Consider the following 54,244-nt stretch of genomic DNA (forward strand, 5'->3'; position numbering starts at 1 on the left):
CAAGTCGGACGGTTTATCAGCAAGGATCCGATCGGGTTTGCGGGTGGGCTGAATGTCTATGCGTATGCGCCGAATCCGGTGGGGTGGGTTGATCCGCTGGGGTTGAGCTCATGCCCTTGCGAGCGTGACTGCGAAAAAATTCTTGCCGATGCTGGGCTGGATGTTGATACACACAGCAATCTGACAAAAAGAAACAAAGGCACACAATATGACTCTCATCACATTTACCAAGACAACACAGTCGCCTCTGTACCTGGCTACAACCGTAACTCAGCAATCGCCATTACACTTCAAGGAAGGAATGCAGACAGGACAACCCGAGGTTCACAGCATTACAACGCCTCTCAGGCTCAAAACAATAGTAGTTCTGGCGGTTTAGTTGGCTCTGAAACCGTAGTAGCTTTTAAAGCACTACGTTCTGCTGGAATTGGCAGCCATGAATCAAAATGCGCAGTCTTGAAGGCTCGCGGCTACTTAGGTGGACTTGGAGCAAGCGCAGGGACAACAACCAACCTTCCCAAAAACAGAAGAGGCCGATGACAATGCTCATAAATAGAGAAATTTTATTCGAATTATCCTATAACAGGATCGAAGACTTCATAGACATGTTCAACAAAAAAAATCTTGCCGGACTTGAAGACCAATTCGGTATGAGCCCAGCAATATACAATGAAGCGCGCGAGTACATGGACGATTATTTCGACACTAAAAACTATCAATTAAAGACACCACCAAAAAAAGAGAGGTCGGCCCACCTCCTAGAAGAAAAAATTTTTGATATCTATGGAGTCGATGAAGACACAGACTGCTGGAGAATATACTGCAAACTATTTAGCGAAAGTGGCGAAGAGGAAATTTCAGCTAATTTCGACCTGATTCACGACAGAGAAAATTTTAAACTTATATATTTATATACTGCTTCATAACAAGTTGAGTGTAGAAATGAAAAATATAGCTCGTCTTTACGACAGCACCGACCACTGTGGAGCTGTCATCAAATCCATCCCCCCCTATCTCAACGGCAAACCAATGGCGGGTAATCGCAAGCTAGTGATGTGCACCTTATGTAAGGGGCCTTTCCCTATTGTCTAGGGCAACAGCACCTATTCCGTCAACGGAGTTCCTGTCGCTTTAGACGGCATGAAAACCGTCTGCGGTGTCAGCCTGATCGCCACAGGCTTTCGCGCATTGGTTCATCGTTCTTTAACAGCCCAATAACATTGACCCAGCGCTACCAATGCCGATGGTGTACGTACTTACGACCTGCTCGACCCCAAGGCTCCGCGCCGGCCCATCCACCACCCGCCGCCCAAGCTTCTCGACAACCTGCTGCGCGACTACGTCGGCCAGCACTACACCTACGACGCCCGCGGCAACCTGCTTGAACGCCTCGACAACGGCAAAAAAGCCCGTTTCACCTGGGACCTCTACGACCGCCTGACCCGCTACGAAGACGATCGTCTGACCGCCGACTTCGCCTACGACGCACTGGGGCGACGGGTAGCCAAATACTCCAAAGCCCACTGCCAGCCCAGCGCCGGCCCGGCCCGGCCCGGCGTGGATCGAGCAGCAACAGCGCACACTCAACGCCCAATACGACTGCGGCCAAAACATCTACGGCTGGGACGGCGACACCCTCGCTTATGAAACACGCTACAGCGACAACCCTGGCGAACGACGCCTGATCCACTACTTCTACGAACCGGGCAGCTTCACCCCCGTCGCCCAAACCGTCGAAAACCGCAGCCTGTCGCTAGTGCGCGAGCCAAGCCATGAAAACGGCTACCACATCGACCGCGACCCGCTGTGGCAACACCAACCCGTGGCGAAACCGTTCAACGCCATGGCCTGGTACCAATGCGACCACCTCGGCACGCCCATGGAACTCACCGACCAACGCGGTGAGATTGCCTGGAGTGCGACGTATCAAGCGTGGGGGTTGGCCAAAGAAAAGCGTACCGACAGCGCAATACGCGAAAACATCCGCAACCCGCTGCGCTTTCAAGGGCAGTACTTCGACACCGAAACCGGGCTGCACTACAACCGCTATCGGTACTATGATCCGCAGGTCGGACGGTTTATCAGCAAGGATCCGATCGGTTTTGCGGGTGGGCTGAATGTCTATGCGTATGCGCCGAATCCAGTGGGGTGGGTTGATCCGTTTGGGCTAGAAAGTGTTGATACTCTTAAACCCGGTCCATTTGCAGTAGAGTCCATTCCCGCGCATCGAGGCCGACCGACATCAGAGGAACAAAGACAAGTCAACGGACTTATGAAAAAGTACGGATGCCACACATGTGGAACTTCCTCTACTGGCACAAAAAGTGGGAACGCAATAGCCGATCATCAGCCGCCGCAGGCACTGGGAGAGCCAGAAATATTCCTCCCTCATTGCAACACGTGCAAGGCGAGGCAAGGCGGTCAAGCTCTTCAAGAAAAGCGCAGAAGGAGCAAAGGATAATGACAACCACAATATGCTCACTAACTCATCCAGTGATATTTATCTTTGATCACTCCGGTGAAGAGGTTGAAATTCCCGATTATGACGAATCCGCCGGAGTAAGTACTACCTCATCATGCATATCGATTGGAGCCATTGCTGACGTTGACGGGGATATCACTATTTCATTAATAAATGAATACCCAAAAACACCAAACATCGAAATTTGCGATCAAGTTGTGGCCACACCCAACAACACAATTTCAGTTGTAACGACCGACGACACGAAACTTCTTGAGACAAATACAAACAATAAAGAGGCACGCGTTCGAGTCCTCGTCAACAATAGAAATCATCCAGAGAATATCACCATTGTTATCACATGAAATTTAATAGATGGATACTCATGCCCTAGTATTCAGCCCCGGCGGCATCACCCACGACAGCGGAGTCGTCATTGAATCCATGCCCCACACCAAACTTAACGGTAAGTTGATGGCGGGTAAAAACAGCCTGGTGATGTGCCCCCTGATGTAAGGGGCCTTTCCCTATTGTCAGGGCAGCAGCACCTATTCCGTCAACGGAGTTCCTGTCGCTTTGGACGGCATGAAAACCGTCTGCGGTGTCAGCCTGATCGCCACAGGCTTTCGCGCATTGGTTCATCGTTCTTTAACAGCCCAATAACATTGACCCAGCGCTACCAATGCCTATGGTGTACGTACTTGCGACCTGCCCGGCCGTTTGCTCAGCGCCACCACCCTAAAGGACGAAGAAACCTTCGCCTTCGACCCGGCCAGCAACCTGCTCGACCCCAAGGCTCCGCGCCGGCCCATCCACCACCCGCCGCCCAAGCTCCTCGACAACCTGCTGCGCGATTACGTCGGCCAGCACTACACCTACGACGCCCGCGGCAACCTGCTTGAACGCCTCGACAAAGGCAAAAAAGCCCTTTTCACCTGGGACCTCTACGACCGCCTAACCCGCTACGAAGACGACCGCCTCACCGCCGACTTCGCCTACGACGCACTGGGGAGACGGGTAGCCAAATACTCCAAAGCCCACTGCCCGCCCAGCCCCGGCGCCGGCCCGGCGTGGATCGAGCAACAGCAGCACACGCTCAACGCCCAATACGACTGCGGCCAAAACATCTACGGCTGGGACGGCGACACCCTCGCCTATGAAACGCGCTACAGCGACAACCCCGGCGAACGACGTCTGATCCACTACTTCTACGAACCGGGCAGCTTCATCCCCGTCGCCCAAACCGTCGAAAACCGCAACCTGTCGCTAGTGCGCGAGCCAAGCCATGAAAACGGCTACCACATCGACCGCGACCCGCTGTGGCAACACCAACCCGTGGCGAAACCGTTCAACGCCATGGCCTGGTACCAATGCGACCACCTCGGCACGCCCATGGAACTCACCGACCAACGCGGTGAGATTGCCTGGAGTGCGACATATCAAGCGTGGGGGCTAGCCAAGGAAAAGCGTACCGACAGCGCAATACGCGAAAACATCCGCAACCCGCTGCGCTTTCAAGGGCAGTACTTCGACACCGAAACCGGGCTGCACTACAACCGCTATCGGTACTATGATCCGCAAGTCGGACGGTTTATCAGCAAGGATCCGATCGGTTTTGCGGGCGGGCTGAATGTCTATGCGTATGCGCCGAATCCGGTGGGGTGGGTTGATCCGTTTGGGTTGGCTAAACGCGGCCCGGTACCTGGTGGTCAAGGACCACACAATGAAGTTATCGCCCAATGGGGGCGTGAGGCCACCTAGGCCGGAGGTACAGTGCAATCTGGAGGTGGAGTCAAAAGGGAAACTCTTATTTCAACACCTGGCGGCCAAAAACAGGGTCGTCGGCCAGATATTATTATTGAACTAGAGGATGGAAAAAAAGTTTACGGAAATGTTAGGAGAACCAAGACTGATGAAACTCCAGTATTTCGCGAGCTAAGCGCCATGAACGACTTAGAAACCAAGACTATCGGCAATGATATTCCTGACGATGTACAGTTTAGAGCTTACTGCCCTTGCACCCCAAAGAGAGCAAAATAGAATGGACATCAATATATTCACGACAATCGAAGAATTTATATTTACAAACCTCAAACTTATTAAAAACACCAAGTGCAATTTATACAGATCCGAGAGTTACGAACACCCATACAATCTAATGGATGGCAATGACCCGATCTCTTGGAGCTGTAGTGAGTCAAGATCATTATCTCTACTCATTGGAAAAGCTGAGGACGAGCATAAAATTTTAAAAGACAAACAAATTAACATCCCAAGAACTTGTCGTGTTGGCTTTGTAGACATTAGATACGGAGGAGAAGATGAGCATGCCATAGGAGCTTCCCATTATGGAGCGGACACATCCACCACTGCGAAGTTTATTAATAGAGAGCTAAAGAAAATCCTTAAAGAATTTGCCCACAAGGGAGTCATTGATTGCGCTGACAACGAAATAAAATCGTTTTTCTGGACTGACGCAGCATTAGCCACTGAAAAGAATTGGCATCGTTTTCTAAGTCGAGGAGCTAAGAAATATACAAATATGAATATGGGGTATAGGCCACTCCGAATAAACCAACAGGAATGAGGCAAATCATTAGACCTAGGTCAAGACATAAGCTCGTTGATCGGATCCATCCCATACATCAATCCGAATAGCGGGCATGGGCAATGCAACGGTACGTCCTTTATGCAAAGGCGTCTCTCGATGTTAATAGCAGCGCCTATTCCGTCAGCAGTGCTCCGCAGCACAAATATCGCCTGCGATGCGATCCTTGACCACAAGCGGCTCACACACGCCAACTCACCGCTGTTCACTTAAACCTCCGCTCTTTAACAAACTTAATACTCCAAAGCTCACTGCCGGCGCCGGCCCGGCGTGGATCGAGCAGCAACAACGCACGCTCAACACCCAATACGACTGTGGCCGAAACATCTACGGCTGGGACGGCGAACTTGGCCTATGAAAGCCGCAACGGCGAACCCACTTTGCGACAACGCAAAAAAAAGTGTTTTCCACTGTAGACGGCTATAGCCCCACACTTGACGAGGCTGCACATCGAAAAGAGGGCTTTGGCCAATTAGTCAGCGTTCTTGCTCAATAGGCTCTATCAAAGAAGCTAAATGATTAGGTAAACACAATCACCGGATCTGACCATGCAGGAAGAGAACTGGCTCTACACTTTAGGCAATGCCACTTGCTTGCTTGGAACTGATTTCTGAGCAGGATCAAAGAGCAGCAACTCTGGGGATGTTCTTTCTGGCTTAAGGTGTGAATTATGTCGATTTCAACTGGCATTGCGCGGAAGCTGTGTGGCGTCTTCTCTTTCAAACGAATCACTGCGACTCGGCGGCTCAGTCGCGATGAAGCCAGCCTGATTGAGCACTACCGCATGCTTTCTGAGTCAGACCGCATTGCGATGCGCTACCTGTGTACTTCACTTAAAGAAATATCTCGCTTCTGAAGCTCGGTGATGCCCTGGACTGCTGGGCTACAGACATAGAGACATCGAACGAGATTGTGGGGGTGGCGAGAAATCGCAACGAGAAGGAGGCTGACTTTAAGGCACCTCTGATTGGGTAAACGATGGCCGCCCTACAGTCCCATTTCCCAACCCCCAGAAACGACAAAGCCCGCCAAAAGGCGGGCTCTGCGGTGTAGCAATATGGCGGAGGCGTAGAGATTCGAACTCTAGGACCTGTTACAGTCGACGGTTTTCAAGACCGTTGCCTTAAACCACTCGGCCACACCTCCTATGTTGTTGCGGGCGCCATAATACCTGAATGAAACACGTTGTCAAACTCTCTTGATCGCTTGTTTCAGAGCCTCTGCTATGATCTTTGCTACTTAACATTTCAAACCACAGGAGTATCGCCATGCGCGAACAGGATTACGCCGTTAATAACAGCGTGCAGGCTGAGCAGCTAGAGGTTAGCCGCGTCCTGCGCAACACTTACGGTTTACTGGCTTTGACGCTCGCTTTCAGCGGCGTGATGGCTTATGTCGCTCAACAGATGCGGGTCGGTTACCCGAATATTTTCGTGGTGCTGATCGGTTTCTACGGGCTGTTTTTCTTGACCAACAAGCTGCGTGATTCGGCTTGGGGCCTGGTGTCTACGTTTGCCTTAACCGGTTTCATGGGCTTTTTGTTGGGCCCAATCCTCAACCGTTACTTGGGCATGCAGGGCGGCGCTGAGGTTGTCAGCTCGGCATTTGCCATGACCGCGCTGGTGTTTGGCGGCCTTTCTGCTTATGTACTGATCACTCGCAAGGACATGAGCTTCCTGGGCGGCTTTATCACCGCAGGCTTCTTTGTCCTGCTGGGCGCCGTAGTTGCCAGCTTCTTCTTCCAGGTCAGCGGCCTGCAACTGGCTATCAGCGCAGGTTTTGTGCTGTTTTCTTCGGTCTGCATCTTGTTCCAGACCAGCGCCATCATTCATGGCGGCGAGCGTAACTACATCATGGCGACCATCAGCCTGTATGTTTCGATCTACAACCTGTTTATCAGCCTGCTGCAAATTTTCGGCATCATGAGCAGCGACGACTGATTGATAGCGCAACACGAAAGCCCGCTTCGGCGGGCTTTTTGTTGCCCGTTGCAAGCATCTTTGAGCATCTGCCTTTATCATTGCCGCAGATTTGCTGACAGAGCTCACCATGAAATTTGCCATTGCCCTTTATTCAGCAGCCCATGCGCCCTCTTCTCGCCGCGCCCTGCGTTTTGCCGAGGCAGCGCTGGCAAGCGGTCACGAGATCGTGCGGCTGTTCTTCTATCAAGACGGTGTGCACAGCGCCTCGAGCAATGTGGTCACACCGCAAGACGAGCAAGATATCGCGCAGCAGTGGGCCGCGTTCGTCAGCCAACATCAGTTGGACGGCGTGGTGTGTATTGCCGCAGCCCTGCGCCGCGGTGTATTGAATGAAGATGAAGCAGCGCGCTATGAGCGCCCGGCGGTCAACCTGCAAGCGCCATGGGAGTTGTCTGGCCTGGGCCAGTTACACGACGCGATTCAATCGGCTGATCGACTGATCTGCTTCGGAGGGCCTTGATATGGCTAAGTCGCTGTTGATTATCAGCCGCCAGGCGCCCTGGTCGGGCCCAGGCGCCAAAGAGGCACTGGATCTTGTGCTGGCTGGGGGCGCGTTCGATTTGCCGATTGCGCTGATGTTTATGGACGACGGGGTATTCCAGCTCGTTCCCGGACAAAACGCGGCCGCGCTGCAACAAAAAAACCTTCAGGCCAATCTGCAAGCCCTGTCACTGTTCGGGATTGATGACGTGTTTGCCTGCGGCCACAGCTTGAGCGAGCGCGGCATTTCGCCCACACATCTGGCAGTCGACGATGTACACGCCCTGTCAACCGATGAAGTACGCGCCCTTATTGACCGTTTTGACCAAGTGATAACCCTCTGATGACGACCCTACACGTCCTGAGCCACTCGCCCTTTTCAGACACACGTTTAAGCAGCTGCTTACGCGTTCTGGGCACCGATGACGCGCTGTTGCTGACAGGTGATGCGGTCTACGCTTTACAACCTCAAAGCAGCCCTCTGAAGGCCCTGGAAGGAAAAAACTCCACGCTTAAGCTTTTTGTCCTCGAAGAAGACCTGCTCGCACGCCACATCGATTGCCCGCAGTGGGCGACAGCGTTGGATTACCCGGCCTTCGTCGAGCTGTCGATTCACTATGACAAGGTCAACAGCTGGCTATGAGCACCCTCCTTCTCAACGGCAAACATATCGCGCTGGATAAAGACGGCTATTTGCTCGACCTTAACGATTGGTCTGCCGAGGTCGCCCATGCACTGGCGGCCGAGGCGCAGATCGAGTTGAGCCCCGAGCACTGGGAGATCCTTGAGCTGTTGCGCAGCTTCTATCAGGAGTTCGAGCTGTCACCCGCGACACGCCCGCTGATCAAGTACACCGCGCTCAAGCTGGGCCCTGAAAAAGGCAACAGCTTGCACCTCAACCGCCTGTTTAATGGCACACCGGCCAAGCTCGCTGCCAAGCTGGCGGGCCTGCCAAAACCGACTAATTGCCTATGAATACGCCTGCTGCGCTGACATTAGAAACCCCGGCCGAACACCCTTTCGCGCCATTTGTGCGCATTCTGGGCAAAGGTAAACGCGGCGCCCGCAACTTGACCCGCGAAGAAGCGCGCGAGGCAATGGGCATGCTCCTTGACGAAAAAGTCGAAGACACGCAATTGGGTGCCTTCCTGATGTTGCTGCGTCACAAGGAAGAAAGCCCCGAGGAATTGGCCGGCTTTACCGAAGCCTTGCGTGAGCGTTTGACAGCGCCAGCAATCAACGTTGATATCGACTGGCCGACTTATGCGGGCAAGAAGCGTCACCTGCCCTGGTACCTGCTGGCTGCCAAATGCCTGGCGCAAAACGGTGTGCGGATTGTGATGCACGGCGGCGGCGCTCATACCGCAGGGCGACTGTACAGTGAACAACTGCTGGACGAGTTGTCTATTCCGCTGTGCCGCGACTGGCAAAGCGTTGAAACTGCGCTCGACACCCAGCATCTGGCCTTTATGCCATTGCAGGACTGGGCGCCGCAGTTGCAGCGCATGATCGATCTGCGCAACACCTTGGGTTTGCGCTCGCCCATTCACTCACTGGCGCGCATTTTGAACCCGCTGGGCGCCCGCTGCGGCCTGCAAAGCATTTTCCATCCGGGCTACCAAAGCGTGCACCGCGAAGCCAGCAGCTTGCTGGGTGACACCAGCATCGTGATCAAAGGCGACGGTGGTGAAATCGAGGTCAACCCGGACACCATCAGCCATTTGTACGGCACCACGGCGGGCGTCAATTGGGATGAAGAGTGGCCAGCACTGTCAGCTCGACGCCACGTGAAACCGGCCTCACTTGAGCCGGGGCAGCTCAAGGCACTGTGGCGGGGCGAGATCGAAGACAGTTACCCGCAACTGGCCCTGCTCTCGACCATGGCCCTGGCCCTTCGCGGGCTGGGCACACCGCGAGAACAAGCATTCGAGTTGGCGCAGGGTTATTGGGATAACCGCGACAAATCGATTTAACTTATTTGCGAGACCGCCTCATGCTAATTCCTTACGACCAGCTTGAACCTGACACCCTCACCCGCCTGATTGAAGACTTCGTCAGCCGCGACGGTACCGACAACGGTGATGACACCCCTCAAGAGACACGTGTCCTGCGGGTGCGTCACGCCTTAAGCAAAGGGCAAGCCGTGATCTTCTTTGATCTGGAAAGCCAGCAATGCCAGTTGATGCCCAAACATGCCGTGCCCAAAGAGTTCTTTGATTAACGCTTGCTCAACGGCTCAATGGTCAAATGCCCGGGGCCCTGATTTTTGATCCGGTCGTAGATTTCGCCCCGGTGAACGCTGACGCTCCTCGGGGCATCCACCCCTAGGCGCACATGGCTGCCATTGATGGCAATGACATGGACGATAATGTCTTCGCCAATCGAGAAGCGTTCACCGCTGACGCGTTTTAGAATCTGCATGGCTCTTATCCTTAAAGGTGTCTGGCCACGAAGACTGAACCGCGTCATTCGGTACTTCAATCCTTACACAGCAATTCAGCTTGGGCTTACTCCTATCTGGATTAAGGCCTACACCTCACAGATAAAAGTCCTACGCTACAGCTGTTGAATATTCCTCATCAGTAGGGGTATTGGCTTAGGGTGCCGAAAAACGTGGGCCCAACAGAATGATCGTTGCCCCTATCACGCACAGCACCAGTCCGATCCAGTCAGAGCCCAATGGCCGGACTCGCTCCACCACCGCCAACCAGGCAATAGACGTCACGATGTAGATCCCGCCATACGCGGCATAAGCCCGGCCCGCATATGCCGCTTCGACCTTGGTCAAGAGCAGGGCAAAAACAGCCAGGCTCAACACTGCCGGCACGACCCACACCACACTCTTGCCTTGACGCAGCCACATCCAGAATCCGTAGCAGCCTGCGATTTCAAACAACGCGGCCAAAAAAAACCAAACGTAATTAAGCATGAATACTTCCTTCCTTAGGCAGCGCGCCACCCTACTCGCGCCCCATCAGCCAGGCAATAGCCAACCTTTAGCACGCGTCACAGAATAAAAAGTTGAATTATTTTCGCGCCCGGCAAGTCGGACTTATTAAGAGCGTACGTAGCAGTGGTTTCAACGCCACTGAACGCCGTCCTTACTGACAATAATCAATGAGGAAATAGTCATGACCCTGATACTTCTGATCATCCTGATCTTGCTGCTGGTGGGCGGGCTGCCAGTTTTCCCTCACTCCCGAAACTGGGGCTACGGCCCGTCCGGTATTATCGGCACCGTACTGGTCGTACTGCTGATACTGCTCTTGCTCGGCAAAATATAGCGCCGTAGTCACGGCATTACGCGCAAAAAAAAGAGGCCCTGAGGCCTCTTCTTTTTTCACGCTGGTTTACTTCGGATCCACGACACCCGCAGTGTTATCCAACAAGCTTTTGGTTGCTGTCTGCAAGAAGGATTCAAGCTTCTTCTTCAGTTCAGCTTCGTCTGGCGAGTCAGTCACTACTTTGGCTTGCGGGTTCGGGCCCAAGTTGTATTGCCATACCTTGGCAGGCATGTCTTTAGGCTGAACCAGCAGATGATCGCCGCTGATGATGGCCACGGTCTGATCGTTGCCAGATGGCTTGATCACACCTGAACCCTTGTCACCTTCCGGCAGGTTCAGCAGGTCACGGCCCCAGCATTGCTGACGGAACTCACCACCCAGACGACCCATGATGGTCGGTACGATGTCGATCTGCGTACCCACGGTATCAACCCGCGCGCCAAACTTTTCCTGGATGCCCGGCCCGATCAACAGCAATGGAACGTTAAAGCGCCCAAGGTCCATCTCGGAGATCTGCTGCTCGTTACCAAAACCGTGGTCACCCACGATCACAAACAAGGTTTCCTTGAAGTACGGCTCTTTACGCGCCTTTTCAAAGAATTGACCCAGCGCCCAGTCCGAATAGCGCATGGCGGTCAAATGCTCGTTCAACGAACCACGGTCGGTCACCCGCTCAACCGGCAGTGGCGTCGGCAAGGCATACGGCGTGTGGTTGGACAGGGTTTGCAGCAAGGCATAGAACGGCTCTTTGCCTTCACGCTTTTTCAGCTCTTCCAGGCCGCGGTTGAACATGTCCTGGTCGGACACGCCCCACGTAGGATCAGAGAACACCGGGTTCACGAAATCATTACGGCCAACGAACGTGGTCATGCCTTGGTTGCTGAAGAAACCAGACTGGTTGTCCCAGGCAAAATCACCGTTGTACACATACACATCATCGTATTTACGGGCGCTCAGCAGCTCCGGCAGACCGGACAGCTTGTGGCTGCCTTCCGGGGTCTGCATCAGGTATTCAAAACCTGGCAGGTTCGGGAAGCACGCCATGGTGGCGAACATGCCCTGATGCGTGTGCGTACCGTTGGAGAAGAAGCGCTCAAACAGCAGGCCTTCTTTGGCCAGGTTGTCGAAGTAAGGCGTGACGTTGCCTGGACGCCCCAGCGCACCCACCGAGTGGCCAGCGAAGCTTTCCATCAAGATGACGACAACGTTCTTGATCGGCAGGGTTTTTTCTTCTGGTGGCGTGGTATCACGGCGCACAGGCGCGGTGTCCGCATCGACCAGCTTGTCGTTCGGGGTCAGCAGCATGTCGCGCACGGTCTGCTGAGCCTCAGGCTGCGGCAGGTTGGCTTTCCAGATATTGCTGCGCTCATCAGAGAAGCGGCTCTGCGCCGCTGAAATCAGCGACAAGGAACCATTGAGCCCTAGCTGGTTAGCGAAGTTGGAATCCGTCGTGTAGGCATCACCCCAGCGCAGTGGAGGACCTTGGCGCAGTGTGCCGCGAGCAGCGACCACACACACCACCAGAATCACCATGAACACGGCAATGCGCGCATACCATGGCGCGACGGCGCGTTGAGTACCAGCGCCAGCAGCCGATGTCGCACGGGTGCGGGTTAGGCGGTCTGAACCTTTAAATGCAAAGTACAGGATCACCGTCCCGACGGCCCAGGCCAGCAGGTAACGCACCACCGGGAAACCGTACCAGAGCATGCTCATGACGGTTTTCGGGTCTTCCTTCACGTATTGGAAGACCAGACCGTTGAGGCGCTGGTGGAATTCACGGTAGAAGTCCATCTCCATCAGGCCCAGGAACAGCGCCAGGCTGGAGGCGGCAGTCAGCCAGAAACGCATGGTGCCGCGCAGTCGCATCGCATGCGCACTGAGCAATGACAGCAACAAAGGAATGCTGAGATAAACCACGATGCGCAGGTCAAAGCGCAGACCATTGAAAAAGGCTTCGAGGAACGTTGAGGCCGGGGTATCCAGGATCATTTCCCGGTTGTAAACCAGCAATGCCACCCGCAACAGGGTAAACATCAGCATCATGATCAAGGCGCTGAGCAGCGTAAACGCCAGATGCGATTTGACGGTCGGTTGCAACATTCGCTGGGCAGCGTTCTGTTGTTTTAAGGCGTCCGGGTTTGCCATGTCGTTTTAGGACCCAATTGATTCAAGTTGAAGTGGCTTTTCTGTGCACGGCCAGCACCTGCGCCTATAGGGCACACGTGCAGGGAGGTCATGCGCGGGCGGGCAAATGTTGCACGATCACCGGTGATTTACCACTGATACTGCACCCTTTAATGCACAGGGTTTGGCTCGACACCTGAACTGGACATCCAGGTGAATGGCTTCTGAGAAGCAGCCGAGCCGAAATTTTGCACGCAAATTGTCATGGACGGCACGTGAAAATTTTGTGCAAAAGCATAATTTGAAACATAAGAAAGGGCCTTTCGGCCCTTTCTGTAACTCACTGCGCGTTAAACGTTGCCTGGCTTGTTAATCGCCTGCAAAACGTATTGCGGCAAGGCAAACGAACCTTGGTGAACTTCAGGGTTGTAATAGCGAGTAACAATGCCACTGCCAATAAAGCGCTGACGCAGCGTCTCCAGCGGCAACTTGCGGTAGTCGCTTTTGGTTGAGCCCCAGGCAAAGGTCATCGAACCGCCGATGTAAGTCGGCACGGCCGCTTGATAGAAGTGCCAATCGGCGAACAAACCACGCATGCGCTCTGCGGTGGTTTTAACTTCTTGCAGTTGCATGAACGGCGTGCCGTTTTGCGTCACAAGCACACCACCTTCATTCAGGCAGCGATGGCAGGCTTGATAGAAGTTTTCAGAGAACAACACTTCACCCGGGCCGATCGGGTCGGTGGAGTCAGAAATGATCACATCGAACTTTTCTTCAGTGGTTGCCACAAAGCGCATGCCGTCATCGATCACCAGATTCAGGCGCGGATCGTCGTAGGCCCCTTTGGAGTGGTTCGGCAAAAACTCTTTGCACATTTCAACCACGGTGCCGTCGATCTCGACCATGGTGATGTGCTCAATGCCCACGTGCTTGGTCACTTCGCGCAGCATGCCACCGTCGCCGCCGCCAATGATCAGCACGCGCTTGACCGTGCCGTGCGCCAGAATCGGCACATGAGTCAGCATCTCGTGGTAGATGAACTCATCCTTTTCCGTGGTCTGAATCACGCCATCCAATGCCATGACCCGGCCCATCACCGGGTTTTCGAAAATCACCAGGCGCTGGTGGTCAGTGCGCACTTCGTGCAGCAGCTTGTCCATACGAAAACGCTGACCATAACCCTCGTAGAGGGTTTCGAGATAGTCGGTGCTAAGTACTTCAGTCATGGGAAGTCCCTTTGAATGCAGATGGCAACGGACGGTCACCCGCCCATGATCGGCAGCTTGAGCGTTTACCACTGTTGCGGTACACGCGTTCAACTGCCCAAGAAAGGCGCGCATTCTACGACGACGAGCATGACAGGTCGAACCTTGACTCAGACAAACTCAGCGGGTGGCGACAAATAAAGCCGTCGCCACCCGCTGGCCGACGATTTAAATGCGCACATTGCCTCGCGGCCCGGCGATGGCCCAGATAATGAGGCCGAGCACCGGCAAGAAGATAATCAACAGCACCCAAAGGATTTTCATCCCGGTTCCGACGTTACTTTTGAGCACATTGATGATGGCCCAAATATCCAGCGCCAGAATAATCAGACCTACCAGACCATTAAACGTCGACCCCATGGTGATGCTCCTGAGTGAGTGCGTGTTTACTTAGGATAGTCAGCTACGGCGAGGGTTCCGTTTTTTTATTGCAGGCCGGGCATCAAACGTGAACAGCGACCTTCAACGCTTCCAGCGCAGGCGCAGCACTGATACCTACCTCGGCACACAAGGCCAGCACGCGTGGCACGTCATTGCCATACACCAGCACCATTTGCAGTTCATCATCCAGCGGCTGACTCAGATTCAGCAGCACATAGCCGCCGTTCTCCGGGTTCATGCTGCCCATCTGGATCTGGATACGGTTCAACGCCGTCAGCGCTTCGGTTTTGGCCAATTGCTTGGGCTTGATGTTGAAAGGCACGCCAGGACCAAACGAGGCAACGATCTGGGTGAACAGGTCGACATAGGTGTCAGCCTGGAACAGGACGGTTTCCGGCAGGCTGCCAATGACGACCCACTCGCCCAACGCAATAGGGTAAGTGTCGTCGTAGTTGATGTCCGGGTTTGCCGCCAGAAAAGCGTCTTGATCAGCGTAGGCTTGTGCTGCTTCGTCAGCGATTTTTGCAATTTCTTCGTCGCCCATGCACCCAGAGCTGATTTTGCTGATGAGTTCAACGAGAGTGTTTTTCATGGGCAAGGCCTGTCACAAGGAAAATTGAGGGCGCGCAGGATATATCAATTGCGCGCCTCAAGGGCATGTAATCAGCCCAACAACTCGTTCAACAGAGCGATGCTATCGTTTGCGCCCATGGTCTTGGCAGCATCCAGCGCAGTGATCTCATTGGCATCCTTGGCTTTTGGATCGGCGCCTTTGCTGATCAGGTACTTAATGATTTCGGTGCGATTAAACATCGCAGCCATCATCAAGGCGGTACGACCATCAAACGAAGCGCCTTCAACCTGCGCCCCGCCCTCGATCAGGGTTTTGACCATCTCCAAATCGCCTTTGAACGCCGCGCCAGCAATCGGGCTTTGACCGTTGTCATTGCGAATTTCAGGGTCAGCCTTGTGCTCAAGCAATACCTTCACAGCGTCAACATGCCCGTGATAGCTGGCCAGCATCAGCAAGGTGTCGCCTTTGTGGTTACGCAAATTAGGCGGCAAGCCCTTGCTCATCAGAGCTGCCAGCATGGCGGCGTCGCCCTCGCGGGCTTTATTGAAAACCTGCTCGGCAAACTCAGCCGCTTCCTCGGGGGTCATCTGCCGTTGCTGATCGGCTGGCTTGTTGTCTGACATTTGAGGCTCCAGGTTGACTACAGAAAGCCGTAGTTTCCCGAGAGCGGCCAACGGTGTCATCCCCTTTTTACTCAAGAGCGGCATAGAGACAATCAATCGGTAAACGACTTTTGTACAAACACTCCACCAAACTGTGTGATTGGGCAAAATGCAGGATGCATGATGGCCATTCATGCAAAATGCACGAATCCTGCATCACTACAAAACTACAAGTCATTGATTTAAAAGGATTTTATTAGATAGACGTACTGGCACAATCACTGCAACTACCTCTCCATGCAAGCACAGATGAGCTAATGGAGCTGATTGACATGAGCCTGATCCAAGAAAAATTCGCGTCCCTATTTTCGAACTACACCGTCAACGTTAAGCCCCGCCCGGATGGTGGAGTATTGCTGACGTTGTGTGACAGCGAAGGTAAACAGACTCAGCGGGTCATTTCATACGCGCAGTTGCACACCGCAGAGCAACTGACTTGGGTGATCAGCGCGATTCGTCGTGATCTGGCAGGTACGGCCAGCGAACTGCCGACCATTTCACTGCTGCAAAGCCAGCACCGCTTTGCCCTGCCGACCTATCACACGCGTTGATAAAAGCCTGATCAAACTGCAGGAGCGAGCTTGCCTCGCGATCTTTCCAACTTCAAAGATCGCAAGCAAGCTCGCTCCTTCACGTTCAAAGATTAAATATCTATATCGGCAAAGCTGCTGACCGTCAGATGATCACCCAACTTCTTCCCGCCTTCTCGCGCCAGACCACAGGTTTGCATGCCGGCTTGTTGTGCCGCGTCCAGCTCTTCGACGATGTCCGATAGAAACAGGATTTTCCCCGCCGGGCAGCCGATGGCTTCGGTGATGTGCCGGTACGATTGGGCTTCGCGCTTGGGCCCGGACGTGGTGTCGAAATAGCCACTGAACAAGGGGGTCAGATCACCCGCCTCCGAACAGCCAAAAATCAGTTGTTGCGCCTGGATCGAACCTGACGAGTACACGTACAAGTCATAGCCCTTTTCATGCCAGGCCTTGAGGGCCTCGACGGCATCCGGGTAGACGTGCCCTTTCAACTCGCCCGCCTCGTAACCCTGCTTCCAGATCATGCCCTGCAGCGCCTTAAGCGGCGTGGCTTTGCGGTCTTCGGCGATCCACTGTTGGAGGATCTCGATCACCCGCTCAACGTCCGCCTCGGGCTCGCCGCTGTCCAGACGCACCGCCCCCAGTTGCATCGCAACCTCAGGGTCTTCGGCATGTTCACGGACGAAGTCAGGCAGGTGTTTGGCCGCAAATGGAAACAACACGTCAAACACAAAGCTGACGGCGCTGGTGGTGCCTTCAATGTCAGTGAGGATGGCTTTGATCGGCATACGGTGTCCTTAGTCTTCGAGGCGCGGGAAGCGGCTGGCGATGTCTTCGCCGGTAAAGTTGGCAACCCAGCCTTCAGGGTTGTTAAACAACCGGATGGCCACAAAGTGCGGGTGCTCGCCCATGTCAAACCAATGCGGGGTGCCCGCTGGCACTGAGATCAGGTCGTTTTTTTCGCACAGCACGGCATACACATAGTCGCCAATATGCAAGGTAAACAGCCCACGGCCTGCTACGAAGAAGCGCACTTCATCTTCGCCATGACGGTGTTCATCGAGGAACTTGGCGCGCAACTCGGCTTTTTGCGGGTGGTCGCTGTTAAGGCTGATGACATCAACAGTGACGTAGCCCTGCTCAGTCATCAATTGATCAATCTGCGTGCGGTAGGCATCGATCACTTCGTCCTGACTGGCGCCCGGCTGGATCGGCGCAGCCGCCTGCCAGCGCTCAAAGCGCACGCCCTGCTCGCCCAGCGTGGAGGCGATGTCTTCAAGGTGGGTCAATACCTTGTTGGGTATTTCCGGGCTTGAAACGTGGTAAACAGAAAGGCTGCTCATGGGGGTAGTTCCTCAGCTTCGGCGTGCACTTTCGGCTTTTTCCAGGCCGTTCAGGCAGACCGTTGAAATCAGGCGGCGAGCTTCTTCGACGTGAAGTCAGCGTTAACGGTTAAGCACAGCGCGGGTTTTCAACTCGCATTCAAACAAAAACTCAAAAGCTTCGATCTGGCGCAAGGCATCGCTCATGCGCGCACCCCACGTATACAGACCGTGCCCACGAATCAGGTAACCCACGCAGTCAGGGTGCGCCTCAAGCCAGGGCTGAACCTTGGCGGCCAGTCGCTCGATATCCTGATCGTTGTCAAAAATCGGCACAAGGACTGTCGACTCATGGGTCGACACACCACTGAAAGCCTTTTGCAGTTCGTAGTCTTCAAATTCGATGCTGTCACCCGGCGTCAGCCGCGACAACACCGTGGCATTCACCGAATGCGTGTGCAACACCGCGCCGATCTCCGGGCGCCAGCTGTACAGCTGAGTGTGCAGCAAGGTTTCCGCAGAAGGCTTTTTGCCCGGTTCCAGGCTGTTGCCTGACAAATCCGTGGACAGCACATCATCAATGCCCAACTGGCCCTTGTGCTTGCCAGACACCGTCAGCAGCGCCTCGGTGGCCGATAGCCGGGCCGAGTAGTTGCTGCTGGTGGCCGGCGACCAGCCGCGACCATATAAAAAACGCCCGGCTTCAATGATTTCCAGGCTCAAGTGTTCACGGGTAAGGCTCATGCCCTGTCCTCTTGCAATCGAGTAGCGATGATAACGGCTGCAGCCAGTGCTGCGAGGCTTGCCATACTAAAGGTGATAGTCGGCCCGAGTGTGTTCCAGCTGTAACCGGCATAAAGCGCGCCCGCCGCGCCGCCCATTCCGGCCAGGGTGGCGTAGAGCGCTTGCCCCTGCCCTTGTTGACCAGGCCCGAAACTGCGCTGCACGAAACTCATGGCCGATGCATGAAAACTGCCAAACGTTGCCGCGTGCATCAACTGCGCCAACAGCAACACCCACAGGTATTCGGCAAATGATCCCAGCAACAGCCAGCGCAAGGCAGCCAAGGCAAAGCTGGCCATCAATACGCGCCGCAACGAAAACTTGAGCAGGATGCGGCGCATGGCCAAAAACATCAGGACCTCAGCCACAACCCCCAACGCCCACAGCATACCGATCACGCCACGGCTGTAACCCAGGCTTTCAAGGTGCAAGGTGATGAAGGTGTAATACGGGCCATGGCTCAGTTGCATCAGCGCAACAGTCACATAAAACGCAATCACGCCGGGGCTGCGCAATTGCTTGAAAAAGCCGCCCTCGTGAGGTTTACGCCCCTGATTCGAAGGCTGGGCATTGGGCACCCACAAGCTGCACAACACTATGCCGCCCATGATCACCACCAGCGCCACCGGGTAAATATCCAGGCTCAGCCATTCAAACAGGCGACCCAGAATCACCACGGTGAGGATAAAACCAATCGACCCCCACAAACGCACCTGGCTGTAACGCTCCGGTTGTTCGCGCAGGTGAGCAAAGGTGATGACTTCAAACTGCGGCAGCACTGCGTGCCAGAAGAACGCATGCAACGCCATCACCAGCGCCAGCCAGGCGTAGCTCTTGCTGATAAAGATCAGACTGAAGCCGAGCAAGGTGCACAACGCACCCAGCCGCACGATCAGCAGACGCTTGCCGGTGTAATCACCCAGCCAGCCCCACAAGTTGGGCGCCACGCAGCGCATCAGCATGGGAATGGCGACCAACTCGCCGATGCGCGCGCTGGAGAATCCGAGGTGATGGAAGTACAGCGCCAGAAAAGGCGCTGTAGCACCGAGCAAAGCGAAGTAAAAAAGGTAAAACCCTGACAAACGCCAGTAAGGAAGAGGCGCCATTGCCATCAGACCATGGCGCTCAACGACCGCTGAATCACAATTGGCCCAGCACAGGCGTCGTCACACGCACATCGGCGTTTTGCCCGCGATGACGCAACAGGTGGTCCATCAGCACGATGGCCATCATGGCTTCGGCAATCGGGGTCGCCCGAATGCCAACGCACGGGTCATGACGACCTTTGGTGATGACGTCGACCGGGTTGCCGTCTTTATCAATCGAGCGGCCCGTCGTGGTGATGCTTGACGTAGGCTTGAGCGCCAGGTGCGCCACGATGGGCTGGCCCGACGAAATACCGCCCAAAATGCCGCCCGCATTGTTGCTCACAAAGCCCTGCGGGGTCAGTTCATCACGGTGCTCGGTGCCGCGCTGGGCAACGCTGGCAAAGCCGGCGCCGATTTCGATGCCTTTGACCGCATTGATGCTCATCAAGGCGTGCGCCAGATCAGCATCCAGACGGTCGAAAATTGGCTCGCCCAACCCCGGAATCACACCTTCGGCCACCACGGTGATCTTGGCCCCAACCGAGTCCTGATCACGGCGCAGTTGGTCCATGTAGGCTTCAAGCTCTGGCACTTTGTCCGGATCAGGGCTGAAAAAGGCGTTTTCTTCGACCGAATCCCAGGTTTTGAACGGGATTTCAATCGGGCCCAACTGGCTCATGTAGCCGCGAATCACAATGCCCTGGGTCGCCAAATACTTTTTGGCGATCGCCCCGGCCGCTACCCGCATGGCAGTTTCACGTGCAGAACTGCGTCCACCTCCGCGATAATCGCGCTCGCCGTATTTGTGGTGGTAGGTGTAGTCGGCGTGGGCCGGGCGGAACAGGTCCTTGATCGCCGAGTAGTCCTTGGACTTCTGATCGGTATTGCGGATCAACAAACCGATGGCGCACCCGGTGGTGCGGCCTTCAAACACACCGGATAGAATCTCGACTTCGTCGGCTTCCTGACGCTGTGTGGTGTGGCGGCTAGTGCCCGGTTTGCGGCGGTCCAGGTCACGTTGCAGGTCTTCAAGAGACAGCTCGAGCCCGGGTGGACAGCCATCTACAATAGCGACCAACGCCGGACCATGGCTTTCGCCTGCGGTGGTAACAGTGAACAGCTTGCCGAAGGTATTGCCGGACATTCAGGGCGCTCCGTGAAAATCAGCCTAAAAACTAAGCTTGGATAACTAAGCGCGCCAGTATACGCAGGCTGCCTCTGTAGTTCATCCTCCAACCTTACTCATCCGGTGTTGTGTAACCGGCACTTTCAACAATGATGGCGTGATGATGCTGCGAATACTCCTTCTGGTTCTAACCCTGTTTGGTACTCAGGCCTTTGCGGCGACTCAGTCCAACGTCTTGCTGCGCCCCATCGAGCTGGATACCGGCTCCGGTACTCTGTACGGCTCGCTGGTGTTGCCAAAAAGTGACAAGCCGGTGCCGGTGGTCCTGCTTATTGCTGGTTCCGGGCCTACCGACCGCGATGGCAACAACCCGATTGGCGGGCGCAACGACAGCTTGAAAAAACTCGCCTGGCGTTTGGCGCAAAACAACATTGCCAGCGTGCGCTTTGACAAACGCGGCATTGCGCAAAGCCAGCCGGCCGCGCCGGATGAGCGCCAACTGAGCGTCGACCAATACGTCAACGACGCCGTGGCCTGGGGCGACAAGCTCAAGGCCGACCCGCGTTTTGGCAAAGTGTTTTTGCTCGGCCACAGCGAAGGCGCGCTGATTGCCGTCCTGGCCGCCCCGCGCATCGACGCCGCCGGGGTCATCTCGATTGCCGGTTCCGGGCGCCCTATTGGTCAGTTGCTGCGTGAACAATTGCAGCGCAACAACTTGCCGCCGGCCCTGCTCAAACGCAGCTTTGAACTGATCACCAGCCTCGAAGCCGGGCACACCGACGATAACGTGCCGCCAGCCCTTGAAGCGATCTTTCGCCCAAGCGTGCAGCCTTACCTGATCAGCCTGCTGCGCTATAACCCGGCCAAAGCCTTCGCTGCACTGAAAATGCCGGCGATGATTATTCAGGGCACCCACGACATTCAGGTCGAGGTCAAAGATGCGCGCCTGCTTAAAGCCGCCAAGCCAGATGCATCCCTGACCCTGGTACACGGCATGAACCACGTCATGCGCATTGTGCCGATGGACATCAAACGCCAGGTGCTGTCCTACAACGACCCCAACCAACGCCTCGCGGGTGAAGTCGGTGACCGGATTGTGCGCTTTATCGCAAAAGTGAATGCCGCTCAGCCCTCCAGTCCTGCGCATAACGGCCGATAAAACATTGTCGGCCGTCTTCATTGAGCCGACATATCGTGCTTGCACAGGATTTTGCCGTTATGAGCGACACCCCATCACAACCTGCCGACTCGCCAGAGCCGGCCACGCCCGAGGCGCCCCCGCGACCTTGGGCTGACGTGCAGCCCGAGCATTTCAAAATGCTGCGCCTGGCGCCCTTACCCACCGATCGCAGCACCGGGGCGCGGCCTTTGCGCTTCGTCCAGTTTGGTTATGCCGAGCGCCACAACAAAGAGCAGAGCTTGCTGCGCCTGAGCATTTCGCTGCCCGGTCAACAGGTCCGCAAAGAGCAAAACCAGCTCGATATCTGGCTTGATCACACCACCCAACTTGCCAGCATCAGCCCTGAACGCGGCGTGCTGGTTGAGCCGCTGAACCGGGGTATCGGGCGCTTTCTCATGGCCCAGGGCGCGCAGTGGGTACAGAAAAAATGGTCACGCTATCGCTTTGAAAGCTACGACTTGCCGACCAAGGACGCCCTGCACGAAGACATGCGCCTGCGCCGCGACCATTGCTTGCGCACCCAGGGCTTTGACGTGATCTATGAAGACGCCCTGCATCGCAAGGCGCGGATCGAAACGGGGCTTGCGGCGGATTTGTACAACACCTGGAACAGCGAAAAAATCCAGTTTGTCGAGATTCTCGAAGCGGCGCAGATGCTCCAGCAGGCCGAACAGAACTTGCAGGAACAAGAGCTGAAGCTGCGCGAAAAAGACGAGAAGATCAGCAAGTTCAAGCGTGAAGACACCGGCTTACGCTTCACCATCACCTGCCTGGTGGCGTTCGCCGTGTTTCAGGCCGCCTTACTGATCTGGATTGCCACCCATCGCTGAAGGCAGGCCCCCTTGCAGGGCCTGCCGGGTTTCAGCCCTTAAACCCGTGCAGCAAACAGCGCCTGATGCTCGCGGCACTGCTCAGCGGTCAGCATAAACACGCCGTGGCCGCCATGTTCAAAGTCGAGCCAGGCAAAATCCACTTCCGGGTACAGCGCTTCAACATGCACCTGGCTGTTGCCAACTTCGACAATCAACAAACCTTTGTCGGTCAGGTGATCCGCTGCTTCGGCCAGCATCCGCCGTACCAGGTTCAAACCGTCATCACCGCAGGCCAGGCCCAGCTCAGGCTCATGCTGATACTCGGCAGGCATGTCGGCAAAGTCTTCGGCATCCACATACGGCGGGTTCGACACAATCAAGTCAAAGCGCTGGCCCGGCAAGCCATCAAAGCCATCGCCCTGCACCGTGTACACACGCTCATCGACGCCGTGACGCTCAATGTTCTGATTGGCCACTTCCAGCGCTTCAAACGACAGATCCGCCAGCACCACCTCGGCATTCTGGAACTCATCGGCACACGCGATACCGATGCAGCCCGAGCCGGTGCACAAGTCGAGAATGCGCGCCGGTTCAACGCCCAGCCATGGCTCGAAACGCTTTTCGATCAACTCACCGATCGGTGAACGCGGAATCAACACGCGCTCATCGACAATAAACGACATGCCGCAGAACCAGGCTTCGCCCAACAGGTACGCCGTGGGCACGCGCTCCTCGATGCGGCGCTTGAGCAAATGCTGAAGGTTCACCAGTTCGTCGTCTTCAAGGCGGCAATCGAGGTAGCTGTCGGCAATTTCCCACGGCAGGTTCAACGCACCCAACACCAGTTGACGAGCCTCGTCCCAAGCGTTGTCGGTGCCATGACCAAAAAATAGATCTTCCCTGTGAAAATGGCTAACAGCCCAGCGAATATGGTCGCGCAGTGTGCGCAGTCGGGAAGTGATCAACGGTCTTACTCCTCAAAATCGACCCACGATTCTAACAGCCAAATTCCGACGCGGCCAAAGTTGTGCCCGACGGTGATCCGGGGCACTCATTTGTACGCGTCTGAATCCGTTACAAAAAACTTAAAAACGTTACATTTCGTAGGTTTATGCACGTTTGCAATGTTTCTTGACATCGCTGTAGGCCAACAACGGCGTGGCTTACACGACTGCCCATTCACATAAACGCTCGGCCAGTGGAGAATGTCGCAAAAGCCCCACTCAAAGGAGCCCCCGAATGTCCGCTTTAAAGACGATGTTTCAACTCACTGGGCGTGGTTATGCCGCAGCTAATCTGAGCAATGCCAGCCTGCTGATCATCGATGCGCAAAACGAATACCTCAGCGGCCCGCTGGCCCTGTCCGGAATGAAAGCCGCGACTGACAACATCGCCCGGCTCCTCAAAGCAGCCCGTGAGGCCAAACGCCCGGTGGTACACGTTCGCCATCTGGGCACGGTCGGCGGCATGTTCGACCCGCAAGGCCCACGCGGCGAGTTCATCGCCGGGCTTGAGCCGACAGGCGATGAAGTGGTTATCGAGAAGCGCATGCCCAACGCCTTCAACGACACCCGCCTGCGAGAAGCACTGGAAACACAGGGTCATCTGGACCTGATCGTCTGCGGCTTCATGAGCCACTCCAGCGTCAGCACCACCGTGCGCGCCGCCAAAGACTACGGCTTTCGCTGCACCCTGGTCGAAGATGCCTGCGCCACCCGCGACCTGCCCACCGCCAACGGCGTCATCAGTGCGGCAGACGTGCAGCGAACCGAAATGGCGATCATGAATGACAACTTCGCCACCCTGGCCCAAACCAAAAACCTCATCTGAGCCTGCCACTGATAGGCGGCGCCCTTTGACCGCCTATCTGCACCCTTGCTGTGCGCCAGCTTGAACTCCGATTTCGGAGCACCTCAGGAACAACCCGCCCATGTTCCTGTCTGAAGGGCCGATACCCTATAAGGAAAGATCGGAATGAAGATCTCCGATGGTTTTGATGCACGACGCTTACGCCCTAAAGAACACCGAAACTGGCGCGCATGGCTGATTCTGACCCTCGCTGCCCTGCTGACACTGGCAGGGATAGCATTACTGTTGACCGGCGCCAGCAGCCTGATCGGCCACCCGGCAGCTCTGGGCGACCTGAACGCCAACCCCACCGCAGCGGCGCTGGTGCTGATCGCCGGGCTACTGGTCAGTTGGCTGGGCATCTGGCTATGGCGCCGCAGCCGTCGGCGTATGCGTGCACCGTTTGGCTTGAACATGGCGCCGCACCTGATGAAAAAGCGCGACTAATACACATCGGCCTGCCGAATGTCGTCGACTTGGGTAAACTGTGCGCCCTTCGCGGAGGCTGACATGCAAGACGACGACTTTTCCCTGTTCAAAAACGAGATTCGCGGTGTCAAACCGATCAAGCATGATCGCGCCGACACCGGCAAACCCAAAACTGACCGTGCGCAACTGGCCAAACTGCGGCAAAACGCAATTGTGCGCAGCAATGCCACGATCATTGACGGTTTGTCTGACCAGTTTGTGATTGATGTCGGCCCCGAAGATCAACTGCACTGGGCCCGCGATGGCGTGCAAGAAAGCCAGATGCGCAAACTCAAGCTGGGCCAGATCAGCTTCGAAGGCAGCCTGGACCTGCACGGCATGACCGTCGAAAAGGCCCGCGAAACACTCTGGGAGTTCCTCGGCGAAGCCACCCGCCTTGAAGTCCGCTGCGTACGCGTCACCCATGGCAAAGCCGTGCGTCTGGACGGCAAAAAACCCATGATCAAAAGCCACGTCAACACCTGGTTGCGCCAACATGCCCAAGTCCTGGGTTTCTGCTCCTGCCAGGCCAAACATGGCGGCGCCGGTGCCGTTTACGTCATGCTCAAACGCACCATGATGGAAGGCCGCGACGAGTAACCGCGCATCGCCACACTTGCAGCGCCGAGTCAGCCCCCGTACCCTTGCCCTTTGCGAAAAATCCCACAGGTAGATTAATGTCCCTGGAACAAAACTACACCGCCATCCTCGGTCAGCTTGGCGAAGACGTCTCCCGCGAAGGTCTGCTGGACACGCCCAAGCGTGCCGCCAAAGCCATGAAATACCTTTGCCGCGGTTATGAGCAGACCCTCGAAGAAGTCACCAACGGTGCCTTGTTCAGCTCTGACAACAGCGAAATGGTGCTGGTCAAGGACATCGAGTTGTACTCGTTGTGCGAACACCACTTGCTGCCTTTTATCGGCAAGGCGCACGTGGCCTACATTCCAAGCGGTAAAGTGCTGGGCTTGTCGAAAGTCGCACGCATCGTCGACATGTATGCCCGTCGCCTGCAGATTCAAGAGAACCTGAGCCGTCAGATCGCCGACGCGGTGATGCAAGTCACTGGCGCCCTGGGCGTTGCCGTGGTGATTGAAGCCAAGCACATGTGCATGATGATGCGCGGTGTCGAGAAGCAAAACTCGTCGATGATCACTTCGGTGATGCTGGGTGAGTTCCGCGAAAACGCGGCCACACGCAGTGAGTTTCTCAGCCTGATCAAGTAATCCGGGCATAAAAGAGCCGGCGTTCATCGCCGGTTTTTTTTCGCCTGGCTGTTTCGGCTAAGCTCCCTCCTTTATTTATTTGCCCATGAGGCTTTCTACTGTGTTTATCAAAGCGCTTCGCATCGGTTTGGGCCAATTGATCATCGCCGGGGATTTCATTACCCGCCCCAGCAAAAAACAGCGCCCTGCTGCTGACCAGGCAAAAGTTGATCAAGCGGCCAAAAGCCTGACCCTGTATCAGTTCCACGCCTGCCCGTTTTGCGTCAAAACCCGCCGCAACCTGCGCCGCCTGAATGTGCCGGTGGCCCTGCGCGACGCGAAAAACAACGAGCAAGATCGCCAGACCCTGCTGGAGCAAGGCGGCAAGATCAAAGTGCCTTGCCTGCGGATCGAAGAAGACGGCAAGACCACCTGGATGTATGACTCCAAAGTGATCATTGAGTACCTGAACACGCGGTTTGCCAGCGTTTAAACGCCAGTAACAGCCGCAAGCTGCGATGTATTGATGTTTAAAATCAACCCATCGCAGCCTGCGGCAGCTCCAGCTTAATCCAGCATCCCGACATAGCGCGGTTGGCTCGCCACGCGCTGTATCCAGGCCTGGATCCCCGGGAACCTGCTCAGATCAAACCCGCCCTGATGCGCCACGTGGGTGTAGGCATACAGCGTCACGTCAGCAATCGAGAAGTGCTCACCCACCAGATACGGCGTGCGTTGCAATTGCTGCTCCATCACCTCCAGCGCCCTGTAACCGCGCTTTTGCAGCTTGCGGTATTCCTCTAGGCGCTCTTCGGGCAAGCCCAGATAGAACTGGATAAACCGCGCCACCGCAATGTAGGGCTCGTGGCTGTACTGTTCAAAAAACTGCCACTGTAAAACCTGGGTGCGCAAACGCGGCTCGGTAGGCAAGTAGCCACTGCCATCTGCCAGGTAGTTGAGAATCGCATTGGACTCCCACAGGCAGGTGCCGTCTTCCAGCTCCAGCACCGGCACTTTGCCGTTCGGGTTTTTTGCCAGGAACTCAGGGGTTTGTGTGTCGCCATTGAGAATGTCGACCGACTGCCACTCATATTCCAGGCCCAGCAGGTGCAGCATCAGCTTGATTTTGTAGCAGTTGCCCGAGTTGTAATCGCCATAAACCTTGAGCATCGCAACTCCTAAGCCGCCTGTGCGGCGTGTGCTTGACGGATAACCATTGCCAGACGCTTGAGACCTTCGTGCAAGCGCTCCGGATCAATGTGACTGAAGTTCAAACGCAGACTCCCCACGTTCTGGTCCGGGTCGGCGAAGAACGGCTCACCCGGCATAAACGCGACGTCTTGTGCCAGCGCTGGCTTGAGCAGGGTGCGGGTATCCAGCGGCTGCTTGAGGGTCAGCCAGAAAAATAGCCCACCCTGCGGCATCTGCCAATCCGCCAGGTCCGAAAAGTGTTCTTCCAGCGCGGCCTGGAAGCCGTCACGGCGCACGCGGTAAAAATCACGCAACACCGCCAAATGGTTGGCCATTTTCTCGGTGCCGATCCACTGCAACGCCTGCCATTGGCCAATACGGTTGGTGTGCAAATCCGCCGACTGTTTAAGCCGCAGCAAATGCGGAAACAAATCCGGGCTGGCAATCAGGAAGCCCACGCGCAGGCCCGGCAACAGGGTTTTCGACACCGTGCCGGTGTAGATCCAGCTGGCTGTTTTCAAGCGACTGACAATCGGCGTCGCGCTGCCGCCATCAAAGTTCAGTTCGCGGTACGGCTCGTCTTCAATCAGGGTGACACCGAACTCGTCGAGCAGCGCGGCCACGGCGTCGCGCTTGGCTTCGCTGTAACGCACGGCAGACGGGTTCTGAAAGGTCGGAATCAAATAGATAAAGGCCGGGCGGTGTTTAGCCAACTGAACACGCAACGCTGCCAGGTCCGGGCCATCGGCCTGTAGCGGGAAGGTCAGGCATTCGGCGCCGAACAGTTGGAAGATTTGCAGCGCCGCCAGATAGGTCGGTGCTTCGAGCATGATTTCGGTGCCTTTGTCGATGTACAGCTTGGCTGCCAGGTCGAGTGCCTGTTGCGAACCGCTGAGCACCAGCACCTGGCTCGCCTCACAGTTGACTCCTAACGCACGAGCCTCTGCGGCCAGCGCCTCACGCAGGGCCGGTTCGCCTTCGCTCATGCCGTACTGGCCCAGAGCGACGGGCATGTCGGTCCAGTCGACTTTAGGCAGCATCGACTCTGCCGGTAGCCCGCCGGCAAAGGACATGACTTCCGGACGCTGAGCAGCCGCCAGAATTTCACGGATCAAAGAACTTTTAAGGCGCGATACACGTTCGGAGAAAGCCATTGAGGTCACCCGTAGCAGAAATCATTGGAAATAAGTCAAACTGGTTGACCGAAATTACGCCTCAGCGACTGGATACGTCAATATGCTTGACCTTAAAAACCCGACCACCCAGCGTGCAGCCATGCAAGCCTTCTTCTTTGGCTACCAGGCGTTCACGGCCAAGGCCGACGAGATGCTCGCCCGGCGCGGACTGAGCCGGGTTCATCAGCGCATCGTGTTTTTCATCGCCCATTACCCCGGCGTCAGCGTCAAGGAACTGCTCACCTTGCTCGGCGTGAGCAAGCAAGCCCTCAATACGCCGTTGCGCCAATTAATCGAAATGGATTTGGTCGTCAGCGTGGTGCCGCCCTCCGACAAGCGCAAACGCCTGCTGGAACTGACCGCCGACGGTGTCCGCTTTGAAGCCAGCCTGCGCCGCGAACAGGTTAAATTGCTGCAACGGGTGTTCGAACAAGCCGGTGAAGAAGCGGTGAACGGCTGGCTGACGATCAATCAGGCGCTGGGGCAAAGCCGTTCAAGCTGACAAACCTGATAATTTGAAAACAATACTTGCTTTATTTGTATACAAACGCATAAATCAGCAGACCCCGATCGTGCAACGGGAAACGCTTGTACGGGTATATGGAGAAAGTAATGAGTCTGGAAACCTGGCTGCTGTTCAGCAGTGCCGCCTTGGTCGTGATCCTGATTCCAGGGCCACTGTCATTATTGATGATCAGCAACAGCCTGAACTACGGCTTACGCCGTTCTTACCCGGCGTTTTTGGGTGGGGTGATTGCCTCGATTTGCTTGCTCAGCGCTTCGGCACTGGGCTTGGGCGCCTTGTTGCTGGCATCGGAGCAATTGTTCAGCGCCCTTAAAATCGTCGGCGCGCTCTACCTGTTCTACCTGGCCTGGCAAAGCTGGAAGCAATCGCGCCAACCGGCAAGAGCCACTACAGTGCCGGACGCCGCACCAAAACCGCGCTTTCGCGCACTCTTTGGGCGCGCGTTTGTGCTCGGCGCCAGCAACCCGAAAGACATTTTGTTCTTTGCCGCGTTCTTGCCGCAGTTTCTTGACCCCAACCAACCCTTTTTGGGGCAACTGCTGGTGATGATCGCCACCTGGACCGTACTCGACCTGCTCTGCAAGCTGGCCTACGGCCTGGGCGCCCATGGCGCGGCGAGCTACCTGCGCAGCGGCAAGGGGCAAAGCTGGTTCAATAAGGTCAGCGCCGGCTTGTTCAGCGTGGCGGGCACGGCCTCGTTGTTGAGCCGTTAGAAAATACCAACCCTGTAGCCGCTGCCGCAGGCTGCGATTGAGCCCGAAGGGGTCACGCTTTTAGAAGCGAAGGTCCTTCGGACCTTATCGCAGCCTGCGGCAGCGGCTACAGGGTTTTGCTTAAATCGCGGGCAAAAAAAAGCCCGCAGTGTGAGCGGGCAAATCATCTACCACGATGCGAACTTTTAAACCCTAACTACCACGGTACGTCGAGTAACTGTACGGCGAGATCAGCAACGGCACATGGTAGTGATCCTGCTCGGCACTGATCCCGAAACGCAGCACCACCACATCCAGAAACGCCGGCTCCGGCAATTTCACACCCCGTGCGCGGTAGTAATCACCGGCACTGAACTGTACTTGGTAAACCCCTGAACGGTAGTCGTCACCCTGCAACAGCGGTGCGTCGCAGCGCCCGTCTTCGTTGGTCAAGGCACTCGCCACCAAGGTCAACTGGGCACCTTCAACGCGGTACAGCTCGACCTTGATCGAACTGCCCGGACATCCGTGCGCGGCATCTAAAACGTGTGTAGTCAAACGTCCCATTGAGTGTGCGACCTCCCCGACTCGGTGAATAAATTCGGTTGCCGTGCCTTCAGAGAAGTCCCGAAAGACACGGTGATGCGAAGATTAAGACACTTATTAAAAAAATTGTACACAATTAAAAATGCTATTTTTCGCGACACGTCTAACCTGAGGTTTGGAGACTATCAACGCTTAAAGACACGGCCTTTAGAGACTTTGTATTCAGAACCTGACCAATCAGGCAAGTTTTTTGCAAGTACCCTTCAAGCACAAAGCATGATAAAAATGCACAAATTCAGGGTTACAAATTTATTATTAAGTTGTATACAATCAAGTCATCGCAGAGACGCCAAGTCTGGCCAGTCGACTGTTAACACCCACAATAAGGAAGACTGTAGTGAGCGCTGACTACCCACGCGACCTGATTGGTTACGGTCCAAACCCTCCTCATCCGCACTGGCCGGACAACGCCCGTATCGCCCTGTCTTTTGTGCTCAATTACGAAGAAGGCGGCGAACGCAGCCTTCTGCATGGCGACAAAGAATCGGAAGCTTTCCTCTCGGAGATGGTCTCGGCGCAGCCGCTGCAAGGCGAGCGCAACCTGTGCATGGAGTCCTTGTACGAATACGGTAGCCGCGCAGGCGTGTGGCGGGTGCTCAAGTTGTTCAAGGAATTCGACATTCCGCTCACGGTTTTTGCCGTGGCCATGGCCGCGCAGCGTCACCCCGATGTGATCCGCCATATGGTTGCCGCCGGCCACGAGATTTGCAGCCACGGCTATCGCTGGATCGACTACCAGTACATGGATGAAGCGCTGGAGCGCGAGCACATGCTCGAAGCGATCCGCATCCTCACCGAAATCAGCGGCGAACGCCCGCTGGGCTGGTACACCGGCCGCACCGGCCCGAACACCCGTCGGCTGGTCATGGAAGAAGGCGGCTTCTTGTATGACAGCGACACCTACGACGACGACCTGCCCTACTGGGAACCCAACAACCCGACCGGCAAAGCGCACCTGGTGATCCCGTACACACTGGACACCAATGACATGCGCTTTACTCAGGCGCAGGGTTTTAACACCGGCGAGCAATTCTTCCAGTACCTCAAGGATGCTTTCGATGTGCTGTACGCCGAAGGCGCAGAGTCGCCGAAAATGCTTTCAATCGGCCTGCATTGCCGCCTCATTGGCCGCCCTGCGCGTCTCGCCGCCCTCAAACGCTTCATCGAGTACGCCAAAGGCCACGAACAGGTCTGGTTTACCCGCCGCGTCGACATTGCCCGGCACTGGCACGCCACCCACCCTTTTGTTGCCGAGACCGACCGATGAGCGCCTTCAAGACCCTCAAACCGTCCACCCTGAGCCGCGATGAGTTCGTCACGGCCTTTGCCGACATTTACGAGCACTCACCCTGGGTGGCCGAAAAGGCATACGACCTGGGCCTGGACGCCAGCATTGATCAGATCGACACCCTGCACCAGCGCATGAGCGACCTGTTATTGAGCGCCGAGCACGACCGCCAACTGGCACTGATCAACGCTCACCCGGACCTGGCCGGCAAAGCTGCCGTCCAGGGCCAACTGACCGAAGCCAGCACTAATGAACAAGCCGGCGCCGGTATTCACCAATGCACGGAAGAAGAGTTTCAGCGCTTCACCGAGCTGAACGAAGCCTACAAAGCCAAGTTCAAGTTTCCCTTCATCATGGCGGTAAAAGGCAGCGACCGGCACCAGATCCTCGCCGCGTTCGAAACTCGCATCCACAACCCGGCAGACGTCGAGTTCAAATGCGCGTTGGCAGAAATCAACAAAATAGCCCTGTTCCGATTACGCCAGCTCTAAGCCGAGCCGGCAGGTGCCGGTGACGTATCTCCAGCCACTTATTTAAAGGCAGACCAGAAGAATGAAAGCTTACGCCGTACCGTTCGAGAAGTTCGTCAACCTGGCCGACGCCCGTCTTGGCACCAAAATTGTTTCGGTGACCGATGACTGGTTCGCAGACGCCAACCGCCTGTTCCAGCCGACCCCGGCCGTGTGGAAGGAGGGCGTTTTCGATGACAACGGCAAGTGGATGGACGGCTGGGAGTCCCGCCGCAAGCGCTTTGAAGGCTATGACAGTGCCGTCATCCGCCTCGGCGTTCCGGGCTCTATCAAGGGCGTCGACATCGACACTTCATTCTTCACCGGTAACTTCCCGCCATCGGCCTCCCTCGAAGCCTGCTTTTTGGCTGAAGGCGAGCCGACTGAAAACACCCAATGGGTTGAAGTGCTGTCGGCGGTCGAGCTGCAAGGCAACAGCCACCACTACCACGAGATCACTAACGAGCAGGCGTTCAGCCACCTGCGTTTCAACATCTACCCGGACGGCGGCGTAGCGCGTCTGCGTGTGTATGGCGTGCCATTCCGTGACTGGTCTGCGCTGGGTGACAACGAACAGGTCGACCTGGCCGCCGCCCTGAATGGTGGCCGCGCCCTCGCCTGCTCCGACGAACACTTCGGCCGCATGAGCAACATTCTTAACCCGGGCCGTGGCATCAACATGGGCGATGGCTGGGAAACCGCACGTCGCCGTACCCCTGGCAATGACTGGGTCATCGTCGCACTGGGTCACGCCGGTGAAGTTGAAAAAATCATCGTCGACACCCTGCACTTCAAAGGCAACTACCCGGACAGCTGCTCGATCCAGGGCGCGTTCGTCAAAGGCGGTACCGACAGCCAGATCGAAACCCAGAGCCTGTTCTGGCGTGAATTGCTGCCGAGCCAAAAACTCGAAATGCACGCCGAGCACAGCTTCAGCGAGCAGATCAAAGCGCTGGGCCCGATCACCCACATCCGCCTCAACCTGTTCCCGGACGGCGGTGTAAGCCGCCTGCGTGTACTGGGCAAGGTCGCTAAATAAGGAAAACCCGATCGCGGGCAAGCCCGGCTCCCACAGGGAATGCATTTCAAATGTGGGAGCGGGCTTGCCCGCGATAGCAACACCACAAACACCACAGCAATCCAGATAAGAAGACCAACATGCGCACATTACAGATTGAACCGCTGACCAAAGAAGCCTTCGCCCCATTCGGTGACGTGATTGAAACCGATGGCAGCGACCACTTCATGATCAACAACGGTTCAACCATGCGCTTTCATCGTCTGGCCGAGGTCGAAACGGCTACGCCAGAGGACAAGGCGATCATCAGCATCTTCCGCGCCGAGGCGCAGGATATGCCGTTCACTGTGTGCATGCTGGAGCGCCATCCGCTGGGCAGCCAGGCGTTTATTCCGCTGCTCGGCAACCCCTTTCTGATCGTGGTCGCGCCCGTTGGCGATGCACCTGTATCAGGCTTGGTCCGCGCCTTTGTCAGTAATGGCAGGCAGGGCATTAATTACCATCGCGGCGTCTGGCACCACCCGGTGCTGACGATCGAAAAGCGGGATGACTTCCTGGTGGTTGATCGCAGTGGCTCAGGCAATAACTGCGATGAGCATTTCTTTAAAGAGGATGAGCGTTTGATCCTAGGGTCTGTTGACGTTTCATTGCGAGCCGCGTCGCTGGGTCAAATTTAGCCAGGCAAGGCGCAGGACGAAGGGAATGGTTGTTCCCTTCTCAAGTCCTGCAACGCAGCCTGGCTAAATTTGACACGCGACCCGAAGGGACGAAAGCCCACGTGGCGCAGGGCGGCGTTGCTCGAAGCTTATTGGGAACAACCAAACTACGCTTCTCGCGCCTTGCCCTGCACCACGTGGGCTTACGTCGCGGCCGCAATGAAACATCAACAGACCCTAGCCCCCCACCAATAAGAGAAGGTCTGCTCATTCACTCAAGAGTGACAGGCGAGAGGTAAAGACTGTGCAAGCACATCTGATGGAATGGCTGAATCTGGGCGTGCGCTGGATTCATATGATTACCGGTGTGGCCTGGATTGGCGCGTCGTTTTATTTTGTCTGGCTTGAGAACAACCTCAATCGAGCCAACCCCAAAGACGGCCTGTCTGGCGACTTATGGGCCATTCACGGGGGCGGTATCTACCACCTCGAAAAATACAAGTTGGCCCCACCGACCATGCCGGAGAACCTGCACTGGTTTAAATGGGAAGCCTACTTCACCTGGATGTCCGGCATCGCCCTGCTTTGCCTGGTGTTCTATTTCAACCCGGCGCTGTACCTGATCGCACCCGGCTCCAGCATGAGCGGCCCCGAAGCGGTTGCCATCGGTATTGGTTCGCTGATTGCCGGCTGGTTTGTCTACGATTTTCTGTGCGACTCTGCCTTGGGCAAACGCCCGGCACTCCTCGGTTTTATCCTCTTTTTGCTGCTGGTTGCCGCAGCGTTCGGCCTGAGCAAAGTGTTCAGCGGGCGCGGCGCGTATCTGCATGTCGGCGCCATTATCGGCACCATCATGGTCGGCAACGTGTTCCGCATCATCATGCCCGCCCAGCGTGCCCTGGTTGCAGCCATCAAAGAAGGCCGCACGCCCGATCCAACGCTGCCAGCCAAAGGCCTGCTGCGTTCGCGTCACAACAACTACTTCACCTTGCCGGTGCTGTTCATCATGATCAGCAACCACTTCCCGAGCACCTACGGCAGCCAATACAACTGGCTGATCCTGGCCGGGATTGCGGTACTCGCGGTGCTGGTACGCCATTACTTCAACACCCGCCACGACAGCCACAAATATGCCTGGACCTTACCGGTCGCGGCATTGGGCATGGTCTGCCTGGCGTATGTCACTGGCCCCAAACCTGCACCTGCAACGCCTGACGTGGCCAAGGTCATCAAATACCAACCGCTGCCAGAAACGGCTGTGGGCGGTGTTAAAGCAGCAGATGCCCCGCCAGCAGCAGCGCCCGCCCCTGCCGCTCCCGCCGCCCCGGTGGCCGGCGTTGACTTCGAAAAAGTCCACGCGGTGATCCAGGAACGCTGCACGGTTTGCCATTCTGCCTCCCCTACCAGCCCGCTGTTCAGCGTGGCTCCGGCCGGGGTGATGTTTGACACCGCGCAACAAATCCAACTGATGGCCCCGCGCATTCAAGCGCAAGCCGTCGCCACACCGATCATGCCGCTGGGCAACATCACTCAGATGACCCAGCAAGAACGCGACTTGGTCGGTGCCTGGGTCAACTCAGGAGCCCACATCAACTGACGCACACGGGTGGCCGCAAACCGTGGGCGGCCACCCACCACACCATTAGCTCACAACAATAAAAATGACCGAGGTGTTGCATGTCCGACTTAACCGAACCGCGCATACCCGCAGTAACCGCACCACCACCCATCCAGCGGCTACCGTTGTTGCAATTGATTCTGGTCGGTCTGCAGCACGTTCTGCTGATGTACGGGGGTGCTGTCGCCGTCCCCCTGATCATCGGCCAGGCAGCCGGTCTGAGTCGTGAAGAAATCGCCTTTCTGATCAACGCCGACCTGCTGGTGGCCGGCGTGGCAACCATCGTCCAGTCATGGGGCATCGGCCCCATGGGCATTCGCATGCCGGTGATGATGGGCGCCAGTTTTGCCGCCGTTGGCAGCATGGTGGCGATGGCCGGGATGCCGGGCATCGGCATGACCGGTATTTTTGGTGCAACCATTGCCGCCGGTTTCTTCGGGATGATCATTGCGCCGTTCATGTCCAAGGTGGTGCGCTTCTTCCCGCCGTTGGTCACCGGCACCGTGATTACCTCCATTGGCCTGTCACTGTTCCCGGTCGCCGTCAATTGGGCGGGCGGCGGCAGTACAGCAGCGCAATTCGGCTCACCGATTTACCTGTTTATTGCGGCGCTGGTGCTGGGCACCATTTTGCTCATCAATCGCTTTATGCGCGGTTTCTGGGTCAACGTTTCGGTACTGATCGGCATGGCACTGGGCTATGCCCTGTGTGGTGCCATCGGCATGGTCAACTTGCAAGGCATCGGCCTGGCGCCGTGGTTCCAGATCGTCACGCCGCTGCACTTCGGCATGCCTGAGTTCCATCTGGCACCGATCCTGTCGATGTGTCTGGTGGTGGTGATCATTTTTGTCGAGTCCACCGGGATGTTTCTGGCGCTGGGCAAGATCACCGACCAGGAAGTCACCCCACGCATGCTCCGTCGCGGCTTGCTGTGCGACGCCGGGGCTTCGTTTCTGGCGGGCTTTTTCAACACCTTCACCCACTCTTCATTCGCCCAGAACATCGGTCTGGTGCAAATGACCGGCGTGCGTTGCCGCTCGGTGACGATCATGGCCGGGATCTTCCTGATCACCCTCAGCCTGTTGCCTAAAGCCGCGTTCCTGGTGGCCTCGATTCCGCCTGCGGTACTGGGCGGCGCCGCCATTGCGATGTTCGGCATGGTTGCCGCCACGGGGATCAAAATCCTCCAGGAGGCCGACATTGCCGACCGCCGCAATCAACTGCTGGTGGCCGTCAGCATCGGCATGGGCCTGATCCCGGTGGTGCGCCCCGAGTTCTTCGCACACTTGCCACTCTGGATGGGCCCGATCACCCACAGCGGCATCGCCATGGCGGCAGTCAGCGCCGTGTCCCTGAACCTGCTGTTCAACGTACTGGGCGGCGCCGAGCGTGCAGCCATGAGCGGTCACGTGCATCAGCATTGATACGCGATGGATGAGTGTTTGTGTGGGAGCGGGCTTGCTCGCGATGAAATCGCTACGGTTTACCTGAAAAACCGCAGCGCCTGAATCGCGAGCAAGCCCGCTCCCACCCACCTGCCAATCTCTGGCACACACAATAATAAAAAAGGAAGCATCCCATGCACTGCAAACACTGGGGCGTCACGCTCGCGGGTGGGCTTTTGGCTGCAGGTCAGGCCATGGCCGGTGATCTGTTCTTGTGGCAAACCAACAGCCTCACCTACCTGTACGGCAAGAACTTCGCGATCAACCCGTCGATTCAGCAAACGATCACCTTTGAACACGCCAACAAATGGAAGTACGGCGACAACTTCCTGTTTGTCGACCGCATTTTCTACAACGGTAAAGCCGACCCCAACAAAGGCCCGCACACCTATTACGGCGAGTTCAGTCCACGGCTGTCGTTCGGCAAGATCTTCGACCACAAACTCGAGTACGGCCCCATCAAAGACGTGCTCCTGGCCATGACCTACGAATACGGCGAAGGCGACAGCGAGGCCTATCTCATTGGCCCGGGCTTTGACCTGGCGGTGCCCGGCTTTAACTACTTCACCCTCAACTTCTATCGCCGCCACACCGAAGGCCCACGCCCTGGCACGGGGGTTTGGCAAATCACACCGTCTTTCTCCTACACCATTCCCGTGGGCCGCTCCAACGTGCTGATCGATGGCTATATGGACTGGGTGGTCGATAACGACCAGAACTCACGCGGCACGTACCACGCCAACCTGCACTTCAACCCGCAGGTCAAATATGACCTGGGCAAAGCCCTCAACCTGGGCGAAAAGCAGCTGTATGTCGGCTTTGAATACAGCTACTGGAAAAACAAGTACGGCATCGAAAGCAGCAGCCGTCTGGACACCAACCAAAACACGGCCAGCGCCCTGATCAAAGTCCACTTTTAAGCCTTGCTGCGCCCGTGCAACAACAGCGCGCTTGAGTACCGACGCCAGAGTCAGTACTCTGCGCGGCCGCTCAAAGACGGGCGCTGTTTTAAAGCTGACTCTGAAGCCAACTTTATCGTTCAACCCAAGTATTTACGGCCTGCATTAGTCTCCCGCCACTCAACTGTTCACGGACAGCCGAGCGATGACTCTTTGCCGTAAAACAGGGTGTTCAAACGCCTTTAAGTTGACCGTAAAGACAAGTTTTAAAACAAAAGAACCAAGGTGCCGCACAGAGCGCCGAGTTCTACTCATGCAGCATTGATTAATTTTTGGAGCAACCGAATGAAGCGCATTCTGACCGGCCTGGTGCTTGCGGGGAGCCTGCTGGACGGTACAACGGCAGCCGCAGAAGACTTGCTGCAGTGGCAAACCAACAGCTTGACGTACTTGTATGGCAAGGACTTCCAGGTCAATCCCAAGATCCAGCAGACCTTGACTTTCGAGCACGCTGACAGCTGGAAATACGGTGATAACTTTCTGTTCGTCGACCGTATTTTTTACAACGGCAAAGAAGACAGTAACTTCGGCACCAACACTTACTACGGCGAGTTCACGCCGCGCTTGTCGTTCGGCAAGATCTTCGACCAGAAGTTTGAGTTTGGCCCCATCAAAGACGTGTTACTGGCCCTCACCTACGAGTTTGGCGAAGGCGATTCAGACTCCTACTTGATCGGCCCGGGTTTCGACCTGAATGTGCCCGGCTTCGACTTCTTCCAGTTGAACTTCTACAAACGCTACCCAGAGGGCAACCGCCCGGGCCGTGGCGTCTGGCAGATCACCCCGGTGTGGTCCTGGACCCAGCCCGTGGGCAACTCCGATGTGGTCATCGACGGCTACATGGACTGGGTGGTCGACAACGACCAGAACGCGCGCGGCACCTACCACGCCAACCTGCACTTCAACCCACAGATCAAATATGACTTGGGCAAGGCGTTGAACTGGAGCGCGAAGCAACTGTACGTCGGTATCGAATACGACTACTGGAAGAACAAGTACGGCATCGAAGACAGCGGTTCTTTCAAAACCAACCAGGACACCGCGAGCCTGTTGGTCAAGTACCACTTCTGATGCACCCGCTTCAGCCACTGCGTTCGCGTGGCTGAAGCCCTCCTCCCTGAGCAACACCCTCTCCTCATTGGCCACCTTTATTTGACATACGCCGCGCATGCGTATATTTCTGCATACGCCATGTATGTCAAAACACCTTTCTTACCTGCAACGTCACGGAGCTTGTATGGCCAACCCCTATCGCGAGATTTTCAGCGCCCCCGGCAGCAAAGCGTTTTGCGCCGCAGGCCTGATCGCCCGAATGCCCATATCCATGGCAGGTATCGGCATCATCACCATGCTTTCGCAGTTGCACGGCTCGTATTGGCTGGCGGGCGCTGTGGCGGCCACCTTTGCACTGGCCATGGCCCTGCTGGCACCACAAATTTCTCGCGCGGTTGATCGTTACGGGCAACGCCGGATCTTGCCGGGCGTGGCGGCGGTTGGCGTGTGCGCCATGCTTGCGTTGCTGCTGTGCAGCTACCTGAACGCGCCCGACTGGACGCTGTTTGTCTGCGCCGCCCTGGCCGGGTGCATGCCCAGCATGCCGGCCATGGTCCGCGCGCGCTGGAGTGAGCTGTATCGCGGCTCGCCCAAGCTGCACACGGCGTTCTCGTTTGAATCGGTGCTGGACGAAGTCTGCTTTATCATCGGCCCGCCCATTTCCGTGGGCCTGAGCGTGGCCCTGTTCCCCCAGGCCGGGCCACTGGCGGCCGCGATCCTGTTGGCAGTGGGCGTAACGGCCTTTGTCATGCAACACAAAACCGAGCCGCCCGTGCACCCGCGAACCCTGGAGAATGACGTCACAGTCTTGCGTCATGGCGCGGTTCTGGTGCTGATGATGGCCTTGATCGGCCTGGGCACCATTGTCGGCACCGTGGATGTGGTCAGCGTGGCCTTTGCCCAACAACAGGGTGAACCGGCGGCCGCGAGTATCGTCCTGTCGGTGTATGCGCTGGGTTCATGCCTGGCCGGGCTGGTGTTTGGCAGCCTCAAATTGAACATGCCCTTGCCCCGGCTGTTCCTGCTGGGCGCGTTGGCCACGGCAATCACCATGGTGCCGCTGATGTGGGCCAACAGCATCATCACCCTGGCCGCGGCCATGTTTGTCGCCGGCCTGTTCTTCGCCCCCACCCTGATTACCGCCATGGCGCTGGTCGAAAACATCGTCGCCCCGGCCAAGCTGACCGAAGGCCTGACCTGGATGATTACCGGCCTGGGCATGGGCGTTGCCCTCGGCGCGGTGGTCGGTGGCTGGGTGATCGATGCTTACGGGGCACCGGCAGGCTTCAGGGTGTCGTTGATCGCAGGTTTGGGCATGTTGCTGTTTGCCATCGCGGGCTACCGGCTGCTGCAAAACAGCACCTCGCAGCCCGGTAATGCGTTGGCCTGACGACTGGCGTACGACCACCTGCAAGCAGCTGTCTTGAGACGTTTGCAATCACGGTGCTACCATGCCCAACCGCCAAAACAGGCAAGGAAATACCGGGTTTATGAGTAGCATCCGCGAGCGCAACAAAGAACTGATTTTGCGAGCCGCCAGCGAGGAATTCGCCGACAAAGGGTTTGCCGCCAGCAAAACCAGCGACATCGCGGCCAAGGCGGGGGTGCCCAAGCCCAACGTCTATTACTACTTCAAATCCAAGGAAAACCTGTACCGCGAAGTGCTCGAAAGCATCATCGAGCCGATCCTGCGTGTATCTACGCCGTTCAACGCCGATGGCGAGCCGAACGAGGTGTTAAGCAACTACATCCGTTCCAAAATCCTGATTTCCCGCGAACTGCCGTTTGCCTCGAAAGTGTTCGCCAGCGAAATCATGCACGGCGCCCCGCACCTCAGTGAAAAACAGGTCGAACTGCTTAACGACCAGGCCAAACACAACATCGCCTGCATCCAGACCTGGATCGACCGCGGCCTGATCGCTCCGATTGACCCGCACCACCTGATGTTCAGCATCTGGGCCGCGACCCAGACCTACGCCGACTTCGACTGGCAAATCTCCGCCATCACCGGCAAAGCCAAGCTCGACGACAGCGACTACGAAGCTGCAACCCAGACCATTATTCGGCTGGTGCTTAAAGGCTGTGCGCCGGATTAAAGGCTACCTAAGCTCAAGGGTTCGATGCTTTTGAATTAAGCATCGATGCCTAGGACGAGTCTTTACCATTTTATACGTAACTTCTTCATAGTCATTTCATGGGGAGGGTCTGTTTAACTTTTATTACCGAATCTATCTGCCACATCAAATGCACCGCTAAGGCGACATATCCTAAAGCGGCACATAAAAAAAGAATGGAACTCCTCTCAAGAAAACTTGCCCACACAGCTGTACAACCAAAACAGAATAAAACAACAATTGCCAACAAGACCACAATGACCCATTTAATAAATTGGATTACTTGGATAAACCTGACCAAATATACAGCCAGACTGTAGATCAGAAGAATGAGCAGAAATGCCGTAGCCGAAGCACTCAACAGAAATATCGCCACAGGACCATCTCCAGAACCTTCTTCGCTCTGCCCATGAAAATAAAATGCCAACCAAGGAATCAATGAGACACTACAGAACAACATTACAAAACTTACAAATGTTTTATCCAACGAAAAACCATTAGTCGCTGACATAGCCACCCCCACATAACAAATCACGCCAACCAATTACCTTTGAATATTAATTGGAAGTTCTCCTTCTATGATAATTTCATAAGGTATTCCTTTTATAATCCTGTCTAGCTGTCGACCTCCAGCAGTGGCTTTCTCACCAATCTCAGAGCGGTGGGTACTTGCATTAAAATCATAGGTATCATGATATGCTCGCGCAACACCATCAAACGTTATTTGACCACCGCCCGTTTTATGCAGAGTACCTTCAATTTTTAGTGTGATATGCCCTAGCCATGCCCAAGTTATATGAGAATCCAATCCAGTGTTATACACAACCCTCTGCAACGAAACAGGCGAAGTACCCACTATTGCTGCGGCGAATAAGCTTTCTAGAGCTGGAATTTTTGTGCTCGATAATTTCAGCCCTAGCCGATTCAGGTTCGTGGTGACTGCAGCACCACCTCCTGTCATATAGTGCGACCACGCAGCAAATGGCGTAAGAACACCTCCAGACAATTCACGAGCATCTGAAATTTTCTTTCTGTACCCCCACCCCGACAATGCTTGAGATATTGCTTGCGCGGCTAAAGCATGAGGGTTTGAATTCATATATTTATCTGCAAGTGAGACTTTCAACATATCTACTTGCAAGTCCCATGTAGGAGCGTAACGCCACCCAATCTCTGTTTGCCTTACCACCTCCTCCATATGCATTATAATCATTTCCCTCCAATAACCTTGCGCGTAGTGTTGCAATCTACGTGGATGCAGAGCAACCAAAACAGCCGCAGGACTCTGCATTGGCGGAGCCCCTCCCGTATTAAACGAAGAAAACGCCGAAGATACAGCCCTAACATTCAATGCAGGCAAAGTAATACCGTTACTCATAACACCCTCCCGGGATGAAAAATCAATTAATCATTTGCACAATGCAAATTAAATTCAGATAATCATCCCGAGCAATACTTAGCAATGCGAGATAACCTACCAAGCCGTAGGAAACTTCTGATTTTAAAAAACCCGGATCAACAATAAAAAGCTATCAAAAAAATCACACAATACAAAAACATGATTTTTCCCACAAAAACATGAAACAAACTCTTGACTCCTAAAGCTTTATTACTCGCACCAACACACTAAGCTTATATTTTTCCCAAGCAGACCAATTTAGTCTGGCAAACTTCTGACCTGGCTTTAGACCCAAGAATCTGACGTCAAACTACGCTGACCTCACGCAGGCTTTCTGCAGGGGATGCTAAATTACGCGACACATGCAGATATTCATGATCGTGACGTGCTCTGTGAGAAATATTCGTGTCAGCACAAACCGAGTCATAGAAAGACTTAAAGCGAAAAGTTCAAGAGAATTCGATTATATGCATTTTCAAGTTGATGACTCTTCGTAAACAATGAAGGATCGATTGGGATCAGGTCGATTATCGGGGACCTACCAGGACTCCATCCGCAACTCTTTCCCACACTCATCGCACATAAAAACGTAGGAGCAGGCTTGCTCGCGAAAGAATCCCCCCTCGACCCAAGGGAGACCGGTTAATCTCCATCGCAAGCAACCCCGCTCAAACGTGATTAAGCCACCACTCCCGCATCCGCGCGCAGCCCTTGTCCTTCTATTGCACTGATGGCGCATTGCTCATCAATGTCTGAGGTATCGCCGCTGATACCGATCGCTCCCATTACCTTGCCCTGAGCATCGCGGATCAAGACGCCACCCGGCACCGGCACGATATCGCCTTGGCCCATGCCATTGAGCGCCGCGAAAAACGTCGGGCGCTGTTGCGCATCCAACGCCAATGCACGCGATCCCTTGCCCAGGGCAATCGCCCCCCAGGCCTTGCCAATCGCAATGTTGGGGCGCAACAGGCTGGCGCCGTCTTCACGCTGCAACGCCAGCAAATACCCACCCGAATCGAGTACCGCGACCGTCAGCGGGGATGCGTTGATGCTGCGACCCGCGTTCAAGGCTTGAGCCGCCAGGGTTAAAGCGACTTTCAAGGTTAAAGCACTCATGGTTGCCGTCCTTATTTTGTTATTGGAAGCCTTGCCCCGCCTGCTTCAGGCAGAACCAATGAGAGCAATAGAACACAAAAATACGTTTATTTGTATACAGTTTTTCAGATAACAAATTCCAAAAAACCTAAAACCTCCTGAAATAGAGCCTCCTAACCGTCTTGCCATGGATTAAACAAAAGCCATTGACCTGCAGGCCGGACCATGAATAAACTCAGCCACCAGCCACTTGTATACAATTATAAAACGTAAGAGGCACAATCAAATGAGCAAAATGAGAGCAATCGAAGCCGCAGTTTTGGTGATGCGTCGCGAAGGCGTTGACACCGCCTTTGGTATTCCGGGCGCCGCCATCAACCCGCTGTATTCAGCCTTGCAAAAAGTGGGCGGCATCGATCACGTCCTCGCTCGTCACGTGGAAGGCGCCTCGCACATGGCCGAGGGCTACACCCGGACCAAGGCCGGCAACATCGGCGTGTGCATCGGCACCTCAGGCCCTGCGGGCACTGACATGGTGACCGGCCTTTACAGCGCCTCTGCCGATTCGATCCCGATTCTGTGCATCACCGGCCAAGCACCACGGGCGCGTCTGCATAAAGAAGACTTCCAGGCCGTGGACATCACCAGCATCGTCAAGCCGGTGACCAAGTGGGCAACCACCGTGCTCGAGCCGGGCCAGGTGCCTTACGCCTTCCAGAAAGCCTTTTATGAAATGCGCTCCGGGCGCCCTGGGCCCGTGCTGATTGACCTGCCGTTTGATGTGCAAATGGCTGAAATCGAATTCGACATCGACGCCTACGAACCCCTGCCGCTGGCCAAGCCTTCGGCCACCCGGGTACAGGTCGAAAAAGCCTTGGCCATGCTCGACCAGGCCGAACGCCCGCTGCTGGTCAGCGGCGGTGGCGTGATCAACGCCGACGCCAGCGCGTTGCTGGTGGAGTTCGCCGAGTTGACCGGCATCCCGGTGATCCCGACCTTGATGGGCTGGGGCAGCATTGCCGACGATCACCCGCTGATGGTCGGTATGGTCGGCCTACAAACCTCGCACCGCTACGGCAACGCCACCCTGCTCAAATCCGACGTAGTGCTGGGCATCGGCAACCGCTGGGCCAACCGCCACACCGGTTCGGTCGAGGTGTACACCGAAGGCCGTAAATTCATCCACGTGGACATTGAGCCGACGCAAATCGGCCGCGTTTTCACCCCGGACCTGGGCATCGTTTCTGACGCAGGCGCAGCCCTCACTGTGTTCCTGGAAGTGGCCCGCGAATGGAAAGCCGCCGGCAAGCTGAAAAACCGCAGCGCCTGGCTGCAAGACTGCCAACAACGCAAAGCCACCCTGCACCGCAAGACTCACTTCGACTCCGTGCCGGTCAAGCCGCAACGCGTGTACGAAGAGATGAACCAAGTGTTCGGCAAAGACACCTGCTATGTCAGCACCATCGGTTTGTCGCAGATTGCCGGTGCGCAGTTCCTGCACGTTTACAAGCCACGCCACTGGATCAACTGCGGCCAGGCCGGGCCATTGGGCTGGACTATTCCGGCAGCGCTAGGCGTGGTCAAGGCCGACCCGAACCGCAACGTTGTAGCCCTGTCGGGTGACTATGACTTCCAGTTCATGATCGAAGAACTGGCCGTGGGCGCGCAATTCAACCTGCCGTATATCCACGTGGTGGTGAACAACTCCTACCTTGGCCTGATCCGTCAGGCACAGCGTGGATTCGAAATGGACTACTGCGTGCAGCTGTCTTTCGACAACCTTAATGCCCCAGAACTGAATGGCTACGGCGTCGACCACGTCGCCGTGGTCGAAGGCCTGGGCTGCAAAGCGCTGCGCGTATTCGAACCGGCTCAAATCCAGCCTGCACTGCGCAAGGCGCAAGACATGCTCAAAGAGTTCCGCGTACCGGTGGTCGTAGAGATTATTCTGGAGCGCGTGACCAACATCTCGATGGGCACCGAAATCAACGCCGTCAATGAATTTGAAGATCTGGCGCTGGTGGGTAACGATGCACCGACCGCCATTTCAATGCTCGATTAACCCCTAAGCCCTAGCCCTCTCCTGCGTGGAGAGGGAACAAAAAAGCAGGAGTTCACCATGCCGCGTTTTGCCGCCAACCTGTCCATGCTGTTCACCGAACAGGATTTCCTTGTCCGTTTCCAAGCGGCTGCCAACGCTGGTTTCCACGGCGTTGAATACCTGTTTCCGTACGACTACAGCGCTGAAGAAATCAAACATCACCTGGAAGCCAACAAACTGACCCAGGTGCTGTTCAACCTGCCCGCCGGCGATTGGGCCAAGGGCGAGCGCGGGATTGCCTGCCACCCTGACCGGGTCGAAGAATTCCACGCAGGCGTCGACAAGGCCATCGCCTACGCCAAAGTACTGGGCAACACGCAGATCAACTGCCTGGCCGGGATTCGCCCACAAGGCGTAGACGACGCCACCGTCGAAAGAACCTTCATCAGCAACCTCAAGTACGCCGCCGACAAACTGCAAGCGGTGGGCATCAAGCTGGTGATGGAAGCGATCAATACCCGCGACATTCCGGGCTTTTACCTCAACAACACCGCGCAGGCACTGGCTATTCAGGACAAGGTCGGCAGCGCCAACCTGTTCCTGCAATACGACATCTATCACATGCAAATCATGGAAGGCGACCTGGCGCGCACCATGCAAACGCACCTGGCGCACATCAACCACATCCAGCTGGCCGACAACCCCGGTCGCCATGAGCCGGGCACCGGCGAAATCAACTACCGCTTCCTGTTCGACCACCTCGACAGCATCGGCTATGAGGGCTGGGTGGGTTGCGAGTACAAGCCGCTGACCAGCACCGAAGCCGGGCTGGTGTGGCTCAAGACGCATAACGCGGTGTAAGAGTTGTTTATCCAATAAAAACAAGAGGATTTGTCATGGCTAAAATCGGATTTATCGGCACCGGGATCATGGGTTCGCCTATGGCCAGCAACCTGCAAAAGGCCGGGCACAGCCTGTTCTTGTCGACCCATCGCGGCGCAGCACCTAGCGATCTTCTGTCGGCTGGCGCCATCGCCCTGGCCAGCCCGAAAGAAGTCGCGCAGGAAGCCGAATTCATCATCATCATGGTGCCCGACACCCCGCAGGTCGACGAAGTCCTGTTCAGTGAAAACGGGATTGCCGCAGGCCTGAGCCCGAACAAAGTGGTGATCGACATGAGTTCGATCTCGCCCACAGCGACCAAAGCCTTCGCCGAAAAAATCAACGCCAAAGGCGTGCAATACCTCGACGCGCCGGTGTCTGGCGGTGAAGTCGGTGCCAAGGCCGGCACCCTGAGCATCATGGTCGGCGGCGACGAAAAAACCTTCGAACGCGCCCTGCCCCTGCTGCAAAACATGGGTAAAAACATCACCCTGGTCGGCGGTAATGGCGACGGCCAAACCGCCAAAGTGGCCAACCAGATCATCGTCGCCCTGAATATTCAGGCCGTGGCCGAAGCCCTGGTCTTTGCCGCCAAAAACGGCGCGGACCCGGCCAAGGTTCGCGAAGCCCTGATGGGCGGCTTCGCCTCTTCGAAAATCCTCGAAGTACACGGCGAGCGCATGATCAAAGGCACCTTCGATCCGGGGTTCCGCATCAGCCTGCACCAGAAAGACCTCAACCTGGCGCTGGCTGGCGCCCGCGAGCTGGGGATCAACCTGCCCAACACCGCCAGCGCCCAGCAAGTGTTCAGCACCTGCGCCGCTCTCGGTGGCGGCAACTGGGACCACTCGGCGCTGATCAAAGGCCTGGAACACATGGCCAACTTCTCCATTCGCGACAAATAACCTCTGCGGTCCACCCACCGTAGGAGCTGCCGCAGGCTGCGATCTTTAGTTTTTTAAAACGATCGCAGCCTGCTGCACTTTCTGCGGGGCATTCGTTCACCCTCAAGAAAGTTGATTGCGCCATGACTCATTGCCCCGACTGGGCCACGGCCCTGTGCAATGGTTTCAGCCAAGTCTTCCTGCAACGTCACCCACTCTGCGGCGTGTTGTGCCTGCTGGCCATTTTCGTCAGCGCTCCTGCGCTGCTCGGCGGGGCGTTGCTCGGTGCAGTCGCAGGCTTGCTGACGGCACAACGTCGCGGCTACGCCAAAACCGAACGTCAGGCCGGGCTCTACTGCTACAACGGTGTGTTGCTGGGGCTGCTGCTGAGCCATCAATTGCCGTGGTCAGCCATGCTGCCACTGTTGATCATCGCCAGCGCCGGGATCAGCAGCATGGTGGTGCATCAATGGCTCAAACGTGCCACTCACCCCCATAGTGTGATGATTTACACCGCCCCTTTTGTCGCCATCGGCTGGGTACTGCTCACCCTGCAAGGAACACCGGAGTACAGCGTTGAGCCATATGCCCTCAACGCCTGGACGCTGCTGCAAGCCCTGTTCAAAGGGATCAGCCAAGTCATGCTGCTAAATCACCCGGTCGCCGGGCTGCTGATTGTTATCGGCTTGTGCCTGAGCCACTGGCGGGCGGCCCTGTGGGCGCTGACCGGCTCACTCGCCGGGCTGCTATGGAGCCTCTACCAACAAGACACCGGGGCCGCACTCAACGGGCTGGCTGGCTACAACCCGGCGCTGGCAGCATTGGCCTTGAGCCAGCAAGGGGGGCGAATCTGCAAGCCGTTGCTGGGCATCGTCGTGACCTTGGCCCTGGCGCCAGGCTTCAGTGCGCTGGGGCTGCCTCTTTTAACCGCGCCCTTTGTGCTCAGTTGCTGGGTTATCGGTGGCGGTGTTCGTCTGTTAAGCCGCAAGTCCGCTGACAGTGAAGCGCAAAGCAGGTTGCGCATCGAACGTTAATACCCGAATCTTCTGGGTTTTGGGTATCGAGCGATCTACATGAATAATCAGGATTGGCGTCAGCGCCTGTACGTGATGGTGTTTCAGTCTGACACCCCCGCCGGGCGCCGTTTCGATACCACCCTGCTGCTGATCATCATGGCGAGCCTGGTGGTGGTCATCCTCGACAGCATCAACAGCATTCACCTGCAATACGGCGACCTGCTGGCCTATATCGAATGGGGCTTCACCTTTGTGTTTGCCATCGAATACGGCCTGCGCCTGTACTGCTCACCCAAACCCCTGCGCTACGCGTTCAGCTTCTATGGGCTGGTGGACTTGCTCGCCATCGTGCCGGGGATCCTGGCGATTTATTACAGCGATGCGCAGTACCTGTTGATTATTCGCGTCATCCGCATGCTGCGGATCTTCCGGATCCTCAAACTGTTGCCCTACTTGAGTCAGGCCAATTACCTGCTCTCGGCCTTGCGCGGCAGCAAACAGAAAATCATCGTGTTCCTGGTCGGGGTTTCTACCCTGGTCACCGTGTTCGGCACCTTGATGTACGTGGTAGAAGGCCCGGATCACGGTTTTACCAGCATTCCGGTCAGCATCTATTGGGCCATCGTGACCCTGACCACCGTCGGCTATGGCGACATCGTCCCGCAGACCATTCCCGGGCAAGTGATCTCGGCCATGGTGATGATCACCGGCTACTCAATCATCGCTGTGCCCACCGGTATTTTTACCGCCGAACTGGCCAACGCCATGCGCGGTGAACAGCTGGAGCACACCTGCACCACCTGCAAAAAAGCCCAGCACGAGGCCTCGGCGTCTTTTTGTTCCCGGTGTGGTAATGCGCTGTTCGTCAAAAACGTATAAACAAAGTGCTTTTTAATCTTTTAAGGACTATGCGCCACCCGCTATAGTCGCTGGCATATTGCCTCTTTTGCTCCCTATAACAAGGAATACGCAGTGAAAAAACTCTTTAGCGCCTCCTTATTGGTCGCAGGCCTTGCACTCAGCAGCCTGGCCCACGCCGACAACAAACCGATACTCAACGTGTCTTACGACGTGATGCGCGACTTCTACAAAGACTACAACCCTGCGTTCCAAAAGCACTGGGAAAAAGAGAAGAACGAAAAGCAGCCTGTGCAGATGTCCTTCGGCGGTTCCAGCAAACAAGCACGTGCAGTGATCGACGGCCTGCAGGCTGACGTGATCACCATGAACATGGCCACTGACATCAACGCCCTCGCTGACAACGGCAAACTGGTCCCGGAAAACTGGGTCACCCGCCTGCCGGACAACAGCGCACCGTTCACCTCCGCCACCGTATTTATCGTGCGTAAAGGCAACCCGAAAGGCCTGAACGACTGGCCTGACCTGCTCAAGGACGGCGTACAAGTGATCGTGCCCAACCCGAAAACTTCGGGTAACGGCCGCTACACCTTCCTCTCGGCCTGGGGCTATGCGCAAAAACACGGCGCCGATGAAGAAAAAGCCAAAGAGTTTGTCGGCAAACTGTTCAAGCAAGCGCCTGTGCTGGACACCGGCGGCCGTGCTGCCACCACCACGTTCATGACCAACCAGATCGGCGACGTGCTGGTGACTTTCGAAAACGAAGCAGAAATGATTGCCCGCGAGTTTGGTCGTGACCAGTTCGAAGTGATCTACCCAAGCGTTTCTGCCGAAGCAGAGCCGCCAGTGACCGTGGTCGATAAAGTCGTGGATAAAAAAGGCACCCGCGCCGTGGCCGAGGAATACCTCAAGTACCTGTGGTCGCCAGAAGGCCAGGAAATTGCTGCCAAAAACTACCTGCGCCCACGCGACCAGGCGATCCTGACCAAGTACAACGACCGCTTCCCGAAAGTCGACTTCCTGTCGGTTGAGAAAACCTTTGGCGACTGGCGTGAAGTGCAGAAAAAATACTTCAGCGATGGCGGCGTCTTCGATCAGATCTACAGCGGCCAATAACCCCACGCCCGCGTAGAAGCGAGCTTGCCTCGCGATCTTTTGACGTTCTGAAAGCTCGCGAAGCAAGCCCGCCCTCACCACCTGTACAAAAACACAGTAAAAACGCTTGATCTCCAGCCAATGACTGCCCATGCTGCACCTCTTCTGCGATGCATGAATGAGTGGAGCTATGCGGCTGTTTCTGTGTGAAAAACCTTCCCAGGCCAAAGATATTGCGGCCGTGCTCGGCGCCAGCCGACGCGGTGATGGCTGCTGGGTGGGCCCCACTGCAACCGTCACCTGGTGTATTGGCCACCTGCTCGAAACCGCCCCGCCAGACGCCTACGACGAGCGCTACAAGCGCTGGGTGCTGGCCGACCTGCCGATCATCCCCGACAAATGGAAGATGCGGGTCAAGCCCAAAACCGCCAGCCAGTTCAAAGCCGTCAAACGCCTGCTGGGTGAGGCCAGTGAACTGGTGATTGCCACCGACGCCGACCGCGAAGGTGAAATGATCGCCCGCGAACTGGTCGAGCATTGCCGCTATCGCGGGCCTATCCAGCGCCTGTGGTTATCCGCACTGGACGACGCCTCCATTCGCAAAGCCCTGGCGGCACTCAAGCCCGGCGCCGAAACCTTTAACCTCTACCACTCTGCGCTGGGCCGCTCGCGGGCCGACTGGCTGATCGGCATGAACATGAGCCGCCTGTTCACCCTGCTCGGGCGCAAGTCCGGCTATCAGGGGGTGTTGCCGGTCGGTCGGGTGCAAACCCCGACCCTGCGCCTGGTGGTCGACCGTGATCGCAGCATCAGCGACTTTGTGCCGGTGGCGTACTGGGCGATCGATGTGCAACTCAGGCACGACGAGCAACTGTTCACCGCGCAATGGCGGGCCGATCCCGACACCTGTGACGATCAGGACCGCTGTCTCAATCAGGCCCACGCGCAACAGGCTGCTGCCGCCATCAGCAACGCCCGCCACGCGCGGGTCAGCAAATTGCACACCGAGCGCATGCGCGAAGTCGCGCCGTTGCCCTTCGACCTTGGCACCCTGCAAGAAGTGTGTTCAAAAAAACTCGGCCTCGGCGCGCAAGAAACCCTCGACGTCGCCCAGGCGCTGTACGAAACCTACAAGGTCGTGACTTATCCCCGCAGCGATTGCGGCTACCTGCCGCTCAGCCAGCACAGCGAGGCGGCCTCCATACTGGCCGCCCTGCGCCAGGCCGACCCCAGCCTTGCGCCACTGGCCGGGCACCTCGACCCGCAACGCCGTTCACGGGCCTGGAATGACGCCAAGGTCAGCGCCCACCACGGCATCATCCCCACGGCAGCGGCGAAGAACCTCGAACGCCTGAGCGGCAAACACCGCGCTGTCTACACCTTGATTCGTGCCCGCTACCTGGCGCAGTTTCTGCCTAACCATGAATACGACCGCACCCAGGCTGATTTCGACTGCGCGAGCCAGCACTTGCGGGCCGTCGGCAAGCAAATCGTCGAACCCGGCTGGAAGCGCGCCCTGCCCGAAGCTTTGGCCCCGGCCAAAGGTCGCGAAGCCCCGGCCCCGCAACCCTTGCCGACCTTACGCGAAGGGCTTGATTGCGCGGTTGCCAACGTCAACCTCAAAGACCTGTGGACCCAACCGCCCAAGCCGTTTACCGAAGGTGACCTGATCAAGGCGATGAAAAACGTCGCCAAACTGGTCCAGGACCCGCGACTCAAGCAAAAGCTCAAAGACACCACCGGCATCGGCACCGAAGCCACCCGTGCCGGGATCATTCAAGGCTTGCTCGATCGCGGCTACCTGATCAAAAACGGCAAGGCGCTGGCCGCCACGCCTCCGGCCTTCAGCCTGATCGACGCGGTGCCCCGCGCCATCGCCGACCCCGGCACCACCGCCATTTGGGAACAGGCTTTGGACATGGTGCAAAGCGGCGAAATGTCCCTTGATATCTTCGTCGCCAAGCAGGCTGCCTGGATGAGCAAACACATCGAGCGCTGCAGCGGCATGAGCATGACCATCAGCGGCCCGGCCAGCCCGGCGGGCGTCACACCGCCCTGGAAGAAAAAACGCAAAAGCCCGGCCAGCAAGGCCAAGCCCAAGCCCAAGCCCAAGCGCATCACAAAAGCTAAAAGTGCCTGATGGGGGTCAAAGGCTCAGCGTGCCAGAGATACAGGTCACCGCAGCGCCACCGACCCAGATGTCCTCGCCGACCTGCTCGATGAACACCCGCCCGGCCCGCCCCAAGGCCGTGCCCTGGCTGGCCACATAACGTTGCGGCGCCAAGCCGTCAGCAATCAACCATTGCGCCAAGCCTGCGTTCAAACTGCCGGTGACCGGGTCTTCCTGCATCCCGTCGCCCGCCAAAAAGGCCCGCACTTCAAACTGCGCCTCAGCGCCATCACGCTCAGCCGACCAAGGCGCCACCACACCCAAGGCCAGACCGTGTAATTGCGAGTAGTCCGGCTTCAGCGCCAGCACCTGCTCGCGATCCGCCAGCAGCAGCGCCAACCAGCCCGGCCCGTTATCGACCCAGCGCGCTTGCTGCACAGCGTGCGGCTCAATGCCCAAGCCTTGGCACACACGCTGCAACAACGCCTCATCGACCGGCCCAGTACGCAACAGAGGCGGCGCGGTAAAGGCCAATTGCCCTGCGTTGCGGCGGATCCGGATCAGGCCTACCGCACACTCCTGAATGATCTCCTCACCACGCGGCTTGCCACCGGCTTCGAGCCAGGCGTGGCAACTGCCCAAAGTAGGGTGCCCGGCAAACGGCAACTCGCGCAGGGTAGTAAAAATCCGCAGCCGATAATCCGCCTCGGGGTTTTGTGGCTTCAGCACAAACGTGGTTTCACTGAGGTTGGTCCAGCGCGCAAAATCGGCCATTTGCTCATCGCTCAAACCGTCGGCATTCAACACCACCGCCACCGGATTGCCCTTGAGGGCCACCGTGCTAAATACATCAACTTGCTTGAAATCGAAGAGACTCATGGCGGGTTCCTTGTGTAGTGAATGGGCCATCCTACCGCTATGCAGGCGCGTTTTTTTCAAAAGATCGCAGCCTGCGGCAGCTCCTACAAAAGGTAGGTAATCCTAGGCGTTACTTGAACTGGCGGCTCAACCCCGGCGGTACGCCGCTGGTATCGGTTTCTTCCCAGGGCCCGTTCGGGCTGATCCCGCGGCTCCAGCCGTTGTCCCAGCGGTAGTAGGTGCGCTGGCGATAGAAGATGTTGCTCTGGTCATCCAGCACATACACGCCCAAGCGGGCGTCCCAGTGGCTCGGGCCGCCCGGTGGCGGGGCGAAGGTGGCCGAGGTGCGCGGCAACGGTTTGGGCGGCTGCGGGATGGGCATGTCCGGCAGCGGCTTGTCCGAGGGTTGCGGGATCGGACTGGGTGGCGTAGGCGGCGTGGATTCGTACGGTTGATGAACCGAGCAAGCACTCAGGCCGATGGCCAGGCTAAGCAGGGTGATTCGAGCAAATACGGCCATAACGGGGTCTCGTGCAAGTCCTAAGGACCTGTGGGAGCGGGCTTGCTCGCGATGCAAACGACGCGGTGTATCTGTTACACCTTGCCGATCTCATCGCGGGCAAGCCCGCTCCCACAGATTTGGCCCTGATGAATTTATTTATCCGGGCTGTCGATTGTCAGCTGTTGCAACGTCTGGGTGCTGTTGGGCAGCGGTTTGCCGCGCCCTACCCATTCGCCAGCGGTGGGCTGGCCTGCACGGGAGATGCGCGCAACCAGTTGGACTTCAGGAAAGTTGGACAGTTTCAACTGCGGCATCATTGCGTCGGCATCGCTCAGTTCCACGGTGATCGGCAGGTCCGCCACGGTCACGCGTTTGACCGCCAACGGGGCCGGCGGGCCCGACACGGCGCGAGCGAAGATGAACACGCTGTCGCCCGGCAACACACTGGCTTTGACAGCATCAGCC

General features: G+C 56.5%; 64 protein-coding genes, 1 tRNA gene and 2 pseudogenes (1 of these 67 cut by a window edge). 44 read left to right on the forward strand and 23 right to left on the reverse strand.

From position 1 onward, the window contains the following. From AAEZ03_RS13295 to AAEZ03_RS13340, 9 genes and pseudogenes are all read left to right on the forward strand, one after another. Positions 1-540: RHS repeat-associated core domain-containing protein (locus tag AAEZ03_RS13295; RefSeq protein WP_350579236.1), on the forward strand; the 540-nt coding region annotated here is incomplete at its 5' end. Then, positions 537-926, forward strand: a complete 390-nt coding sequence (locus AAEZ03_RS13300) for a hypothetical protein (protein WP_350579239.1) — start codon at positions 537-539, stop codon at positions 924-926. The genes AAEZ03_RS13295 and AAEZ03_RS13300, both read left to right, overlap by 4 nt. A 16-nt stretch (positions 927-942) precedes the next feature. After that, positions 943-1,218: pseudogene (locus AAEZ03_RS13305) on the forward strand (PAAR domain-containing protein). Positions 1,219-1,756: 538 nt separating this feature from the next. Beyond that, the gene (locus tag AAEZ03_RS13315) at positions 1,757-2,461 is read left to right on the forward strand and encodes an RHS repeat domain-containing protein (protein WP_350579242.1); all 705 of its coding nucleotides are present in this window, start codon (positions 1,757-1,759) and stop codon (positions 2,459-2,461) included. Further along, complete coding sequence (locus AAEZ03_RS13320) at positions 2,461-2,826, forward strand: hypothetical protein (protein ID WP_350579245.1); 366 nt, start codon at positions 2,461-2,463, stop codon at positions 2,824-2,826. The genes AAEZ03_RS13315 and AAEZ03_RS13320 overlap by 1 nt, the downstream gene beginning before the upstream one ends. A 10-nt stretch (positions 2,827-2,836) precedes the next feature. Then, positions 2,837-3,124 (forward strand): annotated as a pseudogene (locus tag AAEZ03_RS13325) (PAAR domain-containing protein). A gap of 57 nt (positions 3,125-3,181) precedes the next feature. Beyond that, positions 3,182-4,222, forward strand: a complete 1,041-nt coding sequence (locus AAEZ03_RS13330; protein WP_350579248.1) for an RHS repeat-associated core domain-containing protein — start codon at positions 3,182-3,184, stop codon at positions 4,220-4,222. A 214-nt stretch (positions 4,223-4,436) separates the two neighbouring features. Beyond that, positions 4,437-5,048: a hypothetical protein gene (locus AAEZ03_RS13335; RefSeq protein WP_350579251.1), complete on the forward strand. Its 612-nt coding sequence runs from the start codon at positions 4,437-4,439 to the stop codon at positions 5,046-5,048. 691 nt (positions 5,049-5,739) lie between these two features. Next, the gene (locus AAEZ03_RS13340; protein ID WP_082148753.1) at positions 5,740-5,925 is read left to right on the forward strand and encodes a hypothetical protein; all 186 of its coding nucleotides are present in this window, start codon (positions 5,740-5,742) and stop codon (positions 5,923-5,925) included. A 202-nt stretch (positions 5,926-6,127) separates the two neighbouring features. Here AAEZ03_RS13340 and AAEZ03_RS13345 read toward each other — a convergent pair. Beyond that, positions 6,128-6,215 (reverse strand) — tRNA-Ser (locus tag AAEZ03_RS13345). Positions 6,216-6,337: 122 nt separating this feature from the next. Between AAEZ03_RS13345 and AAEZ03_RS13350 the strand changes: the two genes are divergently transcribed. The 7 genes from AAEZ03_RS13350 to AAEZ03_RS13380 all read left to right on the forward strand — a co-directional run bounded on the left by AAEZ03_RS13350 (position 6,338) and on the right by AAEZ03_RS13380 (position 9,752). Next, a complete protein-coding gene (locus tag AAEZ03_RS13350; RefSeq protein WP_048371231.1) occupies positions 6,338-7,009 on the forward strand; it encodes a Bax inhibitor-1/YccA family protein in 672 nt (223 codons plus the stop codon). A gap of 109 nt (positions 7,010-7,118) precedes the next feature. Continuing rightward, the gene (gene tusD / locus AAEZ03_RS13355; protein WP_048391103.1) at positions 7,119-7,511 is read left to right on the forward strand and encodes a sulfurtransferase complex subunit TusD; all 393 of its coding nucleotides are present in this window, start codon (positions 7,119-7,121) and stop codon (positions 7,509-7,511) included. Position 7,512: 1 nt separating this feature from the next. Then, positions 7,513-7,875: a sulfurtransferase complex subunit TusC gene (gene tusC / locus AAEZ03_RS13360; RefSeq protein WP_350579255.1), complete on the forward strand. Its 363-nt coding sequence runs from the start codon at positions 7,513-7,515 to the stop codon at positions 7,873-7,875. Continuing rightward, entirely contained in the window at positions 7,875-8,174 is a 300-nt protein-coding gene (gene tusB / locus AAEZ03_RS13365; protein ID WP_350579258.1) for a sulfurtransferase complex subunit TusB, read from the forward strand. The genes tusC and tusB overlap by 1 nt, the downstream gene beginning before the upstream one ends. Further along, positions 8,171-8,506, forward strand: coding sequence for a TusE/DsrC/DsvC family sulfur relay protein (locus tag AAEZ03_RS13370; protein WP_048391108.1), 336 nt, complete (start codon positions 8,171-8,173; stop codon positions 8,504-8,506). The genes tusB and AAEZ03_RS13370 overlap by 4 nt, the downstream gene beginning before the upstream one ends. Beyond that, complete coding sequence (locus tag AAEZ03_RS13375) at positions 8,503-9,504, forward strand: glycosyl transferase family protein (protein WP_278939516.1); 1,002 nt, start codon at positions 8,503-8,505, stop codon at positions 9,502-9,504. Before AAEZ03_RS13370 ends, AAEZ03_RS13375 begins: the two co-directional genes overlap by 4 nt. Before the next feature lie 20 nt (positions 9,505-9,524). Then, the gene (locus AAEZ03_RS13380) at positions 9,525-9,752 is read left to right on the forward strand and encodes a YheU family protein (RefSeq protein WP_016781468.1); all 228 of its coding nucleotides are present in this window, start codon (positions 9,525-9,527) and stop codon (positions 9,750-9,752) included. On the opposite strand, the gene AAEZ03_RS13385 is transcribed toward AAEZ03_RS13380, so the two are convergent. Both AAEZ03_RS13385 and AAEZ03_RS13390 read right to left on the reverse strand, forming a co-directional pair. After that, complete coding sequence (locus AAEZ03_RS13385; protein ID WP_153336788.1) at positions 9,749-9,952, reverse strand: carbon storage regulator; 204 nt, start codon at positions 9,950-9,952, stop codon at positions 9,749-9,751. The two genes, AAEZ03_RS13380 and AAEZ03_RS13385, sit on opposite strands and share 4 nt — an antisense overlap. 175 nt (positions 9,953-10,127) lie before the next feature. Then, positions 10,128-10,460: a YnfA family protein gene (locus AAEZ03_RS13390; RefSeq protein ID WP_048371244.1), complete on the reverse strand. Its 333-nt coding sequence runs from the start codon at positions 10,458-10,460 to the stop codon at positions 10,128-10,130. A 202-nt stretch (positions 10,461-10,662) separates the two neighbouring features. On the opposite strand from AAEZ03_RS13390, the gene AAEZ03_RS13395 reads away from it, so the two are divergent. Next, positions 10,663-10,815, forward strand: a complete 153-nt coding sequence (locus AAEZ03_RS13395; protein WP_048371247.1) for a DUF3309 family protein — start codon at positions 10,663-10,665, stop codon at positions 10,813-10,815. 66 nt (positions 10,816-10,881) lie between these two features. Here AAEZ03_RS13395 and AAEZ03_RS13400 read toward each other — a convergent pair whose 3' ends face one another. The 5 genes from AAEZ03_RS13400 to AAEZ03_RS13420 all read right to left on the reverse strand — a co-directional run bounded on the left by AAEZ03_RS13400 (position 10,882) and on the right by AAEZ03_RS13420 (position 15,785). Further along, a complete protein-coding gene (locus AAEZ03_RS13400; RefSeq protein WP_350579263.1) occupies positions 10,882-12,963 on the reverse strand; it encodes an LTA synthase family protein in 2,082 nt (693 codons plus the stop codon). A gap of 329 nt (positions 12,964-13,292) precedes the next feature. Then, positions 13,293-14,168: a polyamine aminopropyltransferase gene (gene speE, locus AAEZ03_RS13405; protein ID WP_350579266.1), complete on the reverse strand. Its 876-nt coding sequence runs from the start codon at positions 14,166-14,168 to the stop codon at positions 13,293-13,295. 207 nt (positions 14,169-14,375) lie between these two features. Beyond that, the gene (locus AAEZ03_RS13410; protein ID WP_048371254.1) at positions 14,376-14,567 is read right to left on the reverse strand and encodes a PLDc N-terminal domain-containing protein; all 192 of its coding nucleotides are present in this window, start codon (positions 14,565-14,567) and stop codon (positions 14,376-14,378) included. An 82-nt stretch (positions 14,568-14,649) separates the two neighbouring features. Further along, the gene (locus AAEZ03_RS13415; protein ID WP_048371256.1) at positions 14,650-15,180 is read right to left on the reverse strand and encodes a hypothetical protein; all 531 of its coding nucleotides are present in this window, start codon (positions 15,178-15,180) and stop codon (positions 14,650-14,652) included. A gap of 71 nt (positions 15,181-15,251) precedes the next feature. Continuing rightward, entirely contained in the window at positions 15,252-15,785 is a 534-nt protein-coding gene (locus AAEZ03_RS13420) for an ankyrin repeat domain-containing protein (protein ID WP_350579270.1), read from the reverse strand. A gap of 311 nt (positions 15,786-16,096) precedes the next feature. Between AAEZ03_RS13420 and AAEZ03_RS13425 the strand changes: the two genes are divergently transcribed. After that, positions 16,097-16,375: a DUF3509 domain-containing protein gene (locus AAEZ03_RS13425; protein ID WP_048371628.1), complete on the forward strand. Its 279-nt coding sequence runs from the start codon at positions 16,097-16,099 to the stop codon at positions 16,373-16,375. A 92-nt stretch (positions 16,376-16,467) separates the two neighbouring features. Here the strand turns inward: AAEZ03_RS13425 and mtnC are convergent, their stop codons facing one another. The 5 genes from mtnC to aroC form a co-directional block, all read right to left on the reverse strand. Next, entirely contained in the window at positions 16,468-17,145 is a 678-nt protein-coding gene (gene mtnC, locus AAEZ03_RS13430; RefSeq protein WP_153327840.1) for an acireductone synthase, read from the reverse strand. A gap of 9 nt (positions 17,146-17,154) precedes the next feature. After that, on the reverse strand, positions 17,155-17,700 hold the full coding sequence (locus AAEZ03_RS13435) for a 1,2-dihydroxy-3-keto-5-methylthiopentene dioxygenase (protein WP_350579274.1): 546 nt from the start codon (positions 17,698-17,700) through the stop codon (positions 17,155-17,157). A gap of 102 nt (positions 17,701-17,802) precedes the next feature. Then, the gene (locus AAEZ03_RS13440; RefSeq protein WP_350579277.1) at positions 17,803-18,423 is read right to left on the reverse strand and encodes a methylthioribulose 1-phosphate dehydratase; all 621 of its coding nucleotides are present in this window, start codon (positions 18,421-18,423) and stop codon (positions 17,803-17,805) included. After that, a complete protein-coding gene (locus tag AAEZ03_RS13445) occupies positions 18,420-19,568 on the reverse strand; it encodes an MFS transporter (protein ID WP_048371265.1) in 1,149 nt (382 codons plus the stop codon). The genes AAEZ03_RS13440 and AAEZ03_RS13445 overlap by 4 nt, the downstream gene beginning before the upstream one ends. 34 nt (positions 19,569-19,602) lie before the next feature. After that, positions 19,603-20,694 (reverse strand): chorismate synthase, encoded by a 1,092-nt coding sequence (gene aroC / locus AAEZ03_RS13450; protein WP_350579281.1) that lies wholly within the window; start codon positions 20,692-20,694, stop codon positions 19,603-19,605. A 142-nt stretch (positions 20,695-20,836) separates the two neighbouring features. On the opposite strand from aroC, the gene AAEZ03_RS13455 reads away from it, so the two are divergent. Both AAEZ03_RS13455 and AAEZ03_RS13460 read left to right on the forward strand, forming a co-directional pair. Continuing rightward, positions 20,837-21,835 (forward strand): alpha/beta hydrolase, encoded by a 999-nt coding sequence (locus AAEZ03_RS13455; protein ID WP_350579284.1) that lies wholly within the window; start codon positions 20,837-20,839, stop codon positions 21,833-21,835. A 59-nt stretch (positions 21,836-21,894) separates the two neighbouring features. Continuing rightward, positions 21,895-22,686, forward strand: a complete 792-nt coding sequence (locus tag AAEZ03_RS13460; RefSeq protein WP_350579287.1) for a hypothetical protein — start codon at positions 21,895-21,897, stop codon at positions 22,684-22,686. Positions 22,687-22,724: 38 nt separating this feature from the next. Here the strand turns inward: AAEZ03_RS13460 and prmB are convergent, their stop codons facing one another. After that, on the reverse strand, positions 22,725-23,633 hold the full coding sequence (prmB, locus tag AAEZ03_RS13465; protein ID WP_048391125.1) for a 50S ribosomal protein L3 N(5)-glutamine methyltransferase: 909 nt from the start codon (positions 23,631-23,633) through the stop codon (positions 22,725-22,727). 274 nt (positions 23,634-23,907) lie between these two features. Here prmB and AAEZ03_RS13470 point away from each other — a divergent pair, with 274 nt between their 5' ends. From AAEZ03_RS13470 to AAEZ03_RS13490, 5 genes are all read left to right on the forward strand, one after another. After that, positions 23,908-24,498 carry a cysteine hydrolase family protein gene (locus AAEZ03_RS13470; protein ID WP_278939525.1) on the forward strand — a complete coding sequence of 197 codons (591 nt, stop codon included), beginning with the start codon at positions 23,908-23,910 and terminating at the stop codon, positions 24,496-24,498. 144 nt (positions 24,499-24,642) lie between these two features. Further along, complete coding sequence (locus AAEZ03_RS13475) at positions 24,643-24,963, forward strand: hypothetical protein (RefSeq protein ID WP_350579290.1); 321 nt, start codon at positions 24,643-24,645, stop codon at positions 24,961-24,963. A 63-nt stretch (positions 24,964-25,026) separates the two neighbouring features. Next, positions 25,027-25,584 carry a Smr/MutS family protein gene (locus tag AAEZ03_RS13480; protein ID WP_350579292.1) on the forward strand — a complete coding sequence of 186 codons (558 nt, stop codon included), beginning with the start codon at positions 25,027-25,029 and terminating at the stop codon, positions 25,582-25,584. A gap of 77 nt (positions 25,585-25,661) precedes the next feature. Further along, on the forward strand, positions 25,662-26,207 hold the full coding sequence (gene folE / locus AAEZ03_RS13485; RefSeq protein WP_048371280.1) for a GTP cyclohydrolase I FolE: 546 nt from the start codon (positions 25,662-25,664) through the stop codon (positions 26,205-26,207). 100 nt (positions 26,208-26,307) lie between these two features. Further along, complete coding sequence (locus AAEZ03_RS13490) at positions 26,308-26,679, forward strand: glutaredoxin family protein (protein WP_048391129.1); 372 nt, start codon at positions 26,308-26,310, stop codon at positions 26,677-26,679. Positions 26,680-26,753: 74 nt separating this feature from the next. Here the strand turns inward: AAEZ03_RS13490 and AAEZ03_RS13495 are convergent, their stop codons facing one another. Together AAEZ03_RS13495 and AAEZ03_RS13500 are read right to left on the reverse strand one after the other, a co-directional pair. Continuing rightward, the gene (locus tag AAEZ03_RS13495; protein WP_350579296.1) at positions 26,754-27,356 is read right to left on the reverse strand and encodes a glutathione S-transferase family protein; all 603 of its coding nucleotides are present in this window, start codon (positions 27,354-27,356) and stop codon (positions 26,754-26,756) included. Between the two features lie 8 nt (positions 27,357-27,364). Next, positions 27,365-28,531 carry an aminotransferase-like domain-containing protein gene (locus AAEZ03_RS13500; protein WP_350579299.1) on the reverse strand — a complete coding sequence of 389 codons (1,167 nt, stop codon included), beginning with the start codon at positions 28,529-28,531 and terminating at the stop codon, positions 27,365-27,367. An 82-nt stretch (positions 28,532-28,613) separates the two neighbouring features. Between AAEZ03_RS13500 and AAEZ03_RS13505 the strand changes: the two genes are divergently transcribed. Next, the gene (locus tag AAEZ03_RS13505; RefSeq protein WP_048371286.1) at positions 28,614-29,054 is read left to right on the forward strand and encodes a MarR family winged helix-turn-helix transcriptional regulator; all 441 of its coding nucleotides are present in this window, start codon (positions 28,614-28,616) and stop codon (positions 29,052-29,054) included. 110 nt (positions 29,055-29,164) lie between these two features. After that, positions 29,165-29,791, forward strand: a complete 627-nt coding sequence (locus tag AAEZ03_RS13510; RefSeq protein ID WP_048391137.1) for a LysE family translocator — start codon at positions 29,165-29,167, stop codon at positions 29,789-29,791. Between the two features lie 192 nt (positions 29,792-29,983). On the opposite strand, the gene uraH is transcribed toward AAEZ03_RS13510, so the two are convergent. After that, positions 29,984-30,337 (reverse strand): hydroxyisourate hydrolase, encoded by a 354-nt coding sequence (gene uraH / locus AAEZ03_RS13515; protein WP_048371291.1) that lies wholly within the window; start codon positions 30,335-30,337, stop codon positions 29,984-29,986. 376 nt (positions 30,338-30,713) lie between these two features. On the opposite strand from uraH, the gene puuE reads away from it, so the two are divergent. The 10 genes from puuE (at position 30,714) to AAEZ03_RS13565 (ending at position 41,018) form a co-directional block, all read left to right on the forward strand. Beyond that, entirely contained in the window at positions 30,714-31,643 is a 930-nt protein-coding gene (puuE, locus tag AAEZ03_RS13520; protein ID WP_350579303.1) for an allantoinase PuuE, read from the forward strand. Next, positions 31,640-32,155 carry a 2-oxo-4-hydroxy-4-carboxy-5-ureidoimidazoline decarboxylase gene (gene uraD, locus AAEZ03_RS13525; protein WP_350579306.1) on the forward strand — a complete coding sequence of 172 codons (516 nt, stop codon included), beginning with the start codon at positions 31,640-31,642 and terminating at the stop codon, positions 32,153-32,155. The genes puuE and uraD overlap by 4 nt, the downstream gene beginning before the upstream one ends. Positions 32,156-32,216: 61 nt before the next feature. Continuing rightward, entirely contained in the window at positions 32,217-33,212 is a 996-nt protein-coding gene (gene alc / locus AAEZ03_RS13530) for an allantoicase (protein WP_123751594.1), read from the forward strand. A gap of 119 nt (positions 33,213-33,331) precedes the next feature. Next, entirely contained in the window at positions 33,332-33,868 is a 537-nt protein-coding gene (locus AAEZ03_RS13535; RefSeq protein WP_278939531.1) for an ureidoglycolate lyase, read from the forward strand. Positions 33,869-34,151: 283 nt separating this feature from the next. Then, positions 34,152-35,444, forward strand: coding sequence for a urate hydroxylase PuuD (locus AAEZ03_RS13540; protein WP_048371301.1), 1,293 nt, complete (start codon positions 34,152-34,154; stop codon positions 35,442-35,444). Between the two features lie 80 nt (positions 35,445-35,524). Next, positions 35,525-36,889, forward strand: a complete 1,365-nt coding sequence (locus tag AAEZ03_RS13545) for a nucleobase:cation symporter-2 family protein (RefSeq protein WP_048371302.1) — start codon at positions 35,525-35,527, stop codon at positions 36,887-36,889. Between the two features lie 155 nt (positions 36,890-37,044). After that, positions 37,045-37,830: an outer membrane protein OmpK gene (locus AAEZ03_RS13550; RefSeq protein ID WP_350579311.1), complete on the forward strand. Its 786-nt coding sequence runs from the start codon at positions 37,045-37,047 to the stop codon at positions 37,828-37,830. Positions 37,831-38,154: 324 nt separating this feature from the next. Next, positions 38,155-38,940, forward strand: coding sequence for an outer membrane protein OmpK (locus AAEZ03_RS13555; protein ID WP_350579314.1), 786 nt, complete (start codon positions 38,155-38,157; stop codon positions 38,938-38,940). Positions 38,941-39,106: 166 nt separating this feature from the next. Further along, positions 39,107-40,312: an MFS transporter gene (locus AAEZ03_RS13560; RefSeq protein WP_350579317.1), complete on the forward strand. Its 1,206-nt coding sequence runs from the start codon at positions 39,107-39,109 to the stop codon at positions 40,310-40,312. A 100-nt stretch (positions 40,313-40,412) separates the two neighbouring features. Continuing rightward, positions 40,413-41,018 carry a TetR/AcrR family transcriptional regulator gene (locus AAEZ03_RS13565; RefSeq protein WP_123751600.1) on the forward strand — a complete coding sequence of 202 codons (606 nt, stop codon included), beginning with the start codon at positions 40,413-40,415 and terminating at the stop codon, positions 41,016-41,018. A 91-nt stretch (positions 41,019-41,109) separates the two neighbouring features. Here AAEZ03_RS13565 and AAEZ03_RS13570 read toward each other — a convergent pair whose 3' ends face one another. From AAEZ03_RS13570 to AAEZ03_RS13580, 3 genes are all read right to left on the reverse strand, one after another. Then, positions 41,110-41,547, reverse strand: coding sequence for a hypothetical protein (locus AAEZ03_RS13570; RefSeq protein WP_350579319.1), 438 nt, complete (start codon positions 41,545-41,547; stop codon positions 41,110-41,112). A 33-nt stretch (positions 41,548-41,580) separates the two neighbouring features. Continuing rightward, positions 41,581-42,414 (reverse strand): lipid II-degrading bacteriocin, encoded by an 834-nt coding sequence (locus tag AAEZ03_RS13575; RefSeq protein WP_350579321.1) that lies wholly within the window; start codon positions 42,412-42,414, stop codon positions 41,581-41,583. Positions 42,415-43,113: 699 nt separating this feature from the next. After that, complete coding sequence (locus AAEZ03_RS13580) at positions 43,114-43,554, reverse strand: GlcG/HbpS family heme-binding protein (protein ID WP_048371313.1); 441 nt, start codon at positions 43,552-43,554, stop codon at positions 43,114-43,116. 265 nt (positions 43,555-43,819) lie between these two features. Here AAEZ03_RS13580 and gcl point away from each other — a divergent pair, with 265 nt between their 5' ends. The 7 genes from gcl (at position 43,820) to AAEZ03_RS13615 (ending at position 52,449) form a co-directional block, all read left to right on the forward strand. Continuing rightward, the gene (gene gcl, locus AAEZ03_RS13585) at positions 43,820-45,595 is read left to right on the forward strand and encodes a glyoxylate carboligase (protein WP_153327822.1); all 1,776 of its coding nucleotides are present in this window, start codon (positions 43,820-43,822) and stop codon (positions 45,593-45,595) included. Between the two features lie 57 nt (positions 45,596-45,652). Beyond that, the gene (gene hyi, locus AAEZ03_RS13590) at positions 45,653-46,435 is read left to right on the forward strand and encodes a hydroxypyruvate isomerase (RefSeq protein WP_350579324.1); all 783 of its coding nucleotides are present in this window, start codon (positions 45,653-45,655) and stop codon (positions 46,433-46,435) included. A 35-nt stretch (positions 46,436-46,470) separates the two neighbouring features. Next, a complete protein-coding gene (locus AAEZ03_RS13595; protein ID WP_123751605.1) occupies positions 46,471-47,361 on the forward strand; it encodes a 2-hydroxy-3-oxopropionate reductase in 891 nt (296 codons plus the stop codon). 122 nt (positions 47,362-47,483) lie between these two features. Further along, a complete protein-coding gene (locus AAEZ03_RS13600; protein WP_350579327.1) occupies positions 47,484-48,374 on the forward strand; it encodes an urea transporter in 891 nt (296 codons plus the stop codon). A 39-nt stretch (positions 48,375-48,413) separates the two neighbouring features. Then, complete coding sequence (locus AAEZ03_RS13605) at positions 48,414-49,235, forward strand: ion transporter (protein ID WP_048390362.1); 822 nt, start codon at positions 48,414-48,416, stop codon at positions 49,233-49,235. A gap of 93 nt (positions 49,236-49,328) precedes the next feature. Then, positions 49,329-50,330, forward strand: coding sequence for a sulfate ABC transporter substrate-binding protein (locus AAEZ03_RS13610; protein ID WP_350579329.1), 1,002 nt, complete (start codon positions 49,329-49,331; stop codon positions 50,328-50,330). Between the two features lie 169 nt (positions 50,331-50,499). Then, positions 50,500-52,449 (forward strand): DNA topoisomerase III, encoded by a 1,950-nt coding sequence (locus AAEZ03_RS13615; protein WP_350579331.1) that lies wholly within the window; start codon positions 50,500-50,502, stop codon positions 52,447-52,449. A gap of 6 nt (positions 52,450-52,455) precedes the next feature. Here the strand turns inward: AAEZ03_RS13615 and AAEZ03_RS13620 are convergent, their stop codons facing one another. The 3 genes from AAEZ03_RS13620 to ccmI form a co-directional block, all read right to left on the reverse strand. Continuing rightward, positions 52,456-53,298 carry a PhzF family phenazine biosynthesis protein gene (locus tag AAEZ03_RS13620; protein ID WP_278938944.1) on the reverse strand — a complete coding sequence of 281 codons (843 nt, stop codon included), beginning with the start codon at positions 53,296-53,298 and terminating at the stop codon, positions 52,456-52,458. A gap of 109 nt (positions 53,299-53,407) precedes the next feature. After that, positions 53,408-53,797 (reverse strand): hypothetical protein, encoded by a 390-nt coding sequence (locus tag AAEZ03_RS13625; protein WP_350579333.1) that lies wholly within the window; start codon positions 53,795-53,797, stop codon positions 53,408-53,410. A 134-nt stretch (positions 53,798-53,931) separates the two neighbouring features. Next, on the reverse strand, positions 53,932-54,244 hold the 3' end of the coding sequence (ccmI, locus tag AAEZ03_RS13630) for a c-type cytochrome biogenesis protein CcmI (RefSeq protein ID WP_048371329.1). It continues 890 nt past the right edge of the window; the window shows 313 of its 1,203 coding nt (coding positions 891-1,203); the start codon falls outside the window, past its right edge; its stop codon occupies positions 53,932-53,934.

Source organism: Pseudomonas sp. HY2-MNA-CIBAN-0224, assembly GCF_040310285.1.
Classification (GTDB): Bacteria; Pseudomonadota; Gammaproteobacteria; order Pseudomonadales; family Pseudomonadaceae; genus Aquipseudomonas; species Aquipseudomonas helleri.

What these genes read in the sequence shown, in the direction of transcription:
- AAEZ03_RS13495 (WP_350579296.1), bottom strand. Translation starts at nt 27,356, where the DNA reads ATGCTCAAGGTTTATGGCGATTACAACTCGGGCAACTGCTACAAAATC.
- AAEZ03_RS13565 (WP_123751600.1), top strand. Translation starts at nt 40,413, where the DNA reads ATGAGTAGCATCCGCGAGCGCAACAAAGAACTGATTTTGCGAGCCGCC.
- AAEZ03_RS13385 (WP_153336788.1), bottom strand. Translation starts at nt 9,952, where the DNA reads ATGCAGATTCTAAAACGCGTCAGCGGTGAACGCTTCTCGATTGGCGAA.
- hyi (WP_350579324.1), top strand. Translation starts at nt 45,653, where the DNA reads ATGCCGCGTTTTGCCGCCAACCTGTCCATGCTGTTCACCGAACAGGAT.
- AAEZ03_RS13335 (WP_350579251.1), top strand. Translation starts at nt 4,437, where the DNA reads ATGATATTCCTGACGATGTACAGTTTAGAGCTTACTGCCCTTGCACCC.
- AAEZ03_RS13555 (WP_350579314.1), top strand. Translation starts at nt 38,155, where the DNA reads ATGAAGCGCATTCTGACCGGCCTGGTGCTTGCGGGGAGCCTGCTGGAC.
- AAEZ03_RS13400 (WP_350579263.1), bottom strand. Translation starts at nt 12,963, where the DNA reads ATGGCAAACCCGGACGCCTTAAAACAACAGAACGCTGCCCAGCGAATG.
- gcl (WP_153327822.1), top strand. Translation starts at nt 43,820, where the DNA reads ATGAGCAAAATGAGAGCAATCGAAGCCGCAGTTTTGGTGATGCGTCGC.
- AAEZ03_RS13455 (WP_350579284.1), top strand. Translation starts at nt 20,837, where the DNA reads ATGATGCTGCGAATACTCCTTCTGGTTCTAACCCTGTTTGGTACTCAG.
- AAEZ03_RS13605 (WP_048390362.1), top strand. Translation starts at nt 48,414, where the DNA reads ATGAATAATCAGGATTGGCGTCAGCGCCTGTACGTGATGGTGTTTCAG.
- AAEZ03_RS13460 (WP_350579287.1), top strand. Translation starts at nt 21,895, where the DNA reads ATGAGCGACACCCCATCACAACCTGCCGACTCGCCAGAGCCGGCCACG.
- AAEZ03_RS13320 (WP_350579245.1), top strand. Translation starts at nt 2,461, where the DNA reads ATGACAACCACAATATGCTCACTAACTCATCCAGTGATATTTATCTTT.
- AAEZ03_RS13445 (WP_048371265.1), bottom strand. Translation starts at nt 19,568, where the DNA reads ATGGCGCCTCTTCCTTACTGGCGTTTGTCAGGGTTTTACCTTTTTTAC.
- AAEZ03_RS13425 (WP_048371628.1), top strand. Translation starts at nt 16,097, where the DNA reads ATGAGCCTGATCCAAGAAAAATTCGCGTCCCTATTTTCGAACTACACC.
- mtnC (WP_153327840.1), bottom strand. Translation starts at nt 17,145, where the DNA reads ATGCCGATCAAAGCCATCCTCACTGACATTGAAGGCACCACCAGCGCC.
- AAEZ03_RS13415 (WP_048371256.1), bottom strand. Translation starts at nt 15,180, where the DNA reads ATGAAAAACACTCTCGTTGAACTCATCAGCAAAATCAGCTCTGGGTGC.
- folE (WP_048371280.1), top strand. Translation starts at nt 25,662, where the DNA reads ATGTCCCTGGAACAAAACTACACCGCCATCCTCGGTCAGCTTGGCGAA.
- AAEZ03_RS13505 (WP_048371286.1), top strand. Translation starts at nt 28,614, where the DNA reads ATGCTTGACCTTAAAAACCCGACCACCCAGCGTGCAGCCATGCAAGCC.
- tusC (WP_350579255.1), top strand. Translation starts at nt 7,513, where the DNA reads ATGGCTAAGTCGCTGTTGATTATCAGCCGCCAGGCGCCCTGGTCGGGC.
- AAEZ03_RS13580 (WP_048371313.1), bottom strand. Translation starts at nt 43,554, where the DNA reads ATGAGTGCTTTAACCTTGAAAGTCGCTTTAACCCTGGCGGCTCAAGCC.
- tusB (WP_350579258.1), top strand. Translation starts at nt 7,875, where the DNA reads ATGACGACCCTACACGTCCTGAGCCACTCGCCCTTTTCAGACACACGT.
- AAEZ03_RS13470 (WP_278939525.1), top strand. Translation starts at nt 23,908, where the DNA reads ATGTCCGCTTTAAAGACGATGTTTCAACTCACTGGGCGTGGTTATGCC.
- AAEZ03_RS13600 (WP_350579327.1), top strand. Translation starts at nt 47,484, where the DNA reads ATGACTCATTGCCCCGACTGGGCCACGGCCCTGTGCAATGGTTTCAGC.
- AAEZ03_RS13535 (WP_278939531.1), top strand. Translation starts at nt 33,332, where the DNA reads ATGCGCACATTACAGATTGAACCGCTGACCAAAGAAGCCTTCGCCCCA.
- AAEZ03_RS13350 (WP_048371231.1), top strand. Translation starts at nt 6,338, where the DNA reads ATGCGCGAACAGGATTACGCCGTTAATAACAGCGTGCAGGCTGAGCAG.
- AAEZ03_RS13380 (WP_016781468.1), top strand. Translation starts at nt 9,525, where the DNA reads ATGCTAATTCCTTACGACCAGCTTGAACCTGACACCCTCACCCGCCTG.
- AAEZ03_RS13625 (WP_350579333.1), bottom strand. Translation starts at nt 53,797, where the DNA reads ATGGCCGTATTTGCTCGAATCACCCTGCTTAGCCTGGCCATCGGCCTG.
- AAEZ03_RS13480 (WP_350579292.1), top strand. Translation starts at nt 25,027, where the DNA reads ATGCAAGACGACGACTTTTCCCTGTTCAAAAACGAGATTCGCGGTGTC.
- AAEZ03_RS13510 (WP_048391137.1), top strand. Translation starts at nt 29,165, where the DNA reads ATGAGTCTGGAAACCTGGCTGCTGTTCAGCAGTGCCGCCTTGGTCGTG.
- AAEZ03_RS13550 (WP_350579311.1), top strand. Translation starts at nt 37,045, where the DNA reads ATGCACTGCAAACACTGGGGCGTCACGCTCGCGGGTGGGCTTTTGGCT.
- alc (WP_123751594.1), top strand. Translation starts at nt 32,217, where the DNA reads ATGAAAGCTTACGCCGTACCGTTCGAGAAGTTCGTCAACCTGGCCGAC.
- AAEZ03_RS13545 (WP_048371302.1), top strand. Translation starts at nt 35,525, where the DNA reads ATGTCCGACTTAACCGAACCGCGCATACCCGCAGTAACCGCACCACCA.
- AAEZ03_RS13440 (WP_350579277.1), bottom strand. Translation starts at nt 18,423, where the DNA reads ATGAGCCTTACCCGTGAACACTTGAGCCTGGAAATCATTGAAGCCGGG.
- AAEZ03_RS13340 (WP_082148753.1), top strand. Translation starts at nt 5,740, where the DNA reads ATGTCGATTTCAACTGGCATTGCGCGGAAGCTGTGTGGCGTCTTCTCT.
- aroC (WP_350579281.1), bottom strand. Translation starts at nt 20,694, where the DNA reads ATGTCCGGCAATACCTTCGGCAAGCTGTTCACTGTTACCACCGCAGGC.
- AAEZ03_RS13390 (WP_048371244.1), bottom strand. Translation starts at nt 10,460, where the DNA reads ATGCTTAATTACGTTTGGTTTTTTTTGGCCGCGTTGTTTGAAATCGCA.
- AAEZ03_RS13560 (WP_350579317.1), top strand. Translation starts at nt 39,107, where the DNA reads ATGGCCAACCCCTATCGCGAGATTTTCAGCGCCCCCGGCAGCAAAGCG.
- AAEZ03_RS13620 (WP_278938944.1), bottom strand. Translation starts at nt 53,298, where the DNA reads ATGAGTCTCTTCGATTTCAAGCAAGTTGATGTATTTAGCACGGTGGCC.
- AAEZ03_RS13500 (WP_350579299.1), bottom strand. Translation starts at nt 28,531, where the DNA reads ATGGCTTTCTCCGAACGTGTATCGCGCCTTAAAAGTTCTTTGATCCGT.
- AAEZ03_RS13570 (WP_350579319.1), bottom strand. Translation starts at nt 41,547, where the DNA reads ATGTCAGCGACTAATGGTTTTTCGTTGGATAAAACATTTGTAAGTTTT.
- AAEZ03_RS13375 (WP_278939516.1), top strand. Translation starts at nt 8,503, where the DNA reads ATGAATACGCCTGCTGCGCTGACATTAGAAACCCCGGCCGAACACCCT.
- AAEZ03_RS13395 (WP_048371247.1), top strand. Translation starts at nt 10,663, where the DNA reads ATGACCCTGATACTTCTGATCATCCTGATCTTGCTGCTGGTGGGCGGG.
- uraD (WP_350579306.1), top strand. Translation starts at nt 31,640, where the DNA reads ATGAGCGCCTTCAAGACCCTCAAACCGTCCACCCTGAGCCGCGATGAG.
- AAEZ03_RS13410 (WP_048371254.1), bottom strand. Translation starts at nt 14,567, where the DNA reads ATGGGGTCGACGTTTAATGGTCTGGTAGGTCTGATTATTCTGGCGCTG.
- AAEZ03_RS13370 (WP_048391108.1), top strand. Translation starts at nt 8,171, where the DNA reads ATGAGCACCCTCCTTCTCAACGGCAAACATATCGCGCTGGATAAAGAC.
- speE (WP_350579266.1), bottom strand. Translation starts at nt 14,168, where the DNA reads ATGACTGAAGTACTTAGCACCGACTATCTCGAAACCCTCTACGAGGGT.
- AAEZ03_RS13435 (WP_350579274.1), bottom strand. Translation starts at nt 17,700, where the DNA reads ATGAGCAGCCTTTCTGTTTACCACGTTTCAAGCCCGGAAATACCCAAC.
- uraH (WP_048371291.1), bottom strand. Translation starts at nt 30,337, where the DNA reads ATGGGACGTTTGACTACACACGTTTTAGATGCCGCGCACGGATGTCCG.
- AAEZ03_RS13300 (WP_350579239.1), top strand. Translation starts at nt 537, where the DNA reads ATGACAATGCTCATAAATAGAGAAATTTTATTCGAATTATCCTATAAC.
- AAEZ03_RS13475 (WP_350579290.1), top strand. Translation starts at nt 24,643, where the DNA reads ATGAAGATCTCCGATGGTTTTGATGCACGACGCTTACGCCCTAAAGAA.
- AAEZ03_RS13595 (WP_123751605.1), top strand. Translation starts at nt 46,471, where the DNA reads ATGGCTAAAATCGGATTTATCGGCACCGGGATCATGGGTTCGCCTATG.
- AAEZ03_RS13575 (WP_350579321.1), bottom strand. Translation starts at nt 42,414, where the DNA reads ATGAGTAACGGTATTACTTTGCCTGCATTGAATGTTAGGGCTGTATCT.
- AAEZ03_RS13420 (WP_350579270.1), bottom strand. Translation starts at nt 15,785, where the DNA reads ATGTCAGACAACAAGCCAGCCGATCAGCAACGGCAGATGACCCCCGAG.
- AAEZ03_RS13615 (WP_350579331.1), top strand. Translation starts at nt 50,500, where the DNA reads ATGCGGCTGTTTCTGTGTGAAAAACCTTCCCAGGCCAAAGATATTGCG.
- tusD (WP_048391103.1), top strand. Translation starts at nt 7,119, where the DNA reads ATGAAATTTGCCATTGCCCTTTATTCAGCAGCCCATGCGCCCTCTTCT.